A 57018-nucleotide genomic window follows, 5' to 3' on the forward strand; every position below is an offset into this window, starting at 1 on the left:
CCGTCGCCGTCAAGCGTCTGGACCAGCGTGGCCCATTCATCCGCCGAGATCGTCCGGGATGGGCCCACCCACGTCACATTCTTCATGTGGGGGTCATCGGCGAAAGGGTCACTGGCCATCAGCCTGGCGAACTCGGCATCCGCACATCCCCCGTCAGCTGCCTCCGACCAGTGGTCGGGAGCCTGATCCAGAAACGGCTGACCGGCAGGGCTGGAAACCCTGTTGCTGCCGGGCCAATTGACGGTGCCCATACTCCAATTTTAGGCGCTGAACGACTTCAAGGGAAGACTTTTTAGAACATATATTCGATTTATAATCCGCAGGGAGATGGAAGTAATGGACGTTGGCCCGAACTGACGTGGAACTGTAGTGGTGGTGTCGGCAGCATCTCACTGGAATCGCAAGTCGACTGCAGCCACGCAACGCGGAGCTGCCATTGTGTGACGCTGCCGGTGCCTCAGTTGGCCTAAACTGGGACGAACTTTGCTTCGAGTATTTGGGGACACACAATCCATGCCATTTTCTGTCAACCACAGACCGTTGTTGCTGGCCGTGTTGGCAGTGTCGTTGAGCTCGTGCAGCATTTTGCCGGCGCGGGTTGCCTCCAGCCCGCCACCTCCGCCGCCACCTGAGTCCTCGCTCGGGGAGCCTGTCCCGGCGCTGGACCCTGCGGGCATTCCGGGAGCCTTGCCGGAATCCCTGCGCACGGGCACCGCCACTCCCGTGTCGGCCCGCTGGGTCTATCTCAGTGGAGCGGAGTCATACAACAACCGGTTGGATGCCGGCCTGTTGGGACTGTTTGACCACAACGCTGGTGGGCGCTACGACCCGTCCGTGCCCGACCCGGCAGTACCGCTGATGGACAGGGGCCTCAAACTAGACCACGCGATCATTGCGACAGGCGACGCGATGGTTGGAACACGAATGACCCGGTGGCAAGTGGACCGCGGAACCGAGTCCCTTGTTTCGGTCACCACTGAATTCACCAACTTGTCTACCGGGGAAATCCTGCCAGGAGCAGCGCTGATTTCCAGCGACAGCAACGAAAAGATCCGACAACTCCTGGGCGAAGCAATTGCTGCGGAGACAAAATCTTCGGCACCCTCTGACAACTCTCCAACTACCAGCGCCACGCCAGCATCAACGGCACCGGCTTCAAGCGCGCCGGCCGCCGTACCTCCGCCGGTCCAAGCATTGCTCAGTGGTGCGGCGTTTAGCCCCGTCGGTGATTTGGTGGTGCCCCTGACCATCGACCCCACAAACGGTGCCCCGCTAACTGACCCGGTGACTGTCCACATCACAGCCAAGTCCAGCACACGGCTACTTTCGGATCTTGGCAGTCGGATGCAGCAACTCGCCACGGCGCCACGGCCGCTGACGCCACTGACACTTGCTGCGGCAGGGCAAGAGCACGTCAACTGCGATGTTGTGCCGTGTGCCGCTTTGACCTACGACGACGGACCCAACGAGCAAACGAAACGTCTATTGGGTGTCCTTGCCTCCCGAAAAATCCATGCCACGTTTTTTCAACAAGGGATCTACGTTGCAACGCACCCGCAAATTTCTGCCGCTGCTGCGGCGGACGGTCATGTGCTTGCCAATCACACCATGCGCCACCCGGATCTAACGAAGCTTTCCGCAGCCGGCGTCAGGGAGGAGATTCAGGGCACCTCCGCCATTATCAACAAGATGGCCGGGGTGGCCCCGGCGTATCTACGCCCCCCATATGGCGCCAGCAACGCACGGGTCAACACCAATGCTGGGCTGCCCCTGATTAACTGGTCGGTAGATTCCCTGGACTGGCAGTCCCGAAACAAGGACATCTTTGTTCCCAAGATTCTCAAGCTCGTGAAGCCCGGGGCGATCATCCTCCAGCACGACATCCATGCGTCCACAGTTGATGGGCAAGATCAGCTGATCACTAGCTTGCAGGGAATGGGTTACCACCTGGTGACAGTCCCGCAACTCTTCCACGGCATTGAACTCCAAAACGGTCGCGCCTATTTCTGCCGCGGCACAGTGTCCCCGTGCACACCGGGCCGGTAGTCGGGTTCACACGGCAGCTAGCCACGCCGGTGCCAACAGTATGAACCCCACCTAGACACCGTCCCGCCTGGCAGGCGTCAAGGACATGTCAAAATCGCTCGGAACCGAGCAAACTGCCACGCCATCCACTTGAGCTTCGGACGGCGAATCAACAGACCTGCCACGAATCTTCAGGATCATGAATCCACAAGAACATTCGTCGGGGCAGGGCACCGAAGCGGTGCTAGTCGGGGTATGGCCGCTGGCGTTGCCGTTTCGTGGCGGATCGTTGCTGTTTGGTGGCCATGTGCCGCAGCTTTGAACCGCGACTGGACTTTGTGGGGCGGCGCGGAGCGGCTGCCGGGGCGAGGCCAGCTGCAATGATTTGGGCCAGCTTCGCCAGCGCGATCTCGCGATTGCGTAATTGGGAGCGCTGCTCCGACGCGGCCACCGTGACGGTTGAACCAACCAGCCGACGATCCAGCCGGGTGAGCAGCAACTCCCGTTGTTCATCCGAAAGTGCGGCTGACTCAGCAACATTCCATGAGAGTTCGGCCCGGCTGTCCGAGGTGTTCACATGCTGGCCGCCGGGACCCGACGACCGTGAGAACCGCCAGCTGAGCTCCTGTGCCGGGATCGTGAGCGCGGGTGAAACTTCGAGGTCCATGGTTCAAGTCTTGCACGGGGTGTCCGTTGGCGGCGCGAGGCTTCAATTCAGCCCAGGTCAAGCCGCATCAACACGCGCGGGAAACCGTTGAGGACAGAGTTGGTGTCAGCTGTCTTGGTGAAGCCGGCGCTCTCGAACAGCTTGCGGGTGCCCACGTAGGCCATGGTCAGATCCACCTTCCGGCCCTGATTATCCACCGGGTATCCCTCAAGTGCGGGAGCGCCTTGTCCCCTGGCAAAGTCGACGGCGCCTGCCAGCAGACTGTGTGAAATGCCCTTACCCCGGTGCCCGGGCCGCACCCGGATGCACCACACAGACCACACGTCCACGGAATCCACGTGCGGAATCTTTCGGTTCCGGGCAAACCCAGTGCCGGCCCGTGGCTGCACACCGGCCCACCCAACTACCTCGTCGCCGTCGTAGGCCAACACCCCGGGCGGCGGATCCTGGCGGCACAATTGCTCCACAAGTTCACCGCGAGCGGGCCCCCGCAGGGCCACGTTGTCCCTGGACGGAATGCGGTAGCTCAGGCACCAGCAAACGTTGGCATCGGGGCGTTTGGGGCCCACCATTGTCTTGACATCCTCGAACGTTGTTGCCGGGCGGACGCTGATCTTCATGAATTCACTCTCGCACCAAGATCCGGTACTGACAATGCACCCGGTCAGCTTGCCCGCCCCGGCCTGTGGTGGCTAGAGGCGGAGTTCGTACAGAATGGTGTCGCGCCATTGCCCGGCCCAAGGGCCGTGGCTCATCAAGGCTATGCGTTCGCGGCGGCCAATCTCCCGAAAGCCCGCCTTGGAGTGGAGCGCGCGGCTGGGCAGGTTCTCAACGAAAATCCCGGACTGAACAGTCCAGTACCCATTCTCACGGGCCCTGCCGATCAGCTCGTGGAGCAGGAGGGTGGCGATGCCGCGACCGCCATGCTCTGGATCAACATAGATGGAGTGCTCCACGACGCCCCGGTAGGATTCCCGTGTGGAAGTAGATGCTGCGGCAGCCCAGCCAACGACAGCACCATCGGAGTCCTCCGCCACCAGGCACAGCTCGGGCTTGCGAGAAGCGAAGAAGTCAGACTCGGCGGGGACCCGTGCCTCAAACGTGGCATTGCCTGTGGCGATTCCGTGAGCGTAGATGCGTTCCACCGCAGCCCAATCACTGCTGGCCATGAGGCGGATCTGCATGCCAGATCGTCCCGATGCTGTCATAGTGCCGTGATCATGGCGGCGGCGCGTTCCAGGGCACCGGGAACCAGGGAGTAGTACGCCCAGGTGCCGCGCTTCTCACGCTCCAGGAGTCCGGCGTCAACCAAAATCTTCAGGTGGTGGGAGACGGTGGGCTGGCCCAGGTCCAACGGTTCCGTAAGGTCACACACACAGGCTTCGCCGCCGTCGCCAGCCTTGACGATTGAAAGCAGCCGCAGCCGGTTCGGATCCGAGAGTGCCTTAAGTATCCGGGCAGATTCTTGGGCAGCCTCGGCGTTGAGCACGGACTGTCCGCCGGGTTCGCAGCAGAGTAGTTCGGTGGGTGTCTCGACCGTTAATGCAGTGTTCATGTAACCATTATGCCCATAGATTGACAATTGTCGATATAGGGGTCAATACTTTCTGTATCGACAATCATCAATCTTATGTTAGACCGGCTAGGAGCTTTGTGAGTACCAAGAGCATCACCCCTTCCATTCCCGGGGAGGCTGCCGTCGTCGGCAAACTCTCCACTCTGGACCGGTTCCTGCCGGTCTGGATCATCGCAGCCATGGTCATTGGCCTCTTGTTGGGCAAGTTCATTCCGGGTTTGAACAGCGCTCTGGATGCGGTAAAAGTCGGATCGGTGTCACTGCCCATCGCCATTGGCTTGCTGGTCATGATGTACCCGGTACTGGCAAAGGTTCGCTACAACGAAACCGGCAAAGTCATGGCCGATCGCAAGTTGTTAATCACCTCGCTGATCATCAACTGGGTAGCGGCACCGGCCTTCATGTTCGCGCTGGCGTGGATCTTTGTTCCCGACCTGCCCGAATACCGCACGGGCTTGATCATTGTTGGCCTGGCCCGTTGCATTGCCATGGTCATGATCTGGAACGATCTGGCCTGCGGTGACCGCGAAGCCGCCACCGTTTTGGTGTTGATCAACTCGGTGTTCCAGGTTTTCGCCTTCGGCGCCCTGGGCTGGTTCTACCTCCAGGTGCTCCCGGGCTGGCTGGGACTTCCGACGACGTCCGCTGACTTCTCCTTCTGGGCCATCACCGCCTCGGTGCTGATCTTCCTCGGCATCCCGCTGCTGGCAGGATTCCTGACCCGCGCGATCGGTGAGAAGGTCAAGGGCCGGGAGTGGTATGAGGGCAAGTTCCTGCCCAAGCTCGGCCCGTGGGCACTGTATGGCCTGCTGTTCACCATCGTGCTGCTCTTTGCACTCCAGGGTGACTCCATCACTTCCAATCCGCTGGATGTGGCCCGGATTGCCTTGCCACTGCTGGTGTACTTCATCGTCGTCTTCGGTGCCAGCATGATGATCGGCCGGGCCCTGAAGTTGGGATACGCGAAAACCACCACGCTTGCATTCACCGCCTCCGGCAACAACTTTGAGCTCGCCATCGCCGTAGCGATCGGAACCTTCGGCGTCACCAGCGGCCAAGCCCTGGCTGGCGTCGTCGGGCCGCTGATTGAGGTGCCAGTCCTAGTTGCCCTTGTCTACGTCGCCTTGTGGGCGCGCAAACGATTCTTCACCAACTAACCCCCACTACTTAAGGAGCATGAACTCATGAGCACCACCGAAACCACCAAAAAGCCCTCCGTTCTGTTCGTCTGCGTGCACAACGCCGGACGCTCCCAGATGGCTGCCGCCTACCTCACCACCCTCTCCAACGGGGCCATTGAGGTCCGCTCCGCCGGGTCCCAGCCGGCAGCCTCGGTCAACCCGGCTGCCGTGGAGGCCATGGCTGAAGAGGGCATCGACATGTCCACCGAGATCCCCAAGATCCTCACCACAGAAGCAGTCAAGGAATCCGACGTCGTCATCACCATGGGCTGTGGCGACACCTGCCCCTTCTTCCCCGGCAAGCGATACGAGGACTGGGAACTCGAAGATCCGGCAGGGCAGGGTGTGGACTCAGTCCGCCCCATCCGAGACGACATCAAAGCCCGCATTCAGGCCCTCATCGCCGACCTCCTGCCCGCAAGCTAGAAAAGGATCCTGTCATGACAGAACAGCTCCTCATCATTGGCTCCGGCCCCGCCGGGTACACGGCCGCAATCTACGCCGCCCGAGCTGGATTATCCCCGCTGGTCATAGCCGGTGCCGTCACTGCGGGAGGTGCGCTGATGAACACCACAGAGGTGGAGAACTTCCCGGGCTTCCCGGCCGGCATTCAAGGCCCCGAGCTCATGGACGGTCTGCAGGAGCAGGCCGAGAAGTTCGGCGCCCGCATCATCTTCGATGACGTCACCTCCACCACCCTCACCGGTCACCTCAAAAGCGTGACGACAGCTGCAGGAGACAGCTTTGAGGCCCCGGCCATTATTCTGGCCACTGGATCCGCCTATAAGGAACTTGGACTGCCCGAGGAGAAGAAGTTTTCCGGCCACGGCGTCTCCTGGTGTGCCACCTGCGATGGGTTCTTCTTCCGTGAACAAGACATCATCGTCGTCGGTGGTGGGGATTCCGCCATGGAGGAAGCCACCTTCCTGACTCGGTTCGCCAAGTCTGTCACCGTGATCGTGCGCCGCGGGGAACTGCGGGCTTCGAAGATCATGGCCCAGCGCGCCAAGGACAACCCAAAAATCCGTTTCGCCTACAACTCGGCCATCACAGCCATTCACGGCGAAATGAAGGTCAGCAGTGTGACTGTGGAGGACACCGTCACCGGGGAATCCCGCGAACTGGCTGCCACCGGCGTCTTCGTGGCCATTGGTCATGTGCCGCGGACCGAACTGGTTGTGGGACAAGTCGATTTGGATGATGAAGGGTACATTCGGGTCGATGCGCCGACCACTGTCACGAACCTCACCGGTGTCTTTGCTTGCGGGGACGCTGTGGATCACCGCTACCGCCAAGCGATCACCGCCGCCGGGACCGGCTGCGCCGCCGCCCTGGATGCAGAACGCTACCTAGCCGCCTTGGACGATGCAGACAGTATCGCCACCGCCTTGGTGGAAGAATCAGCCCACGCCTAAGCGACTCCACAGCACCACAGCAACCTGATACTTATCATCACGAGGAGAACCACGGACATGACGAATCAATTACGCGACCTGCCAGTTGCCATCATCGGAGCCGGCCCGGTAGGTCTGGCCACGGCCGCGAACCTCATCGAACGTGGCCTCACTCCGCTCATCTTTGAAAAGGGCGAGGCAGTGGGTACGGCCATTAGCAAGTGGGGGCACATCCGCCTGTTCTCTTCGTGGGAACACAACATTGACCCGGCCTCCCGGCGCCTGCTCGAGCACACCGGTTGGCGCGAACCCCGATTGACTTCTTTGCCCTTCGGAGCCGAGCTCGTGGAACAGTACCTGAATCCGCTAGCCGCTGTCCCGGCCATCAGTGCTGCTCTGCAGACCTCTTCCACCGTGACAGCTGTGAGCCGGGTTGGCATGGACAAGACCCACTCCCGTGGCCGTGACGAGCGGCCGTTCCTGGTGCGCGTCCAAACCGTAGACGGGACAGTAACCGACCACCACGTGCGCGCCGTGGTTGACACATCGGGCACGTGGGCGGACCCCAACCCCCTGGGTCAAGCCGGCCTCCCGGCGCCCGGTGAGGCTGAAGCCATCGCGGCCAGGCTCATCACCGAGCCGTTGCCGGATGTCACTGGGGCTGACCGAGCCCGATTCACTGGCAGACATGTCCTGGTCATCGGTGCTGGCCACTCGGCAGCCAACACTCTGTTGTCGCTGGGCCAGCTGGCCAAGAATGAACCGGGCACCCGGATCAGCTGGGCCGTCCGCGGCCCCGATGCCTCGCGCCTCTACGGTGGCGGAGACTTGGACGGCCTGCCGGCCCGCGGTCAGCTCGGCACCCGGCTACGTAAACTCGTTGAAGACGGACACATCGAACTGCACACCTCCTTCACGACTCTCTCCTTCACTGTCGGTCAGAGACTGGCCGTCACCGGCGCTACCCCGGACGGGGACGTGACCCTGGAGGTAGATCTGCTGATCCCCGCCACCGGGTTCCGCCCCGACCTGGACATCCTGCGCGAGATCCGCCTGGAACTGGATCCTGCCGTGGAAGCACCCCGAGATCTGGGACCTTTGATCGACCCGGAATTCCACTCCTGCGGCACAGTTCCCGCCCACGGCGCCAAGGTCCTGGCGCACCCGGACAAGGACTTCTACATTGCCGGGATGAAGTCCTACGGCCGCGCCCCCACCTTCCTGCTCGCCACCGGCTACGAGCAGGTCCGCTCCATTGTCGCCGCACTGGCCGGAGACCAGAATGCGGCCGATCAGGTTCACCTCGAGCTGCCAGAAACCGGTGTCTGCTCCACAGACCTCGGCGGCAGTTGCGACGCCCCCGCCGAAGACAACCAGGAGCAGGACGCTGCGTCATCATCGTGCTGTGCAACACCGGAACCGGTTTTGATCGGAATTCCCACCGGCCTGGCTCACGGCCGAACCGCCACCATCGCGGAGTAAGCCGAGGAAGCGGCCATGACCAATACAAAGCAGTGCCGTCGCCCGGTCTATGCTGGTAAGCGGTATCTTGATTGGAAGATCTTGACTAGAAGATCGAAGATTGTCCATACGTAAAGGCTAGGAAGGTGTCATTGTGAGCGATCACGCAGGCAAGGCAAGTTTTAGTGGTTCCCCCGTCGTCGTCGGAGTCATACCCGATCAGAATCCAGTGGTGTGGGTGAAGGCCCTGGAATTGGCGCACAGCCTAAATGCTCCACTGATTGCGGCGTTCGTGGACCCGGCCAGCTCCCGGATCGAATGGGCCCCAGGGGACTTTGTCCTGCCAAATGCGGTGAACACTGCGGTTGAGCCGGAGGAGGAAACCTCCATTGCGGCGGCGGAGCTGAAGGAAAACCTTGCAGCCGGTGCAGCCAACCATGCCACGGCGTGGTCCTTGCGAATCATCGGCGGTGACCCGGCCCTGGCGATTGGCCGACTGGCTGCTGCCGTGAAAGCCTCCACCATTGTTGTGGGTGCCAGACGACCGGGAATCATTGCCAAAGTTGATGATCTTGTCTCTGGCTCGATGTTCCACCACCTCATGACCACCCAAACCGTCCCGGTACTGGGTATCCCGTCCCCGGACGCACAATGACCAGCAAACCAGGCGTCCTGTTCGTATGCGTCAAGAACGGCGGAAAGTCCCAAATGGCCGGCGGACTCATGCGCCACCTCACCAAAGATGCCGTCACCGTTTACACCGCCGGGACCAAACCCGGCTCGTCCCTGAACTCCCAATCAGTGGAATCCCTGGTGGAATTGGGGATTGACATGGGCGCAGAACACACCAAGCCCATCACCCCCGACATGCTGGGGGACGTCAGCTTGATAGTTACCCTCGGCAGCGAGGCCGTCGTGGACCCGGTTCCCGGAATCGAAATTCGCAACTGGGACACCGATGAACCCTCTGAACGGGGGATCGAGGGGATGGAACGGATGCGCCTGGTCCGGGACGACATCAGCATCAGGGTAAGCCTCCTGGCCCAGGAAATGCTTGGGAGTGTGGGTAGCTAGTCCAGATTGATGCCGGCGGTGACGATGTCATCGAGGCCCATGACGGAGGTGATCGCCACGGGCTTCGACGGACGTGAGATGGCCAGTGCGTCCACAACTCGTGCCGCCAACACCCCCGTGGCGCTGGACTGATTGCTGCCCCAAGCCCGGCGGGTTTGGCCCGTCCTTCTGTTGGTCGCCACAATTGACCAGTCCTCGCTGCCCATCGGCGGAACCATGGTGATGAGCCGCCGGGCAGCGGGAAAGCGGGCCACGGCGCCCAGTGCCCAGGTGGCAGCGGGGGAGTCCAGGGCAAAGTAGTTGCGCACGCGGATGCTCGAGGAGTTGCCAAGGAGCAGGTGATCCGGAAAATCCGCCCTCAGGTAGCCGCGGGTTCGACCACCGTCGTGGAAAGTACGACGCTCACGCAGGTTCATGACGGGATGGTTTTCCACCGGGTTCACCAGCGGGGCCCCGATGAGCCTCTGGGTCCATTCCACTGCCGCCGGCCCGTGCTTCTCGCCGGCTCCGAGCATGAGCGCCACGTCCACGTCGTCGCCAGGCTCTTTGTCCAAGGACGCCGCCATGAGAGTGCTGAGGCCCGGAGCCAAGCCCGCCCCAAGAATCATGGACGCCTGGGGTGACTCTGAGCGCAGCTGGGCAAGGTAACCGGCACTGGCGCTGATGTCAACGAGTGTGGCCTGTGAAAGGGCCGTCCCCAACGCCGGGTTTTCCACGCCGGAGGCGTTGACTACGACGTCGTGCAGCTGGCTTGCGCGCTGCAGCTCACCCAAGTCGCTGCCACCAGCGTCAAAGCGCAGCCATCCATCGGCCGGGGTTCGCCCTGCCCGCGTGACCTCGTGGCCGGCAGCCACCAGAGCGGTGTGGAGATGCCTGCCAACGGCACCCCGGGCACCAAGCAGGAGAACCCGCACTGGTGGCGCCTTTGGGTCGTTGCCAGGGCTAGCCGGGTGCTGATCGTTGTCCATGAATCTCCAAATGTTTAGTTGGTAATTCTCCGACGATAGACGCCACCAGCCGTATTTGCAACTAAACAGTTGGGAGTTGGGCTAAGCTGAAACCATGGCTTGGGATACGGCGCGAACTCGGACACTGTTGCTCGATGCTGCCACGGAGCAGTTCGCGCAGAAGGGTTTGGCTGGGACGCGGGTTGACGCCGTCGCACGTGATGCGGGTGTCAATAAGGAGCGGATTTACCAGTATTTTGGCAATAAGGAGGGCTTGTTTGATGCTGTCTTGTTGCGAGCCTTGGAGTGTTTCCTCATGGCCGTACCACTGGAGGGTAACGGCATTGCCGCGGTGGGCGAATTCGCAGGGTGTCTCTTCGATGAATACACCGCTCGCCCGCAATTGCCGCGCCTTTTGGCGTGGGAGGGCCTGGAGCGCGGGGATCGTGAAGGCGTGACTGACCCAAGGGCTGGCGCCTGCGCGGAGAATGCGGCGCTCATCCGGGCCGCATGTCCGCAGCTGAGTGGTCCTGAGGCCACGCAGCTTTTACTGTCAATCGTCACGTTGGCCACGGGCTGGTGGGCCCTGCCGCAACTGGGAGAAATCATGTCCGGTGATGGCGTGGACGCCCGGCGTGCCGCCGTCGTCGCACAAGCGTCAGCCATGGCGGCCGGTCCGGGCCAGTAGGCCGCGGACCGACGCACACTAGGGCCGGCCTGGGAGTTAGTCCTCAGATACCGAGATGGTGACGTCGATGTTGCCCCTGGTGGCATTTGAATAGGGGCAGACTTGATGCGCGGCGTCAGCCAAGGCTTGTGCGGCCGCTGTTTCAATGCCCGGCAGCACCACTTCGAGCAGTACGGCGAGCTCAAAGCCGCCCTTGCCATTGGCGCCAATCTGGACCTGGCCGCCCACCGAGGAGTCGGTGATGTCCACCTTCTGGGTGCGCGCCACCAGCTGCAGGGCAGAGTGGAAACACGCAGCGTAGCCGGCGGCGAAGAGCTGCTCGGGGTTGGATCCTTCCCCCATGCCACCCATTTCCTTCGGGACAGACAGGCCCACGTCAATGCGGCCGTCGGAGGAGCGGACATGTCCGTTGCGGCCGGCCCCGGTGGCGAGGGCTTCGGCGGTGTACAGAGAATTCATGAGTTGCCTTTCGGTGCAGAGGAAGATGAGGCATCGAGGGTGCGGCTAGGCGAGTTTGCCAGGTCGTGGGTGGATGCCGTCAAGTGGCGCATGCCTTCGGTGATGCGGTGCAGTTCCTTGACAAGATGATCGGCCTGGTCCTGGCTGTCAAAGCCATAGGCGCCGCGCAGGCCGTGCAGCGCGGTGCGCAGTTCCTGAAGCATCGCCGCGCCGGTAGCAGTGATTTCCACCGTCACCACGCGTTCATCAGGGGACCTGCGCACCCGCGATACCAGCCCCCGCGCATCGAGCCGGCGCAGCAGGGGGGACAGGGTGCCGGAATCGAGATTCATTCTGGCGCCGAGTTCACTGACGCTAATGCCGTCGGCGGAAACGTTGGTCTCCAGCAGCACGATGTACTGCGTGTACGTCAGCTCCCATGGCTCCAAAACCACCCGGTGCGCCTTGGCCACAGCGTTGGACGCTGAATAGATCGCAAAGCAGACCATCGAATCAAGGCTGTACTCATTGTTGGGCATAGCTATAGTGTACACAACTAAATTGCGCACAATGTTGTTGCGTGAAGCGGGGCACCCGAACCCGGCCTCTCGGCGGTCGGCCTATGGTTTTCGCGCTGCCCACACGGTGCGGCTGCCCCGCACTTGCAGGTCAGTCCTGCTGGCCAGTGATTCGGGACCATCGCTGGCCAGCAGGCTGTCCAAGATGGCCAGATCCGCGGCTGTTGCCACGTCGTCCATGGCTGTGCGGATGCGCTCCAGGAACATGCGGGCGTAGCGGGAGGCCAGGTCCGGCGTCGAGTTGCCAACGGCCGTATAACTGCGCTGCTCGACGACGTCGAACCCGGCGCGTTCCAGCCCGGCCCGCCAATCGGGATGGTGATTCCAGCGCATTTGGGCCAGGGCTGCGTGCAGCCTCGCTTCCAGGGCTGCAAGTTCGGTGCCGTCCGCAAGTGTCGCCGCGGAAAGGAAGCAGGGCAGGCCGTCCATTTCAATGACCATCAGCAAGCCACCCGCATTGAGGCCGGCAAACATCTCACCCATGCTCCGTTCGGGGTCGGCAACCTCGTGGAGTGAGGAGGAGGCCCAGATGAGATCGGCGGCCGCAACCTCGGGCCAGGCGTCATCGAGATCGGCAAGAACTGTTGTCACCTGCCCGGTTAGACCATTCTTGCTAGCAGCCTCAAGCGTCTGGCCCAGCATGTCAGCCGACTTGTCCAGGGCAATGATGTGCGCGTTTTCAAAGCGCTGCGCCAGCGCCACGGTGCCCACACCCGAGCCCGATCCGGCATCGATGATGACGCCGGGGGTTGGTGTCAGCTCGACGGCCAGCGCGGTTGCCTGCTCCAAGTAGGTGCCCAGGATCAGGGCGTCCAAAGTCAGCGATTCTGCCAGGCCTGCGCCGTGCGAGTGCCCGTTGTGGTTGTCATGGCCGTGCTGGTGGTGCCCGTGAGTAGTCATGTACTCCACACTAGCCATCCCGTGCGGAAATGGCATAGGCTTTTGCGTATGACGCAAGAACTGGAGATGGACAGTGTTATCCGGCAGCGCATTCGTGGACTGCGGCTGGCCCTTGGCTGGTCGCTGGACAACCTTGCGGCCCGCTGCGGCCTCAGCCCCTCAACGCTGAGCCGCATTGAAACCGGTCACCGCAGAATTGCGCTGGACCAACTGGTGCCAATCGCCCGGGCGCTGGGCACCACGCTGGATGCGCTGGTTGAATCCGGCAGCGATGAGGATGTGGTGATCCGTCCCCAAGCGGGGCATTCCCAGGGTCTCACTGCGTGGATCCTGTCAAGCGAAGACGGCCTGCACGGCAAGACCGTGGCGAAAATGCGCATCACCCCGGAACGGCCCAACGGGGTCGAACAGCGCAGTATTCATGCCGGCCGGGATTGGTTCACTGTGCTCTCCGGGATTGCCAAGCTGGAGCTGGGGGAGCGGACCATCCTTGTCCACCCGGGCGAGGTTGCCGAGTTCTCCACCATGGTCCCGCACTTCATCGGTGCCCACGAAGGTCCCGTGGAAATCCTCACCATTTTCAACCACGATGGCGGGCGGGCCCACCTTCACGCAGGGGATCACGCCGTCGGCCAGGCAGCGCACTGACATTATGTTCCATGAGGGTGAACCACTCCTGATTAGGCTTGATCACCCTGCCGGGTGGACTAGTTCTGCATGAACATATTGGCCACGTAGAACGCAAAGCTCACGACTCCCACCGCAATGCCGGCGATGGCCAGCCCGCGGCCGCGCACCACCCCGGCGCGAATCTCACCGAGTGCCCGCACGCATAAAAACACAGCAGCAACAGCTATGAAGCCGAAAATGGCCATGCTGATGCAGGCCACAACAAAGCCGGCGATGGCTTGCTTGCTGAACGCCGGGCGCAGCGGCTGTTTGACCCCTCCGTTGCTCACGGGTGAACTGGAGGGATTTTGCTGGCTCATGTTTTCGCCTTTCGGGCGGGATGGCGGCGTCTTCAGTCAATTCTGTTGCAGCACACCGGAAAATGTTCGCTAGACACGAACCCTTTTGTAAATATGATCTGTTTGAAATATGATCTGTTTGAAATATGATCTGAAAAACAACACATTCTGAATGCTTTGGAGACAGTCATGGAAATTGGCGCATATAGTTTTGGCGACACCCCGCTCAACGCGGACGGAACGTCTCGCACAACGTCCGAGGCGATCAAGAACCTGTTTGACGCGATTGTCCATGCCGACAACGCCGGACTGGACTACTTTGGTGTGGGGGAGCACCACACTGTGACCATGCCGGCGTCGTCACCCGGGGCCATGCTGGCGGCCGCCGCGGCAGCGACCAACAACATCAAGCTGGGCAGTGCCGCCAGCATCATCAGCACCGACGATCCCGTCCGCGTCTTCCAACAGTTCGCCACCGCCGATGCCATCTCCGGAGGCGGCCGCATTGAAATCACCGCCGGCCGCGGCTCCTCCGTGGAGACCTTCCCGCTCTTTGGCTTCGATCTGCGTGACTACGACCAGCTGTACTCCGAGAAGCTCAATCTGCTGATGACCATCAACAACTCCGGCGATGAAAATGTCACCTGGGAGGGCACCGTCCGGCCCAACATTGGCAACCTGGCCGTGGTGCCGCGCCCCGTTCAAGGGAAACTGCCCCTGTGGATAGCCACTGGCGGCAGCCCGGCGTCGTCCGCCCGAGCAGGAAGCCTGGGTCTCCCCATCTCCTACGGCATCATCGGCGGGGCGCCGCACCGCTTTGCACCGTTGGCCGAGCTCTACAGGAAGTCAGCGGAACAGGCAGGACACACTGGGGATGACATCAAGGTCTCTGTGGCCGTGCTGGGTTTGGTGGCACCCACCAAGAAGGAAGCGCTGGATCGTTTCTACCAGGGCTGGCACAACCTGAACGTTGAAATGGGCCGCCTGCGCGGCTGGCCCGCCCCGGACAAGAGCGCCTACCTGGCCCAGGCGGAAGCACCCGGGGCCTACTATGTTGGCGATCCGGACGAGGTTGCCCGGCGCATTGTTCATCTGCACGGCTACATGGGGCACATGCGCCACTTCCTGCAGACAGACATCGGCGGCCTACCCCACGAGCACCTGCTGGAATCCATCACGCTGCTGGCCACAGAGGTCAAGCCCCGCGTGGAGCGACTGCTGGCCAAAAAATAGGTCCTTGGAGTGGTTCGACGGCGCATCGGGCCCCGTCGGCGCCCCACGGGGCCGGAAGGATGGCCGTTTGCTCTAGTGGCATTGCCCCGGCGGGTGCATGATGGAAGGAGGTAAACGTCAACCAGAACATCCCTGGACCTGTTTGCCTGCCGGCCTGATGACCGGGAACGGACTAAGGAATTGATGGGTCATGGACATGATGGGTTTGGCTGTGGCAATTGGCGTCATTGTTGTTGTGACGGTGATCTTGGGCTTCATTGCCACACATGGGAACAACAAGAAGCACTTTGGCTGAAGCGGACTTATTGATCAGTAGGATCCATGAGTACGCCGGCAAAGTCGATGCCACATGCGGCAGCAGCGCCGCTGTGTCCTCGATAGGGGTAGAAACCCAAATTCCGCTACGTTCGAAGTAGCGAGGTTGTGGTGCTTCCAGTCAATTCTGAGGTGTCTATCATTCTCGTTTCCCTCAGATATGCAATCGATTTCCGGTAACCATGAGTGGCTGAGTACGGCGACCCAACACGTGGGGCTGGTTGGGTCCTACATCATTGGTAGTCGCCCTGAACGTAAAGCTTCGCTTCAGCCCGCCGGCGGTTCACCAGCCCCGGCAATCCGTGATTGGTCCACAGCGCCATTTGGGCGGGTACCAGTTTGTGCTGGCCCAAGTTCACCTTTTTAAGTAGGGTCGAATCTGCGAATGCCTGAGGTCCAACGTTAAACGCAAAGCTCACCAGAGCATCAAACTTATGTTGCGTCAATGGCACGACCACTTCGGCATTGACGCTCCTGACCGCTTTGCTAGCGTCACGGTTGAGGAGGTCCAGCCCTTCCTTGTTGGTAATCCCGTCAAGAAAAATCGGCGGCTCGGATCCATTGCAGCGGCCCAGATGCACCAAATGTCCGTAACCGATGGTGCAGTGGCCTGCGGCGTCGTTGTACAGTCTGCCCCGATATCCCTCCCAGCGTGCAATGAACGCCAAACCAGCCGAGCTGAGCGCGCCATTGGCCATGGCTAAATCGCAAAGTGAACGTGATTGGTGTGGCGACCCCATGCTGAACCCCAAAATGAGGCGGGAACAACTATGCCGTTGTCCACGGAACCGCCCGGGTTGTGGATGAGCTCGGCGAGTTCATCCAGATGGGTTCTCAGCGCCCACGCGACGAATCGCTGCATGTTGGCTTCGGATCCGCTAATGTCCGCGGCCCTGTGGCGGTAGTGGAACGAGCCTTGAGTGTGGACAGCGGTCACCGGACCCCAGCGTTTCGGGGCACCGGGTGCGTCACACTCGCGAACCACCAGCTTAAAATGAGTCTCAGCAAAGGAACACGATCTCACTAGCAGTGAAGCCTGAGAGAAATCTTCCGCAACCATCAGAATTGCCTCATCTGCTGAATTGAAAAACGGTTCCACCAGTCCGCTGTCTTTTCATCTGCTGTACGCCCCAGCCCAAACGGGACGCTCTTTCCACATTTTGCGCAAAACGCGGCGTCGGTGCCCACACGGTGACCCTCGGGGCACATCATTCCACCAATGACGGCAATCCAGGATGCTGCAGCAGGAATTGCAGGCGGATTAGTCACCGCAGGAAGCTGGCTCGCCACGTCGTTCCAAATCTGTCGCGCCTCCTGCCACAAGGGATCTGCAAGTTGTTCCGCTGTGGGGTTCATGGTGACCTGCGGCATGGGTTTGAATGGATGGCGAGAATTCCATTCGCGGCTCAGCCTTTCTGCGAAAGTATCAGCATCCTCCGATGGAAAAAATTTCATTGGAACCTCCCGGTGAATCGAAATCAATGAAATGCAACCAATATCGTGATCGTAGACCCAAAAAGTCCTCAAAGGTAGCCTCAAAATGAATTCCATCAGCGCACCGTCTTGCTGATTTGCTCGAGGATTCAAAAGGCCCCGAGTGGCGCCCCAGGGTGTCCTAACTCATAGGCTGGTCCACATGGTGGATGGGTCTTGCGGATTGCCCATAGAATTGCTGCGTGTTAGATCTCCAGCCCGTTACAGTTTCCATTGCCCGCACGGTTCAGCCCGGGTACCACCGCCAATTTGCCGCATGGGCGCACGCCGGACAAGAGTTGGCGCGCGAGTGGCCCGGCTACCTGGGCTCCGGCTGGGTGCGGACGGGGCCGGACTCGGATGAATGGCATGTCATGTACCGGTTCTCCGATGTGGCCTCGCTGCGCGCCTGGGATGATTCGCACGAGCGCAGCTGGTGGATTGACAGTGCTGGCGGGCTGATGGAAATTACCCGTGTGGAGCACCGCACTGGCATTGAGGGATGGTTCGATCAGCCGGGCGACGTGTCGATCAGCGTGCCGGAAACCGTTGTGCCCCCGCGGTGGAAGCAGGCCGTGAGCATCTTCCTGCCGTTCTTCCCCCTGAGCCTGCTGTCCAACTTCCTGCTGCACCCGATCACCGGACACTGGCCACTACCGTTTGCCGTGCTCCTGAATGTCTGCCTCTTGACGCCCATCATGACGTATCTCCTGCTGCCCCTGAGCACGCGCCTGCTGAAGCCGTGGCTGCACGCACCTCGAAAGGTTCGTGAAGCCCGCTAAGGGGACCTTACTGATGCGCCTGTCCCAAGTCGGCGCTGGGCCAGTAACGCTCCAGTAACGCACGGCGCTGTGAAATAGGAGTGCGGGACCGAAGTCTGCCTGCGGGATTTATCGATTCCATGACTGTTTGTTCAATTCTTCACAGATAAGGAACACGCTATGAACCGGGAATACTTCGCACGGGGGCAGCGGAAAACGGTAGATCGCATTGAGAACGTCGTCGCGATCAAGGTCGCCGCCACGGAGCGCGGATTCAATGCAACCGAAGCCGAGAGTTTCGGGACTGAGGCCGCTGCGGGGCAGCTGGGACTGCCAGAAGACAGTTTGGCGGCTTTCGGCGCCGCGCACTGGGTGTTTGTGGAGCCGTCCGCGGACACGTCCCGATCCCTCGCGGCGTTGGATGATTTTGCTGAGGCGGACGACGCCGGCACCCTAGTCAAGCGGGAAAACGGGCGTTTCGCGATCGTCACCAAGCGCCTGACAGTCCAGCTGGCCGAGGACTACTCCGGGGAAGACGCCGAAGCAATTTTGGCTGAACGCGGCTTGACACTGCTGACGCGGCTGACATTTGCCCCGAATCTCTTTGAGGTGGACACCACGGTCCACGACGACGCGCTGGAAGCCTCTGTTGACCTGCATGAGGATCCACGGTTCACCCTGGCGGAGCCCAGTTTCGTCGAGCATGTGCCGCCGCGCGCCATACCGACTGACCCGCGTTTCGGTGAGCAGTGGCAATGGCGCAATACGGGCCAGGGCGGCGGCACACCGGGGGCCGATGTGCACGCGGAAGAGGCCTGGGACCAGACTTTCGGAGCAGGTATCAGGGTCGCCGTCATCGACAATGGCTTCAACACCGCGCACGAAGACCTCCAGAGCGCCATCGTGGGCGCCTCGGGTGCGTTCAGGACCGCAGGTGCGGGCCCGCCAACCTTCATGCAGGGTGCGGCGGCAATTCCGGCAGGTGACCATGGCACGTTCTGCGCTGGCATGGTCGGTGCCCGCCACAACAACGGCCGGGGCGGTTGCGGCGCGGCTCCGGAGTGTGAGCTCATGCTGGTGGCCTGCCTCGGTGACCAAGTGGGAACTCAGACAACCCTGGCCCGGGCCGTCGCCTATGCCGCGGATCCATCCCGGGAAGTGGCTGGTGCGGATCCGGCCACCGGTGCCGACATTTTGGTCTCGAGCCTTGGCCCCAACGGGGCCGCCTGGGACCTCACTGTTGTCTTGGAGCTTGCCCTCGAATTCGCCGCCGCGAACGGTCGCGGCGGGCGCGGTCTGGCCATCTTCTGGGCAGCCAGCAACGGCAACAACGTCGATGTCATGCAGGACGAGGTGGTCTCCCACGCCGACGTTATTGCTGTGGTCCGGTCCACCAGAATGGATCTGGAAGACAACGCCGCACGCGGACCCGAGGTTGAATTGATCGCACCAGGGGTTGCCGTGGTGAGCACCACAGGTGCCGGTGGCTACGGCCCCAGCACTGGCACCAGTTTTGCAGCCCCCTGCGCGGCTGGCTGCGCTGCCCTTGCGCTGTCCATGAACCCCGATCTGACCCGTGACCAGTTGCGTGCCATCATGCGCGACTCCGCGGACAAGATCGGCGGGGTGGCCTATGACGCCAACGGCCACAATGACGACTACGGATTTGGCAGGGTCAACGCCGCCGCGGCAGTCCAACTGGCGGTTGGCTCGGTGTCCCATGTGAGGGGCAAGGACATTGCCTTGGTGCGCCAGACTCCTGGCTGGGCCAGCATCCCTGTCGCTTTCTCCAACGGCTCCGGTGGCTGGGACATCACCAACGGTGCAGCCCCCACGTTTATTGGGAACTGGGCCAACACCCCGGGAGTGCGCATCGTGACCGGCGACTTCAACGGCAACGGACTCACCGATGTAGCCCTAGTGCGCCAGGCACCGGGCTGGGCCAGCATCCCTGTCGCATTCTCCAACGGTTCCGGTGGTTGGGACATCACCAACGGGGCAGCCCCCACTTTTATTGGGAACTGGGCCAACACCCCGGGTGTGCGCATCGTGACCGGTGACTGCAACGGCAACGGACTCACCGACATCGCCCTGGTCCGCCAAACACCGGGCTGGGCCAGCATCCCTGTCGCATTCGCCAACGGCTCCGGTGGCTGGGACATCACCAACGGGGCAGCCCCCACTTTTATTGGGAACTGGGCGAATACTCCTGGGGTCCGCATCGTGACAGGCGACTTCAACGGCAACGGACTCACCGACATAGCCCTGGTCCGCCAAACCCCCGGCTGGGCCAGCATCCCGATTGCCTTTGCCAACGGCTCTGGTGGTTGGGACATCACCAACGGGGCAGCAGCCACCTTCATTGGGAACTGGGCCAACACCCCGGGTGTGCGCATCGTGGCCGGTGACTTCAATGACAACGGGCTCACCGACATAGCCCTGGTCCGCCAAACCCCCGGCTGGGCCAGCATCCCTGTCGCATTCGCCAACGGCTCTGGTGGTTGGGACATCACCAACGGGGCAGCAGCCACGTTCATCGGAAACTGGGCCAACACCCCCGGGGTAAGACTCACCAACGGAGACTACCGCTAGCCAAGGGCCCGCCGTCGAGTTTCACTGGCACGGGAACAGTCAGCAAGGGAGCATCGATATGAGTGAAGATCCCATCATCCACTTTGAAATTCGTGCGGCCACGCTGGCGGAGATCAAGGAGTTCACCGATGAGATCCAACCGGATCTGGGATGCCGCGCGATCGCCCGGCGGGCGGAGGGCGGATTCGTCATTGATGCCTATCTGCCCGAATCCCGGCTGCAGTCATCGCGGGACGTACGCAGTGCGGCCAACGTTTCCTTGCACGTCCTGGAGAATGCGTCCGAGGTGGGCCGGGCGCGGCAGCAGGAGGTAGGCAGCAGCAACCGGTACGCGGCCAGGGGTGAGATCCCTCGGGGTCTTGGGCGGAAAGAGTAGCGGCCATGCCATACCTGAATGTTGACGAGATAGAGTCCGCGCTGGAAAACCTGGCAGCCGCCTATCCGGACTTGACCACCCTTATGACGGCGCCGAACACCACTCACGAAGGGCGAACCAGCCACATCCTGCGGCTCGGTGCTGGCGACCCGTCCGCGGACGGAGTCCTCATTCTGGGCGGCATGCATGCCCGGGAGTGGGTTCCGCCGGATGCCCTGATTTCTTTCAGTGCCGACCTCTTGGAGGCCCATGAGACCGGCACCGGATTGGGCTACGGCGGGGCCGCCTTCTCGGCCGCTGACGTGAGCAGCATCCTTGAATCGGTGAACATTTTCATCTTTGCCTGCGTGAACCCGGACGGGCGGCGTTTCAGCCAAGCCAGTCAGGCGTTGTGGCGCAAGAATCGCCGCCCCAACGGCGGCGGCGGCAGCTGTCTCGGCGTGGATATCAACCGCAATTTCGATTTCCTCTGGGACCATCTGGCAAAGTTCGCGCCGGACTCCGGCGTCAGCGCCTCGGACAACCCCTGTGATGCCAACGTGTACCGCGGACCCGCCGCCGGATCAGAACCTGAAACCCGCAATGTCGTGTGGATGCTGGACAACACACCCCAGATCCGCTGGCACATGGATGTGCACAGTGCGGTGCCTGTCATCCTGCACAGCTGGGGGAGCGATCAGAACCAAAGCACCCAACCAACCCAGACATTCCTCAACACTGCTTTCGACGCCGTACGGGGCCGAATCAACGACACCGCCTATGGGGAGTTCATCCCAGCCGAGGATCTGGACCTGGTCTCCTCCGCGAGTGCGCGCATGAACGATGCGGTAAAGGCCGTGCGGGGTGACAACTATGGGGTGGAACAGGCGTTTGGCTTGTATCCAACATCCGGCGCGAGCGACGACTATGCCTTTGCCCGTCATTTTGCTGACCCTTCCCGGTCCAAGGTGTACGGCTTCACTGTGGAATGCGGTCACAGCTTCCAGCCGACTTGGACGGAGGCAGAGGAAGTGATCAAGGAAGTTTCGGCCGGACTCATCGCCTTGTGCCTAGAAGCTGCCGAGCTGGCGGTTGGCTCGGTGTCGCATGTGAGGGGCAAGGACATTGCCTTGGTGCGCCAGACTCCTGGCTGGTCAACCATTCCGGTGGCTTTCTCCAACGGTACCGGTGGCTGGGACATCACCAACGGTGCAGCCCCCACGTTTATTGGAAACTGGGCCAACACCCCTGGGGTGCGCATCGTGACCGGTGACTTCAACGGCAACGGACTCACCGACATTGCGCTGGTTCGCCAAACCCCGGGCTGGGCGAGCATCCCGATTGCCTTTGCGAACGGTTCGGGCGGTTGGGACATCACCAACGGTGCAGCCCCCACGTTTATTGGGAACTGGGCCAACACCCCGGGTGTGCGGATCGTGACGGGTGACTTCAACGGCAACGGGCTCACCGATATTGCCCTGGTCCGCCAAACCCCGGGCTGGGCCAGCATTCCTGTCGCATTCGCGAACGGTTCCGGTGGTTGGGACATCACCAACGGTGCAGCCCCCACGTTTATTGGGAACTGGGCCAACACCCCAGGGGTGCGCATCGTGACGGGTGACTTCAACGGCAACGGGCTCACCGACATTGCCCTGGTCCGCCAAACCCCCGGCTGGGCCAGCATTCCTGTCGCTTCTTCCAACGGGTCTGGCGGCTGGGACATCACCAACGGTGCAGCAGCCACGTTCATCGGAAACTGGGCCAACACCCCCGGGGTAAGACTCACCAACGGAGACTACCGCTAGCAGCGACCCGTCTGGTCACCAGGAACAGTTGCTCAGCTTTGCAGCAGCTCCCGCAGGCCGTGAATGAGCCACGGATTCCACCACGTCCAGTCGTGCCCGCCCGTGACTGCGCTCAAGCTGATGTCCGCCCCCAGCGGCGCCAATTGGTTGAACAGCTCCTGCGACGTTTGGTGAATGTCGCTCTCGTAGATGCCCGCCTGAAGGCGCAGCACCACGCGGTCCAGCACTTTCTCCAGTGGTTGGGAAAGGTCGTAGCGCCACAGCGACGGGGACTGCGCCAGTGCCACCCCCACCAGTTGTGGGTACCTGGCCACCTGCCACAATGAAGCCAGTCCGCCGTAGCTGGCCCCGGACACAATGGTGCCGGCGGCATCGCCGCGTACGGGCAGTCGCTCACGCAACACCGGCAGCAAGTCATTCGCCACAAAATCCACGGTTCCGTTGGGGCCGCTGAGCTCATCGGATCTGGTCTCCGAATCCAGGGAATCGATCATGGCTACATGCAGGGCCGGGACGATGCTGGAGCGAATGGCCGCATCAAGGGTGTCCTTGAGATTGAGGTACTTCGCCCACACCTGACCGTCATGCAGGAGCAAGAGAGGTGTGTCGCCGTCGCGCGTCCCCACTGGAGGGGAGTAGACCCACACCGTGCGCAGGCGCCCGGACAGGGAGTCTCTGAGAGTAAGCCCCTCCAGACCGGCTGAGGAACGTGTGCCAGCAGCATCGGCTCGCTGGCTCCCGACCATGGCAGGGCTCCCGGCTGATCGGTTTGTCACGGCAGGGGCCAGCCATGGGGCCGCTGGTGCCCCGGGCAACCGGAGCACTGAGAGCGCCCCGCCGTTCATGCCGGCACCCAGCAGGGGGTTCAGCGGGTCCGGTCCGCCGGCGTCGGCAGCCGTGCGGATGGTCCGGCGGTCTGTACTGGCCTGCCACGGCGCCGGTCCGGCACCCTGGTGCGTGGTGATCCTGTATCCGCACTCCCAGTCGGCCGGCATGAGCAATGTCAGCGCCCACAGTCCGGACGCATCCACTTTCTCAAACTCGCTCGCACCCACATTTCTATGGTTGACCAGGGCATTGGCTGACAGGACCACGGCCGTGGCTTCGGGGGAGCGATGCAGGAACGTCACGGCCCTCTTTACGGGGTTGCCGTCGGGGGAAGGGCCCACCAGCGGCAAGCCACCGGGAATGCCTAGCAGATTCGACTTCGCTGTGGCGTCCAGTGCTGCCCAGTGAGCGGCGAAATGGCCCCGCAAAACTGTCACGACGGGAGCGGGGCTGGCCACCGGGTCCTTGGCGGCTGGGAAATCCTGCGCCAGGGAGCTGCCGCGAGCCCCGCTCATGCCGTCACCTCAACCGCGTCGTGCCGCACGATGCTGAGTGATTCTGTCTCACCCTCAGGTTCCAGGGGCACCACCAGGGGGCCGCCTGTGGCCGGATCCTCGATGACAACCGACTCAATGCCGTAGACCTCGCGCATGATTTCGGGTGTGGCAATTTCGCGAGGCGGTCCTTGGGCCACAATTTTTCCGTCCCTCATGGCAATCACATGGTCGGCGAACCTGAACGCCAAGGCCAGGTCATGCAAGACCGTCACCAGGGTGTAGTCCCCGGTGCGGTGCAGCCTCCTGCACAGCCGCAGCACGTCCAGCTGGTGGGCTATGTCCAAGAACGTTGTGGGCTCATCCAGCAACAAAATGGGGGTGTCTTGGGCCAGCGCCAGTGCCAGCCAAACCCGTTGGCGCTGCCCGCCGGACAGTTCGCCAACCGCCCGCTCCGCCAGATCCGTGACACCCGTAGCCGCCATGGCGTCGGCAACCTTGGCCTTGTCGTCCTCGGACCACTGGCGCAACAGGCCCTGATGCGGGAACCTGCCCCGTGCCACCAGATCGGCAACCGTGATGCCGTCCGGGGCGGACGACTGCTGGGGGAGGAGGGCCAAGCGGCGGGCCACATCGCGAGTTTTGTAGCCATGAATGTCCCGGCCGTCCAGGAAGACCTCGCCGGCCGTTGGCTTCAGGAGCCGGGACAGGGCACGCAATAGGGTGGACTTGCCGCACGCGTTGGGCCCGATGATGGCGGTGAAAGATCCGGGCGGGATCACCACGTCCAGGGCCACGGAGATTTGGCGCCCGTCATAGCCAAGGCTGAGGCCCCGACCTGACAGGACATCACCGCTTGCCGGGGCCGGTGCAGTGGTTGGTGTCTTCACGAGGATTCTCCTTTTCAGAGAAGTTTCAGTGGTTGAGAGGATTAGATTTGTTTACTGCGGGTGACCAGCCAGAGCAGGTAGCAGCCGCCCACCAGACCCGTCATCAGGCCGATCGGGACGTGCGCCTGCAACGGCAGACGCTGGGTGAGCAGATCGCAGGCCACCAGCAGGGCAGCCCCCATCAGGGCGCCGGTGCCCATGGGGACATGCACGGAACGGGTCAGGCGGGCAGCAAGTTGTGGTGCCGCCAACGCTACGAAGGCAATGGGCCCCACTGCCGCCGTTGCCACTGCTGTCAGTCCGACGGCGGCCGCCATGGAAGTCAGCCGGCTCGCCTCGACCCGCACGCCCAAGGCGCGAGCCACGTCGTCGCCCATCTCCAAAAGGCCCAGACTGCGGCCCTGGATCAGCAGGACCGGCAGCAAGAACGCGACGGCCAGCATGACGGGGATGGCGTGGTCCCAGCTTCGCCCGGCCAAAGACCCGGAGAGCCACATTTGGGCTTGGGCGGCCAAGTCTTCATCGCCCTTGCTGAGCAGGACAGTGTTCACGGCCGCCAGAAGTGCGCCAACACCAATCCCGACCAGGACCAGACGGTAGCCACCGCTCACACCGCCGCGCACTGATAGCAGATACACCACGGCGGCGGCAAGCAAGCCACCGGCAATGGCGGCTAGGGCTGTGGCAACGGGGCCGGCGTTGAAGAGGATGATTTGGGCCACCGCGCCGGTGGCGGCACCCGTGGTGAAACCGATGATGTCGGGGGAGCCCAGCGCGTTGCGGGAGATGGACTGGAAGGTTGCCCCTGCTGCGCCCAGGCAAAGGCCCACACCAATGGCCGTCACAGTGCGGGGCAGCCGGATACGTTGGATGACCAGGGTGGCCTTGGGGTCATCGGATAATCCAAAGACGGCAGCCATCACCTCGGAAAACGACAAGGAGATGGTGCCCGTCTGCATGGCCACCAGTGCCAGCAGGACCGTGGCGGCGGCTATCGCCAGCCCCACCGACACAGTGCGGTTGCGGGGCAGGCTGCGCATTTGCACCCTGAGCGGGGGTTTGGTGATGCTCACAGCTGCACCAGCTTTCGTCGTCGGGCCAGGGCGATGAACACCGGCGCCCCAATGACAGCGCTCATTACTCCGGCGCTGAGTTCCCCCGGTGCCGCAATGAAGCGTCCCAGAATATCTGCCAGCAGCAGCAGGATGGCGCCAAGGATCATCGAGAAGGGCAGGAGCCTGCTGTGGTTGGGCCCCACCAGCATGCGTGCCATGTGGGGTGCCGCCAGGCCGAGAAACCCGATCGGGCCGGCGGCTGCGGTGGCCGCACCGGCCAGTAACAAGATGGCGCCTGTTCCCAGCAGCCAGGTGGTGCGCATTTTCAGCCCGAGCGCGTTGCCCAGGTCGTTGCCGAGTGAGAGCGAATCCAGGCTCCTGGCCGTGGCGAGCCCCATGATGAGGGCCACTAAGCAGGCTCCCACTACCCACGGGACAACGTCGTAGCCGCGGCCCTGAAGGGACCCGCTGGCCCAATTGACAAAGTTGCGCAAGCGGCGTGAATCACCGGCCAGGATGATGATGCCCGTGAACGAGCCCAGCATGACGCTGAGTCCCGCACCGGCTAAAACCAGCCGAATGGGGTTGTTGCCGGCGTCGTGGGCACGGCCCAGGGCATAGACCACCAAAGATGCCGCCGCTGCCCCGGCAAAACCAAACCACATGTACTGGGCAGGGGACGTTGCGCCGAAGAAGGCAAGCCCCACAGCTACGGCTGCGGCAGCGCCGGCGTTGATGCCCAGGATTCCCGGCTCCGCCAAGGGGTTGCGGGTCAGCGCCTGCATGAGCGCGCCGGCCAAGGCCAAGGCGGCACCTACCGTGATGGCCAGGATGGTGCGGGGGAGTCGCAGCTCAACGACCAACAAGTGGGTGCTTTCAGCGGGATTGAAAGCGGTGATGGCGTTCCAGGTGTCGGCCGGCGCAATGGGGCGGCTGCCGGTGGACAGGCTGAGCAGGCTCAAGAGGAGCAGCAGGAACAGGCATAGGGCCCAGGCCATGGTGGTGACTGGGGCGCGCCTGTGTCGGGATTGAAACACCTCTAGGCGCCGCATCCGGCAGGGGGCATCATGGTGGTTCTCATTTCTTGGGGCTTGTGGGTGCGTTGTTGCGGCCGCGGGCGGGTGCAGCGTTGGTAAGCCTAACCTAAGAAGACTGCGGAACCCGCCGCCTTAATGGCAGGAGGCGAACTATTTCCTAGAACCGGCCACGCCTTCGAAAAGTGAGATGTTTCACATTCTGGGAGTTTTAGTGACGTATTTTGGACTTTTGTCACCCCCGGAGCCCTGTTGTTGGGGTGGTCATGAAAGTGACCGCCGAGCGCGAATGGTCCGCAAGAACCGCCAAATTGCGGGACATTCAAGGGCCGGGAAGGCGGCAATTGGAGCTGACGCACGCAGTAGCTGCACTATCGCTTGTTGTTGGCGCCTGTCAAGCATCAAAAAAGAAATAACGTCAGGAAAATATGACTTAAAGAACTTAGGTAAGGCTATGCTCGCTTCTGTTCACTTGCCCGAAAGTAACGGGTGCCGACACAAATCAGCGAGGCCAAGACCATGGAGTCCCCAAAAGTAGTGCTCGTGACAGGAGCAGCAAGCGGCATTGGCCGGGCCTGCGCCTGGGCCGTCCACCAGGAGAATCATCCGGCGGATGTGCTGGTGCTGGCTGACCTGGATATGCCGGGATTGGCTGAGTTGGCCAAGGATCTCACGGGCCGGCGCATCATCGCCGTTCCCACGGACGTCAGCGACCCGGTGTCTGTTGACATTCTGTTCTCGCTCATTGCCGAACGCCCCGAACCTCTGGGTGCGGTGATCCATGCGGCAGGCGTGTTGGCCACGGGATCGGCCCTGAGCGCCGGAATTGATGCTTGGCGGCGCACCATGGCCGTCAATGCCGACGGCACGTTCCTGATTGTCACCTCAGCGGCAAGGCTGCTGATGGACAGTACGGGTGCCAACAGGGCCCTGGTGCTGATAGGTTCCAACGCCGCCGGTGTGCCGCGGGCATCCATGCCCCTGTATTCCGCATCAAAGGCGGCAGCCGCCGCCCTGCTGCGTTGCGTTGGCCTGGAGCTGGCCCCCCATGGTATTCGCGCCAACACGGTGTGCCCGGGTTCCACCAACACCGCCATGCAACGTGACTTTTGGGGTGATGACCAGGTCGCCGGTGAGCAGTCAGTGCTCACCGGCGACCTGGCCCAATTCCGTGTTGGCATCCCCCTGGGCCGAATGGCCCAACCCGAAGACATTGCCAACGCAGCAGTTTTTCTCCTCTCGGAGCAGGCCCGGCACATCACCATGCAGGACATCTACGTTGACGGCGGCGCAACGCTGCGTGCGTGAACTACGCGACATTTTCAATGAAAGGCAACTCATGACTTTGCAAGAAGCAGAGTATTCAATCCCGGCGTCCGACTGGCTGCACGACCCACTGGCTGAGTACAGGCAAGGGGACTTCCTCATGTCCGGCACCGCCGGAAGCATTCTGGGCCGCGGCGGCAGCCGGCTGAGCATGGGCCCCCACAACAGTCGCCAGATCCTGGCCGGACATTTCGCGGCCGCGGGGCGGCGCTCTGCCATCGCGGGGGTCCTGCCGTTCGTCCCCGGCGGCAGTGGCGAGTTTGTGGTCATGGATTCAACCCTGCGCGGCCCCCGCCTGGCCCCGTCAGGCCCCGCGCGTGCAGTAAAGGACGGCGGCGCGGCCATGGCGCCCAATGCCCCGGATCCGCACTTCACAGCTGCCGTGGCCAAGGCGTTGACCAAGTTCACAGCTGACGGCCTGCAAAAAGTGGTGTTGGCCCGTTCCCGCAGCACCACCTTGCCGAAGCCCCTGGACATTAATCAGCTGCTGGCCCGGTTAATCAGGCAGAACCCAACAGCCTACGTTTTTGCCGCACCCTTGCCAGAAGGGCGCACCCTGGTGGGTGCCAGTCCGGAACTGCTGATCCGCCGCAACGGCACCATGGCGTTGAGCAACCCGCTGGCCGGCTCCGTTCCCCGCTGTGCTGATCCGGTGCAAGATTTGGCGAACGCCGCCGCGTTGTTGGAGTCCGCCAAGGACTTGCGTGAACACGCCATTGTGGTGGAGATGGTGGCGGAAGTCCTCAACCCCTTGTGTATCAACTTGCAGGTCCCGGCGGCTCCGGAACTGGTGCGCACCGGTTCAATGTGGCACCTGTCCAGCAAAATTTCCGGACGGCTCAAGGATCCCGAAGCCACGTCCCTGGACCTGGCTTTTGCCCTGCACCCCACACCCGCCGTATGCGGCTGGCCAACCCAGATGGCGTGCGATCTGATAGCGGAACTGGAGGAAAGCAACCGGGGCTTTTATGCCGGCGCCGTGGGCTGGATGGATGCCGCCGGGGATGGCGAATGGGCAGTGAGCATTCGCTGTGCCGACGTCTCCAATGATGATTTGCGTGTGCACGCGGGGGCCGGCATTGTCCCCGGCAGTGATCCGGAATTGGAACTTGCCGAGACCGAGGCCAAGTTCCGCACCATTCTGGCCGGTCTGGGCGTGACCCAGCCGTGAGAACGCCGGGAACCGTCGCGTGGCCGCAAACGAATGCCGATGACTACCGCCAGCGCGGCTATTGGACCGGCGAGCGCCTGGACACCATCGCTGCCGCCCATGCCGTGGAGCGGCCCTACGTCATTGCGCTGGTGGATTCCGCCGAGCGTGTCAGCTATGCCGAGTTGGAGCGCCGGGTTGCAGAGCTGGCCGCGGGTTTTGCGGCACAGGGGATTCGCCCACGCGACAGGGTCCTTCTGCAGCTGCCCAACCGTGTCTCCTTTGTGGTGAGCGCCCTGGCTCTCATGCGGGCAGGGGCCATCCCCGTTTACCTGCTGCCGGCCCACAGGATCAGCGAACTCTCCGCCATTGCCGCGCAGGCGGATCCCGTGGCCTACATTGGCCCGGCCATTCATGACGGCTTTGACTTCCGGGACATGGCCGCAGTTCTGGCCCAGGGCATTCCCGGGGGCTTGATGGTCATGATCGACGGCGCCCCGCGGGCCTCCCAGCTGGACCTGGCCCAAGTGATGCGGCTCGGTGCCGTGAGCCCCCGCCCGGTCCCGGAGGTGGACTCCTCCGACTTGGCTTTCCTGCAGCTGTCCGGGGGCACTACGGGGACCCCCAAGCTCATCCCGCGCAGCCATGACGACTACCTGTACTCGGTCCGGCGAAGCGTTGAGGTGTGCCAGTACGGCGAGAGCACGGTCTTGCTGTTGGTGTTGCCGGCTGCGCACAATTTCCCCATGAGTTCACCGGGGTTCCTGGGCGCGCTGATGGCCGGTGGGCAGGTGGTGCTGGCGGCCCACGGTGCCCCCGAGCTGGCCTTTGCCCTCATTGAGCAGGAGCAAGTGACCCACGTGCCGCTGGTTCCGCCGTTGGCCTTGGCGTGGACGCGTGCCGCCCAGAACAGCACTGCCAACTTGGCAAGTTTGGACACCATTTCGGTGGGTGGGGCCAAGTTCCTGCCCGGGGCCGCCGTCGATCTTCAACGAGTGCTGGGGGTGCGTCTGCAGCAGGTCTTTGGCATGGCGGAGGGCCTTGTTTGCTACACCCGGGCCGATGACGACGCGTTCACCGTGGCAGAGACTCAGGGCCGCCCCATGAGCGCCGACGATGAGGTGCTGATTCTTGACGACTCAGGCAACCCCGTGGCACCGGGCGATCCTGGTCACCTGCTCACCCGTGGCCCGTACACCATCCGCGGCTACTACAAGGCGCCCGTGCACAACAGCACGGCATTCACCCCCGATGGCTACTACCGCACGGGCGACATTGCCCGCCAACTTCCCAGCGGACACCTGGTGGTGGAGGGGCGCAGCAAGGACCAGATCAACCGGGGCGGGGAGAAGATCTCCGCCGAAGAGGTCGAGGACCACCTGCTGGCGCACCCCAACGTTTTCGATGCAGCCGTAGTGGCCGTCCCGGACAAGTTCCTGGGCGAAATCTCCTGCGCCGTCATCGTGGCCGACGGACCACCACCCTCACGGGCTGATGTTCATGCGTTCATTCGCGGCCGGGGAGTGGCCGCCCACAAAATACCTGACCGGGTCCACGTTGTGGCGGCGTTCCCCGTGACAGGTGTGGGCAAGAACAGCCGGGCAGAGCTGCGCCGCACCCTCAAAGATCAGCTCACCCCAAGCGCCTAACCCCCCCCAACAAAGGATTTCTCATGCACAACGAACTTCCCCCGAGTATTGCTTACACCATGCCCACCGCCGGGCAGCTGCCCCAACCAGCTGTGCCGTGGGTTTCTGACCCCAGCCGGTCTGCCCTGTTGGTCCATGACATGCAAAAGCACTTCCTGCGTCCGTTCGGCGCAGGCCAGGAGCCAGCCACCACCTTGGTGGCCAACGTTGCCACGCTCATCACGTTGGCCCGGAAACTCTCCATACCCGTGTACTACACCGCACAGCTCGCCCACCAGCAGCCCGCGGACAGGGCCCTGTTGAATGACTTTTGGGGTCCCGGGATCGGGGCCAATGAAGACGGCGCCCGCATCATTGACGAGCTGGCGCCGCAGCCCGGGGACGCGGTGCTGACCAAGTGGCGCTATTCGGCCTTCCAGCGCTCCGACCTGGCCGAGACCCTGCGGGCAACTGGCCGGGACCAACTGATCATCACAGGCGTCTACGCACACATTGGCTGCCAGGTTTCAGCTGCCGACGCCTTTATGAATGACTTCCAGGCGTTCCTGGTGTCCGACGCCGTTGCCGACTTTAGCGCCGCCCACCACGCCCAGGCGCTGGCCTGGGTGGCTGGACGCTGTGGCGTTGTCACGCCAACGGAGTCCCTGGTTGCCACTTGGGCCCAGAGGCAGGCGCTGGCTGCGAGCGCCGTCGTCAACGTCAGCGAGCGAGTGAGGGCATACGTTGCCGAGCTCATGTATGTGGACGCAGCCAGCATTGGCGACCACGACGACCTGATGGAGTTGGGCCTGGACTCCATCAGAATCATGGATCTGGTGGAAACCCTGCGCGCGGATGGTTTGGCAGCTTCCTTTGAGGTGCTGGCCGGCGCAGCCACTGTGCACGAATGGGCCAAGGCTCTGGAACTGGCCACATCAGAACTGACCACAGTGGGGGTCAACGCATGAGCGCGCCCAGCAATCCCTTTGACAACGAAGAGGGCGTGTTCCTGGTGCTGAGCAATCTGGAGCAGCAACAAAGCCTGTGGCCGGAGTTCGTGCCCGTGCCCATGGGGTGGCACATCATTTTTGGGCCGGATTCACGCACCTCCTGCACCGAGTACATCGAGCGGCAGTGGAGCGACCTGCGGCCGTTGAGCCTGCGCGAGCACGCCCGCTCCAGCGCGTCCTAGCCCACTCTTTACCGACAGGAACTTCCATGCCGTCATCGCCAACCCTTGCCCAGCACCAGCAACCACTGGATGCCCCCACCCTGCTGCCCCTGGCTGGTGCTCAACCGGGCATTTGGTATGCCCATCAGCTAGAGGGGGAGCAGAGTAATAGTTACAACGTTGCCCGCTATAGCCAGATCGACGGCGAGCTGGACTCCGCGGCGCTGGCCGAGGCAGTACGCCGAGGCCTGCAGTCGGCGGACACCTTGGCTTTCCGCTTCGGTGAAGTCGCGGGGGCACCAATGCAATGGCAAGAGCACAACAACCCTGAGGTCCTGGAAGTCATTGACCTGCGCTCCAACGGTCCCGACGGAGAGGCTGCCGCCCATGAGCTGATGGGCGCAGACCTTGGTACGGCAGTATCGCTGACCGGGGCGGATGCCCTGTACCGGCAATTGCTGCTGCGGGTGGGGGAGAGCCGTTGGTTCTGGTACCAGCGCTACCACCACATCCTGGTGGATGGTTACAGCTTCAGCGCCATCACCCGGCACATCGGTGCCCACTACGCGTCTCTGGTTCAAGGCACACCCGAACCGGCGCCTGCCTTCACTTCCTTTGCGGAGGTGTGTGCGGCAGAGGCCAGCTACCGGGGCTCCGACGCCGAGGAGGCGGATGCTGCTTTCTGGCGCGATTACTGCGCAGAGCTGCCAACGGCGTTGACCTTGGCAGTCCCCGAATCACTGACCGCAGCGCAAGGGCAAGCCCGGCGCAGCGAAATCAGCCTAGATGCTGCCCTCACTGCCAGGCTTTCGCGCATCGCCGCTGCTCACAGGGTCAGCTGGGCCGATGTACTGACCACAGCCATTGCCACTTACCTGGCGCGGATGGGCAATGCCTCCGAGGTAGTGCTGGGCATTCCGTTCATGGGGCGCATGGGAACGGCAGCCCTGCGAGCAGCCGGACCCGTCGTTGCCGTGATGCCACTGCGGCTTCACCTCCCACACGATCTGTCCCTGGGTGAGATGGCCAAGGCGACGGCGGCAGCCATGGGCGCCGTCCGCGGGCACAGCCGCTACGGCGCCGAACAGATTCTCCGCGACGCCGGACTGGTAGGCAGTGACTCTGCCCTCCACGGCCCGGTACTCAATCTCAAGATCTTCGAATACATGTTCGAACTGCCCGGAGTCACGCTTTCCACCCGCCACCTGTCCGCAGGACCCGTGGATGACCTGGAATTCGCCGTCTACAAGGACCACGGCGCCATTGTCGTCGAAATCGAAGCCGCCCCGGCCCGGTACACAGGCGCTGAACTTACACTTCACGGCGAACGCCTGCACGCCTGGATCACGGCGCTCGCAGCCAGCGATGACGTCAACCCCGCAATGGCTGTGCTTCCCTTGACCAGTGAACTCGGCACCATTGCCGGGGAATGGGGCACAGGACCCGACCTGGGCGCCTCAAAGGGTATGGGCGCCTCCTCCGGTACGCTCACCCCCACTGTCATGGAGCGCCTGGACCTACTGGTGTCCCGGCAGGGCCCGGACACGGCCCTTGTGGCAGGCGAGGACTCCCTGAGCTTCGCCGAACTGGGCCAGCGCTCCAACGCATTGGCCAGGCACCTCATCAACCGCGGCGTCGGACCAGGCCAGGTGGTCGCCGTCGCACTCCCACGCTCCATGGACACAGTGGTGAGCATCGCCGCTGTACTCACCGCGGGCGCCGCCTACCTGCCCCTGGACCTGGACTACCCCGGTGAGCGCCTTGCGTACATGCTCGGGGACGCCGCACCCCAGGTCCTTATCACCACCTGCGAACTCCAATCCACGCTGCCCTTCAACGGACACGTGGTCACCATCGACTCCCCGGCCAACCGGGAAGTCATCGCACGGGAAACCGGCGGCGCCATCCAACAAGCCGAACGGCTGCGCCCCGTCACCCCCGCCGACCTGGCCTACATCATCTACACCTCCGGCTCCACCGGAAAGCCCAAAGGTGTCATGACACCCCACACCGGGCTGTCCAACCTGATCGCAAACCATGAAGCAGGTGTCTTCGGAGAAACAGGGGAAGCGCTCGCAGGCCGTCGAGTCCGTGCAGCCCACAGTGCGTCGTTCTCCTTCGATTCCTCCTGGGAACAATTGATCTGGATGTACCTGGGCCACCAGCTGCACGTCCTGGACGATGAACAGCGCCGGGACCCGCAGGCCATTGTGGACCTGGTCCGGGCCGATCGCATCGACGCCATCGATGTCACTCCGTCCCTGGGATCGCAGTTGCTCGAATGCGGGTTGCTGGCACCGGGGGAGCACCACCCGGCCCTGATTCTCTTTGGCGGGGAGGCCGCCTCGGCGTCGTTCTGGACTGCCCTGCGCGCCCACAGCAACACCGGCACGCACAGCCACAACTTCTATGGCCCCACCGAGTACTCGGTGGACACGCTGGGGGCATCCGTTGCCGATTCCCCGCACCCCGTGGTGGGCCGCCCCATCGGCAACACCCGGGTGTACATCCTCGATGAGCGGCTGCGCCAGGTGCCCGTGGGGGTTGTTGGAGAGCTGTACATTGCCGGCGACGGCCTGGCCCGCGGCTACCTGGGCCGCCCCGGGTTGACGGCCTCACGTTTTGTGGCGGACCCGTTCGGTTCCGGCGTGCGCATGTACCGCACAGGGGATCTGGTCCGATGGCAGCGCGACGGCCAAATTGACTACCTGAGCCGCGTCGATGACCAGGTCAGGGTGCGCGGGCACAGGGTGGAGCTGGGCGAGGTGGAGGACGTCCTAGGCAGCCTGCCCAACGTGGTTTCCGCCGTGGTGATTGCCCAGGAATTGGGCCATACCAACAGGCTCATTGGCTACTTTGTACCTGCTGCCGGCAGCGAGCTGGCCGGAGAAATTGCCCCGGAGGCGCAGCTGCGCGCTCTCCTAGCGGCGTCCCTGCCTGATTACATGGTGCCCGCCGTGCTGGTGCGGATCCCTGCGCTGCCGCTGACCGTCAACGGAAAAGTTGACCGCGCAGCACTCCCCGCCCCCACGGCCCCGGCGGCCGGGCGCAGCAGACCCCCGGCCAATGACCTTGAAGCGTTGATGTGCGCGGCCGTGGCCACTGTGGTGAGCCAGCCTTCCGTGGGACCCGACGATGACTTCTTTATGCTTGGCGGCGACAGTATTTCCGCCATGGCCGTGTGCGGTGCCGCGCGCAGGGCAGGCCACCAGCTGCGCCCCCGGGATGTCTTCGCCCAAAGGACCCCCGCCGCCATGGCAAGAGCCTTGGTCCCACTGGAATCACAGCCTCGTCCCACTGTGGAGGCCACCGGCCTGGTGGACGCACTGCCCATCCAGCACTGGTTTGCCGAAACTGCCGGCCTGAGCGCCCACTGCGCGCAGGGTGTCTGTATCACCGTTCCTGGGGCGCTCACGGCTGATCTGCTCGGTGAAGCACTTGCGGAGCTGTTCCGCGTCCACCCGGCCCTGTGCGCACGTATCAGCGGCGGGGAACTGAGCATTCCGTCTCCCGAGGCGATTCCCGACGTCGTAACCCGTACCGTCGCCGACCGCACGGATCAGCCCTTGGCCACCCCGGACACGGAGTTCCCGGCGGCGGCCCTGCGCCTCGATCCGGCCACCGGCGTCATGGTTCAGGCCGCGCTGCTCGCCAGCACCCAGCCAGGGAACCGGCAGCTGGTCCTCGCCATTCACCACTTGGTGGTCGACGGCGTCTCCTGGCGCACCCTGCTGCCCGACCTTGAGCAGGCTGTCACCATGCTGCTGGCTAACCAGCGCCCCCGGCTCGAGGCTGAACAAACCTCGCTGCGCCAGTGGGGCCGGCAACTCGGTGCGCACAAGGAGTCCCGCCGCTCCGAACTGGACCACTGGTTCCGGCAACTGCAGGGCGGCACGGATCCGTTGGGCCGCGGGTCCCTCGATCCGGCGCTGGACACCCACAACTCTGCTGGGACTGCCCGCATCCTGCTCAGCACCCAGGCCACCACAGCCATCCTGGCGACCCTTCCGGAAGCGTACGCCGCCACGGTTGAGGAAACCCTGCTGGCCGTGACGGCACTGGCAGTAGCCAGCCACTTTGGCCGGCGATCCCTGCAGCTGACCCGGGAATCCCACGGGCGCCACAGCGAGGTTGACGATCTGGAACGCACCGTTGGCTGGCTCACGGATGAACACCCGCTGTTCCTGGACGTGGCCGGCATCGCTGACCGGCTGCTGGACGGCCCGGGGGATTCCGCCTCCCTGCTTCGCGTGGTCAAGCAGGCGGTGCGCTCCACCCCGGCAGACGGCATGGGCTACGGAATTCTGCGCTACCTGGATGCGGCGAATCAACCCGAACTGCGTGCCGCTGCCGCACAGAATCCGCCGGCATTGTTGGTGAATTACCTTGGCCGCTTCCAGCAGGCGGCGGGCCATTTCACCCCCGTCCAACAGGGCACAGTTTTTGTCGACGCATTTGCTGTCAGCCAGGACGGAGCCATGGCCCTGACCCATCCGCTGGAACTCAACGCCTTCCTCGACGGCGAACAGCTCGCCTTGGGGTGGACCTGGGCGGCACGGCTGCTGGATGCAGCGGATGCGGAAGCCGTGACCGCGGCCATGGAAAGCATCGCCGCAACTTTGGCAGAGTATGCCCGTTCCACGCCCGCGCTGTCGGCAGCAACCCTGGTGCCGGCCGATGTTCCCGGCACGGGCCTGAACGCAGCAGCGTTGGCCCGCATTGAGGCTGGCCACGGCCCCGCAGTGGCAGTGCTGCCGTTGGGCCCCCTCCAGCTGGGCCTGCTGTTCCACGATCAGCTCGGCGCCCAGGGCGGCAACTACAGTTCGGTGACGGTATTGGAGCTGGAAGGGAAGGTTTCCGGCGAGCGACTGCGAGCAGCACTGGAACTCATGCTGGACGCACACCCGCAGCTGGGCACCTCCTTCAACCTGGGCGTCGGCGCAGTACCTGTCCAGGTCATACCGCACCCTGCGTTCCGGGCACCCATCGACTTTGCCGAAATCCTCGTTGCCGATCACACCGACCCCGCGGCCGCCACGCGCGATCTTGAGCGCAAGGAGGCTGCACGTGCCTTTAACGTGGAGCGGGGACCGTTGCTGGCCGCCCGGCTGGTGTGGTGGACCGACGGTTCGGCACGGCTGCTCCTCAGCGCCCACCACCTCCTGGTGGATGGCTGGTCCACGCCGCTGATCGTCAAGGCCCTGCTGGAGTGCTACAACACTGGCCGCACGGGCACTTCCAATGCGCTTCAAATGTACGTGGCCGCCGCCAACGCCCGTCGCGTTGTGGAGGCAGACAGGACAGCCTGGTCGCAGGCACTTGAGGGCGCCACGCCAGCCCTGCTGGAAGGCACGCTGGTTCCTCATGCCGCTGCGGGGGAGCCGTTGGAAGCCGCCGCCACCTTGGATACTGCGCTCTGCACGGCCCTTGCCGCCATAGCTCTCAAGCACGGGGTGACGCACAATTCCGTCTTTGCCCTGGCCCACGCCCTCATGGTGTCGGAGCTGACAGGCAAGCTCGACGTCGTTTTTGGCACCACAGTCTCCGGGCGCGAGGACGAACAAAGCCACAGCGTCATTGGTCTGTTCACCAACACCGTTCCCGTCCGGGTGCAGCTCAACCCATCGCTGGCTCCAGCCGCGCACCTGGTGCAACTACAGCTTGACCAGGTGGAACTGCGTGGGCACGCCCGTCTTGGCCTGGCCGAGATTCAGCAGCTGGCCGGCACCGGCACCTTGTTCGACTCGCTGTTTGTCATGGAAAACTATCCCGGCGAGGATGGCGAATCCGCGGAGGCAGGGGGCACCGAGCTGGTGGTGACGGGCCTGGGCAACCGCGGCTACACCCACTACCCGCTGACTGTCCTGATTCTGCCCGAGAATGACTGCTACAAGGTGGTGGTGGAGCACAGGCTGGGTGCCGCCGCCGGCTCCACCATCCTGCCCCGCTTCCTGGCTGCTCTGGCGCGCATCACCTCTACTTCCAAGGAAAGCTTGGCCACCACCGCTTCCCTGCTGCCTGCGGAGAAGGCAGCCATTGACAAGCTCAACGCCACTGGACGCCCGGTTGCACCGGCGACGCTACGCGATTTGCTCGATACGCGTGGATCCACGGTGCCCAGCGCTGTGGCATTGCGTGCCGGGGACTCCACCCTCAGCTACGCCGACCTCCGCTACCAGGTGCGGGCATTGGCCACCCGCCTGCGCCGTTCAGGTGTGCGCACTGGCGACATTGTGGCTGTCAGCATTCCGCGCTCCGCCCAGTTGAGCATCGCGCTGCTGGCCGTGATTGAGGCCGGTGCCGCCTACCTGCCCCTGGATACCGGCTATCCCAAGGAACGGCTCGATTACATGCTGGCCGACGCCAAACCAACAGTTGTGCTGACAACCTCGGCCCTGGCGGCTGGTTTCCCCGAGTCCGTCACCAAGATCCTGGTACCCGAGGAGCCTACCGCGCAGCCCGCAGAAACCGACATGGGCTGGCGTGCGCAAGTCGCGTCGGAGCTGTCACCTGCGCATCCTGCCTACGTCATCTACACCTCCGGCTCAACCGGGCTGCCCAAGGGAGTGGTGGTGCCGCACGCCGCCATTGTGAACCGGCTGTTGTGGATGCAGGACGCCCATCCGCTGGACGCCAGCGATGTGGTGATTCAAAAAACGCCCTCCAGTTTTGACGTCTCTGTGTGGGAATTCTTCTGGCCCTTCATCGCCGGCGCCGCGCAGCTGGTGGCTCCTGCCGAGGCCCACAAGGACCCGGCGGAGCTCCACGCGCTGATGCGGCGCGGTGCTGTCACCACGGTGCACTTTGTGCCATCCATGCTGGCCGCCTTCCTGGCCGATTCCATCCAGGTTGGTGCCCTCCCGGCCCTGCGCCGGGTGTTCTGCAGCGGCGAGGCCCTATCGCGGGAGCTGAGCGCTGCGGCCCAGAACCGCTTCGACGTGCCCGTCCACAATTTGTACGGGCCCACCGAGGCGGCCATCGATGTGAGCTTCTTTGCCGGTGCGGAAGCTGTTGCAGGGCAAGTCTCCACCTCGGTGCCCATCGGCGCCCCGGTCTGGAACACGCAATTGCATGTATTGGACGGGATGCTGCGTCAGGTTCCACCGGGAGTGGCAGGGGAGCTGTACCTGGCCGGTGAGCAGTTGGCCACGGCTTATCTGGGCCGGCCGAGCCTCACCGCAGCCAGGTACGTCGCCAATCCCTTCGACTCCGGCGCCCGCATGTACCGCACCGGCGACATCGTGCGACGCCTGGCTAACGGGGACCTCGAATACCTGGGACGTGGCGACGAGCAAATCAAGATCCGCGGCCAGCGCATCGAACTCGGTGAGATTGAGGCCGTACTCTCAGCTGTGCCTGGTGTGGAGGCATCCGTGGTGGCCGCAAAGTCCCTGGGCGGCGCGGCGGCCATGGCGGGCGCCGACAACAGATCCCTCATTGCCTACGTGGTGCCCGGCGCGGCTGCCAGCGTGGCCGGCCCGGAGGAGTTGCTTTCGCTCTGCCGGGAGCAGTGTGCAGGGCGCCTGCCCGCACACATGATCCCGGCGTCGTTCATGGTGTTGGCGGCACTGCCCCTGACCAGCAACGGAAAACTGGACCGCAACGCCCTGCCCGTCCCAACCCTGGCAGCATCCAGTGGAAGGGCACCTGCCGGCTTGCTGGAGGAAACTGTTGCCGCTGCATTCGCCACGGTGCTGGGCTTGCCGGTGACCGGTGCCGGGGACGATTTCTTCGCCCTCGGCGGGCATTCTTTGCTGGCCATGCGGCTCGCCGCCGAGCTGGGCCGGGCGCTGGGCAGCAAGGTGCCCGTGGGCACCATCATGACAACGGGCACCGTGGAGGCCCTGGCACGGCAGATCGCCGGCGCCTCGGACGGCCGGGAGGCCTTTGCCGAGATCCTGCCCCTCCGCAGCGGCAGCACCGATCCGCTGTTCTGCATCCACCCGGCGTCGGGGTTCGCCTGGCAGTACAGGTCCCTGGCACCGTATCTGGACCCCGAACAGACGCTCATTGGGCTGCAATCACCGCGCCCCACGGGCCCTCTCGCCACATCTGCGGAACTTACAGAGGTGCACGCCCGGCATTACACCAGCATTCGCTCCGTGCAACCCCACGGGCCGTACAAGCTGTTGGGCTATTCGCTGGGCGGCACCATAGCCCAGGCCATCGCCGCGCGGCTCGCCGCCGAGGGGGAGCAGGTGGCGTTCCTGGGGCTGTTGGACACCTACCCGCCGGAAGACCAGGACTGGGGTGCAGGGGCGGAAGCGGAGATCGCCGCCGAGGCGCAGCGTGAACAGCAGGGGATCGACGGCGGCGACAACGGATCCCGTGCGGAGCAGGACGCCATGACGGCGGAGATTATTGCCAACTACAAGGACTCGGTCAGGCTGCTCTCCGCCGCCAGCACGGATCACTTCCCAGGCCGGGCCGAACTCTTCGTGGCCACCGCAACAGTGCCGGAGGGTTTCGACCCGGAACGCGCATGGGCCAAACGAGTGGACAGCCTGCGGGTCCACCCTGTGGATTGCGCCCACGAAGACATCCTGACCCCGGACACCCTGTCCACGCTCGGCCCCCAGCTGGCCAAACTACTCGCTGACATTCCCGGCACCATCCACCGAAAGGCTTCAGAATGACCACCCCAACCACCAGCGAACCCAGAGTAAAACTGCGCCTGCACCCCCTGGTGCCCCGCCTGCTCCGGGTTGTGGATGTTCAAACCCTGGCGCCCGCCATGCGCCGGATTGTGCTCAGCGGCGACGATCTGGCCCAGCCGTTTCCCTTTGAACCCCTGGCGGCCTCGGATCACGTCAAGGTGGTATTTCCCGAAATCGAGTCGGGTGAGATCCACCTGCCCACAGTGGCCGATGACCGTTTGGTGATGCCTGAGGGACGGCCCCGGCCCATTTTCCGTGACTATACGGTGCGTTCCTACGATGCCGCCGCCCGCCGGCTCACGCTCGACTTTGTGCTCCACGACCACGGGGTTGCCGGTCGCTGGGCCCAGAACGCAGCCCTGGGTGATCCGCTGGGGGTGCTGGGTCCGCGGGGCTCACACCTCTATCCGGCCGACTTTGAAAACTACCTGATAGCTGGTGATGAAACGGCCCTGCCGGCGATGGCCCGCTGGATTGAGGAATTGCCCAGTGGCGCCCGGGCAGAGGTGTTCATCAGCATTGCCCATCAGATTGAAAGGATCGCCCTAGCGGACCGTCCGGGCATCAACGTCACGTACCTGGACCGCTTGGCTCATGGACCGGCCGTGCTGATGGAAACGGTGCAAAAATTTGTCCGGCCCGAGGGGGACCTGTTCGTTTGGGTGGCGGGGGAGGCTGCTGCCATCAAACCCATCCGCCGCCATGTGCGTGACGTGTTGGAAATCCCGGCGGAGCATGTGGATATTGACGGTTACTGGAAGCAGGGAATAGCCGGACTGGACCACCACGAGCAAGATGACGATGACTGAGCCGGCCAAAAGCAGGTTCTTCACCGGGCTCGTGATTGACACCAGCCCCCTGCGCACCAGTGCGGCCTTCAGACGCATCTTCATAGCCCGCACCATCTCCATCTTTGGACTGGGCATGCTGGCCGTGGCCGTTCCGATGCAGATCTTTGAGCTGACCGGATCTACGCTCCAGGTGGGCATTGCGGCCACCGTGGAAGGGCTCTGCGCTTTCGCCGGCCTGCTGGTGGGCGGTGACCTGGCTGACAGGTTCGATCGGCGCAAAATCATTCTCTACTCACGCATGATCGGTGGCACGGGCTTTGCCGTTTTGGCCGTCAATGCCTGGCTGTCGGAACCCTCCGTGGCTGCCATTTACGTGGTGGGCGGGGTGGACGGCTTCTTCGGCGCGCTCAGCGTCACGGCGCTCATGGCGGTCACGCCAACGTTGGTGCCACGAGACAAACTTGCTGCCGCGGGTGCCCTGAACATGCTGACCGTGCGGCTGGGCACCATGGCCTCGCCGGCGTTGGGTGGGGTCATTATTGCCGCGGCCGGGGTGGGCTGGACCTATGCTGGAGCCGCCGCGGCCACCCTACTGACCATCACCTTGCTGACGGGGCTGCCATCGCTGAAACCGGACATGACCGGGCCACGCAGCCACCCGTTGCTGGCGGCCGCCCAAGGTGCGGCATTTGTTTACCGGCAGCCAGTTGTCCGGGCTGTCGTGGTGCTGGGCACTTTGGAAACCATGGCATCGGGCATCAGGATCATGCTGCCGGCGCTGGGTGTCGTGGCGTTGGGCGTTGGCGCCCAGGGCACGGGGCTCCTGTATGCGGCCGTTCCCTGTGGGGCGGTGGTTGCCACCTTGTTCAGCGGCTGGATCGGCCAGGCACGGCGCCCGGGGTGGGCCATGGCGTTGTTCTCCATTGCCTCGTTCGTTTCGCTTGCCGCCCTGGGCTTCAGTCGCGATCTGGCCAGTGCCCTGATGCTCTTGACCATTTTTGGGGCCCTGAGTTCCCTCAGCGGCATCTTGCAATACGCGCTGGTGCAGGCCCACACGCCGGATCACCTGCTGGGGCGGGTCAATGCCCTGTGGATGGCGCAGGAAGTGGGCAGCGATTCCGTGGGTGCCCTGGGCCTTGGCGGTTTGGGCCGGGCCGTCCCCGCCACCATGGCCGTGTTGATTTTCGGTACTGCGGCCACAGTTCTGGGCACTGCCGGACTGCTGGGGTTTGGCGCCCTGCGCCGCACGGGTGCCCTTGATGCAAGTTCGCCGCAGAGGTTCGACGCCGATCCCGCGCAGGCTGTCGTCTCCAGTTCTCCTGCTTCCGCCAAGCCATGACCCCGGGGAATGGGCACGGCGTGAGGGAGCCTACGCCGTCCGGCGTCGGGGAGACATGGTCCCCGGCTGCCGTTGTGTGGTTTGCTCAGGCAGCAGTTGAACCGTCAACGTCCCAGTCGGTGCTCCTGAGCCCGGCGGAACAGTCCATGGTGGCTGTGAAACGGCAGCCCGCGGACGGATACCGTTCCGCCACGGCCCGCGTGCTGCTAAAACACCTGTTGGCGCAAGAGTTTGGTATCGATCCTTTCAGCGTCAGCTTGCTGGCCCCGGAGGGGCAGGGTGGCAAGCCCGTGCTCCGCCACGGGACCGTGGCCGGATTGGCCAGGCCGCTACAGGCCAACGTTTCCCATGCCGGCGGTCAGGTCATTGTGGCCGTGACCCAGGGAGCTTCCATTGGCGTTGATGTGGAGGAACACCGGGCCACGGATTTCACCGGCTTTGACCGGGTAGCTCTTTCCGCGCAGGAACGTTCAGTAGTGGCCATCCTGCCGCCCGCCATGCGCGCCCGGCAGCGGGCAGACTTTTGGGTCCGCAAGGAAGCAGTGCTCAAAGCCTCCGGTGAGGGGCTGCTAAGGGACCCTGCGCAAATGGACTTTGCTGGGGCTGGCACACACTCCACGGCCGTGGTTGCGGGCCTTCAACCAGTAACTGTGCAGCTGATTCAAGCCCCGCAAGGTTACTCGGCGGCGCTGGCTGTGAGTGGAACTGCCGACGTCATATGTCACGAAACGACATTCTCAGCGACTCACATTGTCAATTACGCAACAAAAACATGGCCCATTAGGAACTAAGGGTAGGCTATGCTAAGTTTTCATCGACGAGCGCACGAAAATGCGGCGCTCGAACCCCTCAGGACGCATCAGTCCACACCATCACGCACCACCTGTCGAGGAGACAATACTGTGAAGTTTCAGCGCACAATCCTTCCCTTGTTCGCAGCCCTTGCTGCAGCCGGCATAGCCCTCAGTGGCTGCTCCGGAGCGGGTGAGGCAAGCAACGCCAACGCCAGTGCTGGCGCCACCGCTGCGGCCAGCGATGCCTCTTGGCCGCGCACCATCACCCACGAGGCCGGCGAAACAGTGATCCCCACCAGGCCCAAAAACATTGCCTCCACTTCGCTGAGCGTGACGGGGACCCTGCTGGCCATCGACGCCCCGGTCACCACCTCCGCTGCCACCAACCCCAGCGACGTCACAGACAAGCAGGGCTTCTTCTCCCAGTGGGCCGATGTTGCCCAGGAACGCAGCGTTGGCGTGCTCTATCCCAACCTCGAGTTCGATCTTGAAGCAGTAGTTGCTGCGGCCCCTGATTTGATTGTCGTATCCACCTCGGGAGCCGACAGCGCCGCCGACCACTACAAGGAACTCAGCGCCATTGCACCCACGATCGTGGTGAACTACGGCAGCCAGTCCTGGCAGGACCTGGCCCTGGAATTGGGCAAGGCCACCGGCACTGAGAGCTCAGCCGGTGCCGCCGTCGCCAAGTACGACGTCCATGTCAAGGACGTAGCCGCCAAAATCAAACTGCCCGCCGGCGAATCCAACATTGTCAGTTTCAATGGCGCCGGCCAGGACAACGGCGTTGCCAAGAAGACCGGCAGCCACGCTGCAGTGCTGGAATCCCTGGGCTTTAAGATCGCCGACGTTCCCGAGGGCTTGGACACCAGTGAGAAGGCACGCCAGGACTTTGCGTTTGTCTCCTTCGAAAACTTGACCAAGGCGGCCAACGGAAACACTGTGTTCCTGCTCAGTGCGGACGAAACACTTGTGAAAACCTTTGAAAGCGAAAAGGTGCTGGCCAACCTGCCCTCGGTCAAGTCCGGCCAGGTGCACGCCATGGGCCCCACATCGTTCCGCCTTGACTACTACAGCTCCACCCAGCTCGTGGATCTGCTGGGGGAGACCTTCAGCTAGGTCCACTCACAAAGTAGCACCGGAAGGGCACAATGTGGTCCCCGGAATCGTGATTCCGGGGACCACGGGTTTCAAAAAGGATGTTGACCGATCTTCCCGGATAGGCGTTGGATGCGGGGAGTACGCCATACGCGGTCGATGAAAGGCCCAACCATGAAAGTCCTAGCCTTCATTCTTTCCATGGTCGTTTCGACGGCACTGATGTTCGGCGGGATTTTCTTGATCGTTGCCCAATCTCCGGACCATTCCACGAGCTTTCAGTTACTGGCTTTCTTTGCCCTCACTGTGATGATTTATGGTCCGGTGTCTCTTGGTTCCATGCGCGCATATTGGAATGTCAAAGTGACGGAGGCAAGCCGTCACTTCTACAAGCGCTGGCTGTGGGTGGTGTTGGGCCTTGAAGTCCTGGCCGCGATAGCAATCGCTATTTTCGCCGTCTTCGTGGGTATGGGCTGGTGGCTTCCCAGTGCATTCATCGCCGTCGAGATCGTGTTGCTCGGTATTGGCGTGCTGGTCGGGGATTGGCTGCGCCGCCGTGACGAAGCCCATCCACAGCAGTTGAGCTGGGCCCCGGTGACTCGGGCAGAGATCGCCAGGAAAATCGCAATTATTGCGATCACATTTATCGTCGTGTTGATTGCCGGGATCCTCGTTCTCGGCATTGTCCGCATTGTCGGCAATGCAGAGGAATCGCTACCTGTTGGTGTGCACCTGCTCTTCGCGTTGAGTTTTGCTTCCATGGGGGCAAGCTTTGCGGGTATTAATTCCACGCTCCCATTGAACGCTCAGCTGCGGGATGCTGCCGTTCGCGACATGGGCACGATGCAGAAGGTGAGCAAAGTGGTATTGCGTAACAAGCAGATCGACCTTGATGAGAATGAGCAGATTGCTGCCGCGAAATACGCTGCCGTCATTCCGACAACCCTTGGCTTTATGGTCAGCTATTTCGCCTTGCTGTACATCGGGCTGGGAGCACAGCAAGTGGTGCGGCTAGTCTCTGGGCCAGTGGATGCATTCACGGTTGGCATGCTGGCCGCGCTTGTTGGGGTGCTCGCTTTCCTCTTCCCCTACTTCATTATCCGCGTCCGTCGAGCCCGTACATATGCCAGAGACCATGCGGACCTGCTGCCACTTGTATGAACAACATGCCACCGTATCCCCGATCCCAGAGCGGGGACGGTCATCCAGCTACACGCCATCGCCATTCCCACTTGTCTGTACATGAACGCTACTCAAACAAATGTTCACCATCGAGTGGCCTTCAGTTAGTCAACCGTTAGGAAGTGATCCGTAACCTTTTGAAGGCCGGTCAGGGAAAATCCCTGCGGCATGCAGACTTTGAAAGGCTCCATCACACAATGAAACTCTCACGCCGCTCTGTCTCCACAGTCTTGTTGAGCATGGCGCTCCTCACCGGATCTTTGGCATCTTGCTCGGCTCCCGCCGACTCAGCCAACTCCGATGCCAACGCAGGAGCCTCGGCCGGAAAGTTTGCCGTTGACGCAAACACCCTTGTTTTTGGTGTTGTCCCTGACTCGGTGGATACCGAGACCAACTACACCCCCTTGATGGATTACATCGCCAAGCAGACCGGCAAGAAGGTCGAGTACCACGAGTCAACCGACTACGCCGCGCTCATCGAAGCCGCCAACGCCGGCAAGATCGATGTCGCCTCCTTCTCAGGCTTCACCTACGTCACAGCAGTAAACCAGGGCGCCAAGCTCACCCCCATTTCTTCGATCGTCACCGAGGAGGGTGAAGAGCCCGGCTACTTCTCCCAGGCAATCGTCCCCAAGGGCAGCCCCATCAAGGACATCGCCGGCATGAAGGGCAAGAAGGTCTGCTTTGTGGATCCTTCCTCCACCTCCGGCTACTTGTTCCCCAGCTACAACCTGCTCAAGGCTGACATTGACCCGAAGAAGGACGTCACTGCCGTCTTCGCTGGCAAGCACGACGTAAGCGTCCAGAAGACTGCCGAAGGTGTTGAGTGTGAAGCCGGCTTCGCCGAAGACAGCGAAGTTGCGAAGAACGACAAGGTCACCGTCATTGGTGAAACCAAGGTTCCCGGTGCCCCCGTCGTCATGTCCTCGGACCTGCCCAAGGACCTCCAGGAGAAGCTGATCAGCACCTTGAAGGAAGTCTCGATCGACCAGATCATTGCAGCCGGTGTCGAGAACGCCGATTCGGAAGCCTTCCGCAGCGTGTTCCACGAGACCAAGCCCGTCACGGATTCCTACTACGACACCATCCGCGACATCTGCAAGACCACCAACGCAACACAGTGCCAGGCAAAAAAGTAAGTACTGGAAACTAGGAGTAAAACCATGGGCCATCCCCAAAGCTTGCCGTTACCTGCCACTGCCGGCATTGAACGCGACAGGACAGTAAAGGTTGCTTTTCTCACCAAGCTCTTCGGCGAGAACAAGGCGCTCGACGGCGTCGGCTTCGAGGCAGGCCGCGGAGAGCTCGTGGTTTTGCTCGGCCGCTCAGGATCTGGCAAATCAACACTGCTGCGTCACCTGAACGGATTGGAAGTTCCCACTTCCGGCCAGGTTCAGGTCCTCGGCGAGGACCTCTCCAGCCTGACCGGAAGTTCACTCCGCCGCTTGCGCAGCCGCGTCGGCTTCATCTTCCAGCAATTTGAGTTGGTGCCCTCCCTCACCGTGCTGGAAAATGTGCTGACCGGCTCGCTTGCGGTGGTCCGTGGACCACGCCTTGGCCTCTTCGGCTATGGCAAGGCCCGCCGCCTGACAGCCCTTGAACATCTTGAAACCGTTGGTCTGCTGCAGCTGGCCTACCAGCGCGCAGACACCCTCTCCGGCGGACAGCAGCAGCGCGTTGCCATTGCCCGCGCCCTCATGCAGGAACCGGAAATCCTGCTCGCCGATGAGCCGGTAGCCTCCCTTGACCCCGAGTCCAGCGACCAGGTCATGAACCTGATCCGCGACATCGCCCGCAGCAAGGGCCTCACCGTGGTGTGCAGCCTGCACCAGGTGGACCTGGCGCTCTCATGGGCCGACAGGATCGTAGGACTGCGCCACGGCAAGGTTGTCCTGAACACCCTCACCGAGAACATGACCCGTGAAGAAGCCATGGGCATCTACGGCCAGGTCGAAGTTGCCACCATCACCAGCGAGTTCCAGGCGATCGCCGAGGAGCTGGACACCCCCGGCCACCGTGAACGCATTGCCCGCGATCTGGCCACCGCCGCAGCCACGACTCGAGCGGGGCGCAAAGCCCCATGACCGCCACAGCTCTAACCCCCGGGCCAGTACGCGGCATCGCTGCCGGGGCCCCCAAACGCAAGATTTCGCCCGAGCGGATCAGCGCCTCGATCACCCTTGTGGTCATCCTGGTCATAGCCATCCAGGCACTTGTCGCCATCGACATCTCGATTCCCAAGATGTTTGAGAGCATGGACAACGCCGAACGCTTCTTCATCCGCGTTGGCGGCGTGACCTTCCCGCCGCTGGGGGAGTTGCTCTACCTGACAGCCCTCACCGTGGGACTGGTCCTGTGCGGCACGCTTCTGGCAGCCGTGCTCTCGGTTCCCGTGGCCATCCTCTCCGCCTCCAACACCACCCCCGGCCCGGCCTGGCGCTGGGCCGGCCGGTTCGTCGGCGTGCTCACCCGAGCCGTGCCCGACGTCGTCCTCGCCATGGTCTTTGTCCTCATGTTCTCCCTCGGCGCACTGCCCGGCATCATGGCCATTGGCATCCACTCTGTGGGCATGATCTCCAAGATGTTCGCCGACGCCATCGAACAGGTGGACGAAGGCCCGCGCCTGGCCATCCGTGCCGCCGGCGGCACCAAAACGCAGGAATTTGTGTCTGGAATCTTCCCTCAGGTCATGCCCTCCTGGGTGGCCACGGTGCTGCACCGCAACGACATCAACCTGCGCGGCTCGGTCATCCTCGGCTACGTGGGCATCATTGGCCTAGGCCGCGAAATGTCCTACGCCTTCAAGGCCATGGACTACTCGCTCGGCATGGGCTACGCGATTGTCATCTTCGCCCTGTGTGTTCTCATGGAGGTCGTGTCCAGCAGTGTTCGCTCGGTCATGCTGGGCCATGCACCCACCGGCCGTGGCATGGGCGACCGCCTGGTCCGCCGCTTCGGCAAAAAGTCGCCTCGGGAGACCATGGCCAACGCCGTCGGTTTCGCCAGTCCGGCGCAGGCGCTGGTGCGCCCTTGGACCAATGCTCGACGACGCAATGTAGTTTGGGGGATCACTTCCGTTCTGGTGGTGATAGGCAGCGTTGTCATCAGCGACATCCAGTGGCGCGACTTCATCACCTTCTGGGGCAAGGTCCCCGCCATCGCCGTGCAGTTCTGGCCGCCCACCTTCGGCAGCTACGAATACGGGACCATGCTCGATGCCATGTGGAAGACCATTGCCATTGCCCTTGCCGCCACCTTCTTGACCCTGTTGGGCTCGGTGGTGATTGGTTCACTGGCAGCCCGCAACGTGGCACCCAACGGTTTCATTCGCAGTGCCAGCCGCTTCATTCTGGTAGTGATTCGCGGCATTCCTGAGGTGATCCTCGCCATCATGCTGATCGTTGTCACGGGCTTGGGTGGCCAGGCCGGAACTTTGGCCCTGGCGATCTGTGGTGTGGGCTTATTGGGCAAGCTCATTGCCGACTCCTCCGAGGAGGTCAACCCCGGCCCAGAGCGCGCACTCACAGCAACGGGAGCCACACGCCTGCAAGTCTTTGCCGGCGCCACCTTCCCGCAGGGTGTGCAGTCCTTGATTGGCCACACCTTCTACCTGCTGGACACCAACGTCCGCGCAGCAACCATCCTGGGCATCGTGGGAGGTGGCGGCATCGGCTACTACCTGCTCAACGCCGGCCAGGGCTCCAAGTACGGCGTGGTCACGGCCATTGTCCTCATGATCCTGGCAACTGTTCTGGTCGTTGAAGGCCTGGCCATGTGGATGCGCCGGGTGTTCCGATGAGCCTATTCGATGCTGCAACTTGCCAGGGCTCACGCATCACCCTTTCACCCCCTCCCACAGCCATGGCGTGGATCAAGCAAGGCACCAAACACCAGCTCATGGCCGTACCCGAGGTCTATTTGGCGCCAGGGGATGCACTGATTGAAGTGGAGTTCGCAACGGTCTGCGGCTCCGATCTTCACACTGTTCACGGCCGCCGCAGTGCACCCACACCACTCGTGCTGGGGCACGAGCAAGTCGGCAAGGTTGTGGCCGTGGGGGAGGGCGCCCGTCGCGCCGGCGGCCAAGCATTGGCCATCGGCGACCGCGTCATCTGGTCCATCATGGTCAGCTGCGGCGACTGCGACCGCTGCCTCAAGGGCGTCCCGCAAAAGTGTCGCCAGCTGGCGAAGTACGGTCACGAACAAGTGCGCCACGGTTGGGAACTCAGCGGCGGCTTCGCCACGCACGTGCACCTGCGCTCCGGGACAACCATTGTTCCCGTAGCCTCGTCCATGCCGCGTGAAATTGCTGCACCCTTGTCTTGCGCCTCGGCGACAGCCATCGGCGCCATCGACGCAGCTGCTTCCGTCATGAATCTTGACGGTGCCACCATGCTTGTCACAGGTGCCGGTCTGGTGGGGCTCACTGTTGCCGCGGCAGCAACCGATAGGGGAGCGCGCGTCATTGTTTCCGATCCGGATCCGTCCCGTCGCGCCAACGCCCTGCGGTTCGGCGCCATTGAAACTGTTGACCCCATGAGCCCGGCCGGCCTGCCCGATTCCTTCGAGGCAGTACAGACGCGCCTGGGCCTGCAGGATGGCTTGGATGTCTCCATCGAGGCGTCCGGCTCCTCGGCGGCCGTTGCCCAGGCCATCGACTGCCTGGACATTGGCGGCGTCGCCGTTCTTGTCGGCAGCGTGCACCCAGCAGGGCGGGTTCAGCTCGATCCCGAAGCTGTGGTCCGTGGTCTGAAGACCGTCCGCGGCGTCCATAACTATGCGCCAAAGCATCTCATCGACGCCGTCGCGTACCTGGAGGAACGGCACTGCGCCTATCCCTTCGCTGAGCTGGTCGGCACCAGCTACCCGCTGTCCGAGCTGGATGAGGCCATTGCGGAAGCCACCACCGGCGGCCACGTGCGTGTAGGAATCATCCCCTAGCCGCGGGCTCGACCACCGCTGGCTCACCCACGGTGAGTGTGCAGATAATGCCCCCAAAATCCAATTTTGGGGGCATTATCTGCACACTCACCGGTGGCTTGGTCCTCATCGCCGCCGGCCTGGGCACCTGGGTGGTTGTCCGGCGTCGCTCGGCACGCTAGGCCACCAGCACGAGCCCCGTCACTGGACAGATAATGCCGCTTCCACGCGTAATGGCGGCATTATCTGTCCAGTGACGTGCGGGGGAGGGCAGCCAGGATGCAAAAAGGTGGGCCGCCCGATCATCGGGCGGCCCACCTTTTGTGTATCTTGTGAAAGTTAGACTTTCTCGCCACGCTTTTCGCGCAGGATGGTCAAGCGGTCAGCCAAGATGGTTTCCAGCTCAGGCAAGGTGCGGCGTTCCAGAAGCATGTCCCAGTGGGTGCGCACGGGCTTGTCGTTGGAGGTGTCAGGAGCCTCGCCGTTGACGAGCAGGGCTTCCTTGCCGGTCTTGGACATCCACGTTGCCGGGATTTCAGCTTCCGAGGAGAAGGTCACGAAGACCTGCTCTCCGTCGGCGCAACGGTACTCCACGCTCTGGCGAGGAGCCGGCTCAACACCGGATTCGGTCTCCATGCTCTGTGCGCCCAGGCGCATGCCACGCAGGCTACGATCGCTCATGACTTCTCCCTAAATTTGTTAACGTCTCTTGATTCAACGCGGCACTGTGCACAGTTGTTCCTGAGCGACAATGAGCGTTGAATGGCGGCCGGGCAAAAAGCCACGCGGCCAAACACTTATTATACGTGCTTGGCCGCGCCCTTGATGCAGTTGGTGGTGCTGGTGTGACGCGAGCTACTGTGCGGCACTCTCTGTTGGTTCGACGGCGTCGTCCGCGTCAGTTGCCGTGTTGCCCAAAACGTTGCCGATGCCCTTCAACGCTTCGCCCACTTCGCTGGGGATGATCCACAGCTTGTTGGACGTACCGGAGGCGATCTTGGGCAGCGTCTGCAGGTACTGGTACGCCAGCAGCTTCTGCGTGGGGTTGCCCTTGTGGATGGCACTGAAAACCTTCTGGATGGCCTGAGATTCACCATCGGCGCGCAGGATGGCCGCCTTGGCATCACCCTCAGCCTTCAAAATAGATGACTGGCGCTCACCTTCAGCAGTCAAAATGGCTGACTGCTTGGTTCCTTCGGCCGTCAGGATGGCTGCACGGCGGTCACGCTCGGCACGCATCTGCTTCTCCATTGAATCCTGGATGGACAGGGGCGGGTCAATGGCCTTGAGCTCAACTCGGCTCACGCGAATGCCCCAGCGGCCAGTGGCCTCATCGAGCACGCCACGGAGCTGGCCGTTGATCTGGTCGCGGGAGGTGAGTGCCTCTTCAAGATTCAAACCACCCACAACGTTACGCAGGGTGGTTGTTGTCAACTGCTCAACAGCCTGGATGTAGTTGGCGATCTCGTACGTGGCTGCACGAGGATCCGTCACCTGGAAGTAGACCACGGTGTCAATGGAGACCACCAGGTTGTCTTCGGTGATGACCGGCTGCGGCGGGAAGGAAACAACCTGCTCGCGCAAATCCAGCAGCGGCAACAACCGGTCCACGAATGGAATCAAGACCGTCAAGCCCGGATTGAGTGTGCGCTGGTACTTACCCAGCCGCTCCACCACGCCGGCACGGGCCTGCGGGATGATACGCACTGAACGGACTAGAACGATTACTACGAATATCAGTAGGACAAAAATTACAAATAGCCACACGAGTGTGCCAGCGTCTCCCATGAAATCCCCTCTTTTCTGTGTAAAGAATCTGTGTGCTCATACCGTCAAGGCGCGCAAGGTCAAGCCCTGCTGCACCGTTGCGGTACTCAGGCTGTTGTGGTGGCCGGTCCGGCTGATTTTTGCGCGGAGGGATAGTCGATGATGGCAGTAGCGCCGTCGATGGAGGCGACCTCCACGGTGGCTCCCACGGGTACATCCACTCCGGTGTTGATCCGTGCGGTCCAAATGTCTCCGCCGATCTTCACCAGACCTCCACTTGAACTCACGGACTCAATGACCACAGCCTTGTGGCCAATGAGCCGGTCAATGTTGGAGAGTTGGTCTGCCGGTCCGCGGTGGAGGTGGCTCATGGCCAAGGGTCTGATCAGAACCGTAGTGGCCAGGGCAACGACGCAGAAGATCACAATCTGCAGCCACAGCTCGGCGTGGAACAAGAAGGCCACCAAGGCGGCCAGTGCACCCACTGACATCAAGATGAAGTACAGGTTCAGCGTTAGCATCTCGGCAACGGCTAGGAGCAAGAAGACTGAGAGCCAGATGATCCAGCCGAAGTCATTAATCCATTCAAGCATTTCGTCCCCCTTAGAGACTGATGTGTACCTATGACACTACTACGTTGGGCTGGAAATTTCCGGCTAAATTACTGCCTGAAGGGGCATTCTTAAGGGGTCGGAACCAACGTGTTGGCCCAAACGGCCCAAGATTTTCACGCCGTCGCGCATTTGTTCATCCCTGTAGCAGAAAGGCAGGCGCAGGTACCTCTCAAAAGCGCCGTCCACGCCGAACCGGGGCCCAGGCACAAGACCAAGACCTTCGGCACGGGCGGCCAGGGCGAGCGCCGAACTGGAAATGGTTTCGGTGTTGATCCACAGGGACAGTCCGCCGTCGGGGACTTCAACTTTCCACTGCGGCAGGTGCTCCGCCAGCAGTGATACCAGCGTGTCCCGGCCGCGGCGCAGATCCAGGCTTCGACTTGCCATCATGGAGGGCAAGTCACGCAGCAAGGTGGTGGCCACCAGCTGTTCGACCAGCGGCGTGCCCAGATCCATGGCGGGCCTGTTGCGCAACAGTTGGGCCATGATGTCCCGCGGACCGCGGATCCAGCCCACGCGCAAGCCGCCCCAAGCGATTTTTCCCAAGGATCCAAGGGTCAGCACACTGGGGGAGAAGGAGGCCATGGGCGGCATGGGTCCGCGGTCAATGTCCAGCAGGGCCGTGGTCTCATCCACCACCAGGACAGTGCCTTCGCGCGCGGCCGCGGCAGCCAGATATTCGCGTTCCTGGATGGACATGCTCATGCCCGTGGGATTGTGAAAATCTGGCATGAGGAAGGCCATGCTGGGGGCGGCGCGGCGTATCTGCAACAGCGCCTGGGCCAAGTCCCAGCCGCCATCCTGGCGCACGGGAAATGCCAGGATGCGAGCCCCCATGGAGGTGAAGGTATCCAACGCGTGCGGATAGGTGGGTTGCTCCACCATGATCCGTTCGCCGGGCGAGTACAGCGTCCTGGTCACCAGGTTCAGGGCGTGTTGGGCGCCAATGGTCACCATGATTTGATCCGCCGAGGTGGGCAGCCCCCTGTCCCGATAGTGCTGAGCGATGGTTTCACGAAGGTCTGGCATGCCGACCATGTCAAAGCCGTCATGGGAGAGGTAGTTGGGCAGCTGTGCAACAGCGTCGGCGTAAGCTGCCTGAATCCCCGGATACGCGGGCGCTGTGGCCTTCGTGAAGTCAAAGGCCAGTCCATTGTGCATGCCATGCTCGCCGCGTTCACGGCCGGGCAGGCGCAAGGTGCTCCCGGAACCCCGGACGCTGTCCAGGAACCCGTCGTCGCGCAATTTGGAGTAAGCCGCGGCGACCGTGGTGCGGCTCAGATCCAAGGCCTGACTCAGCTCGCGTTCGGCCGGCAACTTGGCGCCGCTGGAAAGCCTGCCATCCATCAACAACACCCGAATGCGCTCGGCCAAGGCCCTGTAGGCGGGTGCGTTGCTGCGCCATTCGCCCAGTTCGCGCGCTAACCGTCTGCCGGTGACAAAAGAGTTCATAAATCCACATTAGTGGAATTGGCCCTTTCGCGTAAGTCCAGTTTGACTAGACTTGTCTCATGCACCAGTTTCTTACCACTACGTCCCTGCCCATCCGCCTTACCCGACTGTTCGTTGGTTTGGCCCTCTACGGAGTGGCCATCGCCCTGATGATCCGCGGAAACATTGGCGCGTCACCCTGGGACGTCTTTTCGCAGGGCATGTCCCGCACCTTTGGCCTCTCGTTTGGCGTATGGACCATCCTGATCAGTGGACTGGTCTTGTTGCTCTGGATTCCGCTCAAACAGCGGCCCGGATTTGGGACTATTGCCAACGCCTTGCTGGTGGGGGCGTTCGCGGACCTCGGATTGGCCTTGATCCCGCAGGCCACCCAACTGCCTCTGCAGCTGGCATCGTTTGCTGCCGGCTTGTTCATCTTGGCATTCGCAACGGCGCTCTACATTGGCGCCGGTCTTGGACCGGGCCCCCGCGACGGCCTTATGACAGGTCTGGTGCGCGTCACCGGACGGCCCGTGTGGCTTGTTCGTTCCGGCATTGAGCTGAGCGTTGTGGTCCTGGGTTTTTTCCTGGGTGGCGTGGTGGGCGCCGGAACCGCAGCGTTCGCCCTGGGCGTGGGACCCCTCACGCAGCTAACCCTGAAGTGGCTGCACGTTGATCTGCACGGCAAGACACCCAAATCTCAGATGGTGGATCTGGACAACCCCGATAAGCTGCAGGCCGCCGAACAGAACTAGGCCTGGCTGGTGGGGGCAAACACCGAAATTCGGAAGGCCGCCGTGGCCGCGGTCAATTCAGGAAGCTGGGCGAGTTGTTGACCCAATGCCACCGGATCCAGGTGGTGCCCAGCGGGACCCATGAGGGCCACATTGCCAACATCCGCCGGGCTCAGTTCCAGCGGACACAGCACCTCATGGCTGCTTACCAGCGAGAAGTGGCTTGCCATTGAGTGAACCAGCGCAGCTTCCTTTTCCTCTTGAATAGCCAGCAGTCCGGCAATCTTGGCAATTTCCGCCAGGTGCGCCGGCAGGGGAGTGACCACTATGAGCGAGCCGCCGGGCTTGAGGATGCGCGCAAATTCACTCGCGTTGCGCGGGGCAAAGATGACCAGGACGACGTCGGCCGTGTTGGCTCCCAGCGGCAGGGCGCGCCATAGATCCCACACAATGTTCGCCGCGCGCGGGTTCCGCCTGGCGGCGCGGCGTAGGGCGAACTTGGAAATGTCCAGTCCCACGGCGTCCACGCGGCGGCTGTCGCGGTGTTCAGGCCCGGCAACTGCTTCATTGCTGCGAGCGCCCAGGAAGCCCAATACCTGTTGCAGGTAATAGCCGGTTCCGGTGCCCGCATCCACTAGCAGGGCGGTTTCTGTGGGCGGGAGTGCGGCTTCCACCTGCCGGGCCAAGGCATCGCTGAGACCTTGGTAGTGTCCCGCGTCCAGGAACGCGTCCCGTGCATTGACCATGGCGGCGGTGTCGGGCAGGAACTTGGTGCCGTGTCCCGTCAGCAGGTTGAGGTAGCCCTGGCGGGCTACGTCAAAGCTGTGACCCTCAACGCATACCACGCTGTTGGCACCGGGCTGCGGGACAATATATTCCAGGCCGCAATGGGGGCACAACAAAGCTTCAACTACGCAGGGTTCCATGCAACCATCTTAGGTTGAGCGGGCCGCTGGGGCGGAAACTGGACCCCCGGCAGCAGGGGTCCTAGAAATGCTGGGGCCCTAGAAATTTAGCCCGGCCTGGGCCGCAGCAATGTCCGGGTTGGCCCAGTGGGCGCTGTACTGCTCGTTACTGGCCAGCGAGCGTGTGTGTGCCTTGTCTATATAGAGGGTTCCAGAAAGGTGGTCTGTCTCGTGCTGGACAATCCTGGCTTGCCACCCCGTGAACTGGCGGGTGTGTGCCGTCCCGTTTTGGTCCTGATAGGAGAGTTCCACCGCTGCGGGCCTGTCCACCACTGCCTGCCAGCCGGACATGGACAGGCATCCCTCATAGTGTGAGGCCACCTCGGAGCCAACTGCAGTGTAGTGCGGGTTGAGGATGGCGAAAAGTTCCAGGGGCTCTCGGCTGCGGGCTGCAGCGTTTTCCGGCGTGACGGGGTATTGGTCCTCGAGCACTGCCAGTTGCAGGGGGATGCCGATCTGAGGGGCGGCCAGGCCAACACCCGGGGCTGCACGCATGGTTGCGGTCATGAGCTCAACGAGGTCACGCAACTGCGCATCGTCGAGTTGTCCCGTGAAGGGCAGTGCGGCAGCGCGCAGCACGGGGTGGCCTGCCTGGACAATCGCAGGAAGCTCTCCGGCGTCGAGGACGGCAGCCACAGCCTGCTGGAGGTAAGCGTCGTCGAACAGTGGACTGCTGGAGCCGGGCTCAAGCATGCTGGTCCTCAATGCGCCAGGACCCT

At 62.8% G+C, this 57018-nt stretch carries 53 protein-coding genes; 30 read left to right on the forward strand and 23 right to left on the reverse strand.

All coding sequences use genetic code 11. The features are described from left to right. On the reverse strand, positions 1-251 hold a 251-nt coding region (locus CVS27_RS18350; protein ID WP_133162990.1), incomplete at its 3' end, for a hypothetical protein. A gap of 262 nt (positions 252-513) precedes the next feature. Here CVS27_RS18350 and CVS27_RS18355 point away from each other — a divergent pair. Continuing rightward, positions 514-2046 (forward strand): polysaccharide deacetylase family protein, encoded by a 1533-nt coding sequence (locus CVS27_RS18355; RefSeq protein WP_103467302.1) that lies wholly within the window; start codon positions 514-516, stop codon positions 2044-2046. A 223-nt stretch (positions 2047-2269) separates the two neighbouring features. On the opposite strand, the gene arfB is transcribed toward CVS27_RS18355, so the two are convergent. From arfB to CVS27_RS18375, 4 genes are all read right to left on the reverse strand, one after another. Then, on the reverse strand, positions 2270-2692 hold the full coding sequence (gene arfB / locus CVS27_RS18360; RefSeq protein ID WP_103467303.1) for an alternative ribosome rescue aminoacyl-tRNA hydrolase ArfB: 423 nt from the start codon (positions 2690-2692) through the stop codon (positions 2270-2272). A 47-nt stretch (positions 2693-2739) separates the two neighbouring features. Beyond that, positions 2740-3312, reverse strand: a complete 573-nt coding sequence (locus CVS27_RS18365) for a GNAT family N-acetyltransferase (RefSeq protein WP_103467304.1) — start codon at positions 3310-3312, stop codon at positions 2740-2742. 72 nt (positions 3313-3384) lie between these two features. Then, complete coding sequence (locus CVS27_RS18370; RefSeq protein ID WP_103467348.1) at positions 3385-3861, reverse strand: GNAT family N-acetyltransferase; 477 nt, start codon at positions 3859-3861, stop codon at positions 3385-3387. A 35-nt stretch (positions 3862-3896) separates the two neighbouring features. After that, the gene (locus CVS27_RS18375; RefSeq protein WP_103467349.1) at positions 3897-4247 is read right to left on the reverse strand and encodes an ArsR/SmtB family transcription factor; all 351 of its coding nucleotides are present in this window, start codon (positions 4245-4247) and stop codon (positions 3897-3899) included. 98 nt (positions 4248-4345) lie between these two features. On the opposite strand from CVS27_RS18375, the gene arsB reads away from it, so the two are divergent. From arsB to CVS27_RS18405, 6 genes are all read left to right on the forward strand, one after another. Further along, complete coding sequence (gene arsB, locus CVS27_RS18380; RefSeq protein WP_279325076.1) at positions 4346-5425, forward strand: ACR3 family arsenite efflux transporter; 1080 nt, start codon at positions 4346-4348, stop codon at positions 5423-5425. Positions 5426-5452: 27 nt separating this feature from the next. Continuing rightward, positions 5453-5875, forward strand: a complete 423-nt coding sequence (locus tag CVS27_RS18385; RefSeq protein ID WP_103467306.1) for an arsenate reductase ArsC — start codon at positions 5453-5455, stop codon at positions 5873-5875. Positions 5876-5889: 14 nt separating this feature from the next. Next, a complete protein-coding gene (gene trxB / locus CVS27_RS18390; protein WP_103467307.1) occupies positions 5890-6864 on the forward strand; it encodes a thioredoxin-disulfide reductase in 975 nt (324 codons plus the stop codon). Between the two features lie 57 nt (positions 6865-6921). Then, the gene (locus tag CVS27_RS18395; protein ID WP_103467308.1) at positions 6922-8325 is read left to right on the forward strand and encodes an FAD-dependent oxidoreductase; all 1404 of its coding nucleotides are present in this window, start codon (positions 6922-6924) and stop codon (positions 8323-8325) included. A 133-nt stretch (positions 8326-8458) separates the two neighbouring features. Continuing rightward, positions 8459-8959 (forward strand): universal stress protein, encoded by a 501-nt coding sequence (locus tag CVS27_RS18400; RefSeq protein ID WP_165788165.1) that lies wholly within the window; start codon positions 8459-8461, stop codon positions 8957-8959. After that, positions 8956-9378: an arsenate-mycothiol transferase ArsC gene (locus CVS27_RS18405; RefSeq protein WP_103467310.1), complete on the forward strand. Its 423-nt coding sequence runs from the start codon at positions 8956-8958 to the stop codon at positions 9376-9378. The genes CVS27_RS18400 and CVS27_RS18405 overlap by 4 nt, the downstream gene beginning before the upstream one ends. Here CVS27_RS18405 and CVS27_RS18410 read toward each other — a convergent pair. Beyond that, positions 9375-10292 (reverse strand): NAD(P)-dependent oxidoreductase, encoded by a 918-nt coding sequence (locus CVS27_RS18410; RefSeq protein WP_133162991.1) that lies wholly within the window; start codon positions 10290-10292, stop codon positions 9375-9377. The two genes, CVS27_RS18405 and CVS27_RS18410, sit on opposite strands and share 4 nt — an antisense overlap. A gap of 148 nt (positions 10293-10440) precedes the next feature. On the opposite strand from CVS27_RS18410, the gene CVS27_RS18415 reads away from it, so the two are divergent. Further along, on the forward strand, positions 10441-11013 hold the full coding sequence (locus CVS27_RS18415) for a TetR/AcrR family transcriptional regulator (RefSeq protein WP_103467312.1): 573 nt from the start codon (positions 10441-10443) through the stop codon (positions 11011-11013). A gap of 36 nt (positions 11014-11049) precedes the next feature. On the opposite strand, the gene CVS27_RS18420 is transcribed toward CVS27_RS18415, so the two are convergent. The 3 genes from CVS27_RS18420 to CVS27_RS18430 all read right to left on the reverse strand — a co-directional run bounded on the left by CVS27_RS18420 (position 11050) and on the right by CVS27_RS18430 (position 12929). Then, a complete protein-coding gene (locus CVS27_RS18420; RefSeq protein ID WP_103467313.1) occupies positions 11050-11472 on the reverse strand; it encodes an organic hydroperoxide resistance protein in 423 nt (140 codons plus the stop codon). Beyond that, positions 11469-11990 carry a MarR family winged helix-turn-helix transcriptional regulator gene (locus CVS27_RS18425; protein WP_103467314.1) on the reverse strand — a complete coding sequence of 174 codons (522 nt, stop codon included), beginning with the start codon at positions 11988-11990 and terminating at the stop codon, positions 11469-11471. Before CVS27_RS18425 ends, CVS27_RS18420 begins: the two co-directional genes overlap by 4 nt. 81 nt (positions 11991-12071) lie before the next feature. Beyond that, a complete protein-coding gene (locus CVS27_RS18430) occupies positions 12072-12929 on the reverse strand; it encodes a class I SAM-dependent methyltransferase (protein ID WP_207767565.1) in 858 nt (285 codons plus the stop codon). 48 nt (positions 12930-12977) lie between these two features. On the opposite strand from CVS27_RS18430, the gene CVS27_RS18435 reads away from it, so the two are divergent. Then, positions 12978-13577: a helix-turn-helix transcriptional regulator gene (locus CVS27_RS18435; protein WP_103467316.1), complete on the forward strand. Its 600-nt coding sequence runs from the start codon at positions 12978-12980 to the stop codon at positions 13575-13577. Positions 13578-13636: 59 nt separating this feature from the next. Here the strand turns inward: CVS27_RS18435 and CVS27_RS18440 are convergent, their stop codons facing one another. Further along, positions 13637-13918, reverse strand: a complete 282-nt coding sequence (locus tag CVS27_RS18440; protein ID WP_103467317.1) for a DUF4190 domain-containing protein — start codon at positions 13916-13918, stop codon at positions 13637-13639. Between the two features lie 168 nt (positions 13919-14086). Here CVS27_RS18440 and CVS27_RS18445 point away from each other — a divergent pair, with 168 nt between their 5' ends. Continuing rightward, positions 14087-15130: an LLM class flavin-dependent oxidoreductase gene (locus tag CVS27_RS18445; protein WP_103467318.1), complete on the forward strand. Its 1044-nt coding sequence runs from the start codon at positions 14087-14089 to the stop codon at positions 15128-15130. Between the two features lie 548 nt (positions 15131-15678). On the opposite strand, the gene CVS27_RS18450 is transcribed toward CVS27_RS18445, so the two are convergent. From CVS27_RS18450 to CVS27_RS20600, 3 genes are all read right to left on the reverse strand, one after another. After that, positions 15679-16143, reverse strand: coding sequence for a lysozyme (locus tag CVS27_RS18450; protein ID WP_165788166.1), 465 nt, complete (start codon positions 16141-16143; stop codon positions 15679-15681). A gap of 2 nt (positions 16144-16145) precedes the next feature. Continuing rightward, the gene (locus CVS27_RS20945) at positions 16146-16382 is read right to left on the reverse strand and encodes a hypothetical protein (protein WP_165788167.1); all 237 of its coding nucleotides are present in this window, start codon (positions 16380-16382) and stop codon (positions 16146-16148) included. A 122-nt stretch (positions 16383-16504) separates the two neighbouring features. Beyond that, positions 16505-16996: a hypothetical protein gene (locus CVS27_RS20600; RefSeq protein ID WP_133162992.1), complete on the reverse strand. Its 492-nt coding sequence runs from the start codon at positions 16994-16996 to the stop codon at positions 16505-16507. A 125-nt stretch (positions 16997-17121) separates the two neighbouring features. On the opposite strand from CVS27_RS20600, the gene CVS27_RS18465 reads away from it, so the two are divergent. From CVS27_RS18465 to CVS27_RS18480, 4 genes are all read left to right on the forward strand, one after another. Further along, complete coding sequence (locus CVS27_RS18465; protein WP_103467322.1) at positions 17122-17700, forward strand: antibiotic biosynthesis monooxygenase; 579 nt, start codon at positions 17122-17124, stop codon at positions 17698-17700. Between the two features lie 159 nt (positions 17701-17859). Further along, positions 17860-20271 (forward strand): S8 family peptidase, encoded by a 2412-nt coding sequence (locus CVS27_RS21515; protein ID WP_103467323.1) that lies wholly within the window; start codon positions 17860-17862, stop codon positions 20269-20271. Positions 20272-20329: 58 nt separating this feature from the next. Then, positions 20330-20647, forward strand: coding sequence for a hypothetical protein (locus tag CVS27_RS18475; RefSeq protein WP_103467324.1), 318 nt, complete (start codon positions 20330-20332; stop codon positions 20645-20647). Positions 20648-20652: 5 nt separating this feature from the next. After that, positions 20653-22431 (forward strand): M14 family metallopeptidase, encoded by a 1779-nt coding sequence (locus CVS27_RS18480; protein WP_103467325.1) that lies wholly within the window; start codon positions 20653-20655, stop codon positions 22429-22431. Between the two features lie 32 nt (positions 22432-22463). Here CVS27_RS18480 and CVS27_RS18485 read toward each other — a convergent pair whose 3' ends face one another. Genes CVS27_RS18485 through CVS27_RS18500 form a run of 4 tightly spaced genes read right to left on the reverse strand, consistent with a single transcriptional unit; the run spans position 22464 to position 26696 of the window. Next, entirely contained in the window at positions 22464-23774 is a 1311-nt protein-coding gene (locus CVS27_RS18485; RefSeq protein ID WP_103467326.1) for an alpha/beta hydrolase-fold protein, read from the reverse strand. Beyond that, on the reverse strand, positions 23771-24643 hold the full coding sequence (locus CVS27_RS18490; RefSeq protein WP_243400270.1) for an ABC transporter ATP-binding protein: 873 nt from the start codon (positions 24641-24643) through the stop codon (positions 23771-23773). The genes CVS27_RS18485 and CVS27_RS18490 overlap by 4 nt, the downstream gene beginning before the upstream one ends. Positions 24644-24684: 41 nt before the next feature. Then, positions 24685-25716: a FecCD family ABC transporter permease gene (locus CVS27_RS18495; protein ID WP_243399902.1), complete on the reverse strand. Its 1032-nt coding sequence runs from the start codon at positions 25714-25716 to the stop codon at positions 24685-24687. Continuing rightward, positions 25713-26696 carry a FecCD family ABC transporter permease gene (locus tag CVS27_RS18500; protein WP_103467352.1) on the reverse strand — a complete coding sequence of 328 codons (984 nt, stop codon included), beginning with the start codon at positions 26694-26696 and terminating at the stop codon, positions 25713-25715. Before CVS27_RS18500 ends, CVS27_RS18495 begins: the two co-directional genes overlap by 4 nt. A 579-nt stretch (positions 26697-27275) precedes the next feature. On the opposite strand from CVS27_RS18500, the gene CVS27_RS18505 reads away from it, so the two are divergent. The 15 genes from CVS27_RS18505 (at position 27276) to CVS27_RS18575 (ending at position 50809) form a co-directional block, all read left to right on the forward strand. After that, positions 27276-28040, forward strand: a complete 765-nt coding sequence (locus tag CVS27_RS18505; RefSeq protein ID WP_207767566.1) for an SDR family oxidoreductase — start codon at positions 27276-27278, stop codon at positions 28038-28040. 31 nt (positions 28041-28071) lie between these two features. Then, a complete protein-coding gene (locus CVS27_RS18510) occupies positions 28072-29229 on the forward strand; it encodes an isochorismate synthase (protein ID WP_103467327.1) in 1158 nt (385 codons plus the stop codon). Beyond that, complete coding sequence (locus CVS27_RS18515; protein ID WP_103467328.1) at positions 29226-30857, forward strand: (2,3-dihydroxybenzoyl)adenylate synthase; 1632 nt, start codon at positions 29226-29228, stop codon at positions 30855-30857. Before CVS27_RS18510 ends, CVS27_RS18515 begins: the two co-directional genes overlap by 4 nt. 23 nt (positions 30858-30880) lie before the next feature. Further along, entirely contained in the window at positions 30881-31804 is a 924-nt protein-coding gene (locus CVS27_RS18520) for an isochorismatase family protein (protein WP_207767567.1), read from the forward strand. Further along, a complete protein-coding gene (locus CVS27_RS18525; RefSeq protein WP_103467329.1) occupies positions 31801-32028 on the forward strand; it encodes an MbtH family protein in 228 nt (75 codons plus the stop codon). Before CVS27_RS18520 ends, CVS27_RS18525 begins: the two co-directional genes overlap by 4 nt. A gap of 26 nt (positions 32029-32054) precedes the next feature. Further along, a complete protein-coding gene (locus tag CVS27_RS18530; RefSeq protein ID WP_103467330.1) occupies positions 32055-40643 on the forward strand; it encodes a non-ribosomal peptide synthetase in 8589 nt (2862 codons plus the stop codon). Then, on the forward strand, positions 40640-41473 hold the full coding sequence (locus tag CVS27_RS18535) for a siderophore-interacting protein (protein ID WP_103467331.1): 834 nt from the start codon (positions 40640-40642) through the stop codon (positions 41471-41473). The genes CVS27_RS18530 and CVS27_RS18535 overlap by 4 nt, the downstream gene beginning before the upstream one ends. Continuing rightward, entirely contained in the window at positions 41460-42794 is a 1335-nt protein-coding gene (gene entS / locus CVS27_RS18540) for an enterobactin transporter EntS (protein ID WP_207767568.1), read from the forward strand. Before CVS27_RS18535 ends, entS begins: the two co-directional genes overlap by 14 nt. A 20-nt stretch (positions 42795-42814) precedes the next feature. Next, positions 42815-43585 carry a 4'-phosphopantetheinyl transferase family protein gene (locus CVS27_RS18545; protein WP_165788351.1) on the forward strand — a complete coding sequence of 257 codons (771 nt, stop codon included), beginning with the start codon at positions 42815-42817 and terminating at the stop codon, positions 43583-43585. A gap of 111 nt (positions 43586-43696) precedes the next feature. Then, a complete protein-coding gene (fepB, locus tag CVS27_RS18550) occupies positions 43697-44707 on the forward strand; it encodes a Fe2+-enterobactin ABC transporter substrate-binding protein (protein ID WP_207767569.1) in 1011 nt (336 codons plus the stop codon). A 153-nt stretch (positions 44708-44860) separates the two neighbouring features. After that, complete coding sequence (locus tag CVS27_RS18555) at positions 44861-45847, forward strand: hypothetical protein (protein ID WP_103467335.1); 987 nt, start codon at positions 44861-44863, stop codon at positions 45845-45847. Between the two features lie 218 nt (positions 45848-46065). Continuing rightward, on the forward strand, positions 46066-47007 hold the full coding sequence (locus tag CVS27_RS18560; protein ID WP_103467355.1) for a phosphate/phosphite/phosphonate ABC transporter substrate-binding protein: 942 nt from the start codon (positions 46066-46068) through the stop codon (positions 47005-47007). Between the two features lie 24 nt (positions 47008-47031). After that, positions 47032-47952 carry a phosphonate ABC transporter ATP-binding protein gene (gene phnC / locus CVS27_RS18565; protein ID WP_103467336.1) on the forward strand — a complete coding sequence of 307 codons (921 nt, stop codon included), beginning with the start codon at positions 47032-47034 and terminating at the stop codon, positions 47950-47952. Further along, positions 47949-49667, forward strand: coding sequence for a PhnE/PtxC family ABC transporter permease (locus CVS27_RS18570; protein ID WP_103467337.1), 1719 nt, complete (start codon positions 47949-47951; stop codon positions 49665-49667). The genes phnC and CVS27_RS18570 overlap by 4 nt, the downstream gene beginning before the upstream one ends. Continuing rightward, positions 49664-50809: a zinc-binding dehydrogenase gene (locus tag CVS27_RS18575; protein ID WP_243400271.1), complete on the forward strand. Its 1146-nt coding sequence runs from the start codon at positions 49664-49666 to the stop codon at positions 50807-50809. Before CVS27_RS18570 ends, CVS27_RS18575 begins: the two co-directional genes overlap by 4 nt. A 318-nt stretch (positions 50810-51127) precedes the next feature. Here the strand turns inward: CVS27_RS18575 and CVS27_RS18580 are convergent, their stop codons facing one another. The 4 genes from CVS27_RS18580 to yczR form a co-directional block, all read right to left on the reverse strand. Beyond that, entirely contained in the window at positions 51128-51469 is a 342-nt protein-coding gene (locus tag CVS27_RS18580; protein ID WP_103467338.1) for an RNA polymerase-binding protein RbpA, read from the reverse strand. A gap of 174 nt (positions 51470-51643) precedes the next feature. Then, the gene (locus CVS27_RS18585; RefSeq protein ID WP_103467339.1) at positions 51644-52576 is read right to left on the reverse strand and encodes an SPFH domain-containing protein; all 933 of its coding nucleotides are present in this window, start codon (positions 52574-52576) and stop codon (positions 51644-51646) included. A gap of 86 nt (positions 52577-52662) precedes the next feature. Then, positions 52663-53148 (reverse strand): NfeD family protein, encoded by a 486-nt coding sequence (locus tag CVS27_RS18590; RefSeq protein WP_103467340.1) that lies wholly within the window; start codon positions 53146-53148, stop codon positions 52663-52665. A gap of 63 nt (positions 53149-53211) precedes the next feature. After that, positions 53212-54621, reverse strand: coding sequence for a MocR-like transcription factor YczR (yczR, locus tag CVS27_RS18595; protein ID WP_103467341.1), 1410 nt, complete (start codon positions 54619-54621; stop codon positions 53212-53214). A gap of 59 nt (positions 54622-54680) precedes the next feature. Here yczR and yczE point away from each other — a divergent pair, with 59 nt between their 5' ends. Further along, positions 54681-55355, forward strand: a complete 675-nt coding sequence (yczE, locus tag CVS27_RS18600; RefSeq protein WP_207767570.1) for a membrane protein YczE — start codon at positions 54681-54683, stop codon at positions 55353-55355. Here the strand turns inward: yczE and CVS27_RS18605 are convergent. Continuing rightward, on the reverse strand, positions 55352-56260 hold the full coding sequence (locus CVS27_RS18605) for a putative RNA methyltransferase (RefSeq protein ID WP_103467342.1): 909 nt from the start codon (positions 56258-56260) through the stop codon (positions 55352-55354). The genes yczE and CVS27_RS18605 overlap by 4 nt on opposite strands. Positions 56261-56338: 78 nt before the next feature. Then, on the reverse strand, positions 56339-56992 hold the full coding sequence (locus tag CVS27_RS18610; RefSeq protein WP_103467343.1) for a peptide deformylase: 654 nt from the start codon (positions 56990-56992) through the stop codon (positions 56339-56341). Positions 56993-57018 lie beyond the last annotated feature (26 nt).

This window comes from Arthrobacter glacialis, assembly GCF_002909445.1.
GTDB classification, from domain to species: Bacteria; Actinomycetota; Actinomycetes; order Actinomycetales; family Micrococcaceae; genus Specibacter; species Specibacter glacialis.

What these genes read in the sequence shown, in the direction of transcription:
- CVS27_RS18355 (WP_103467302.1), top strand. Translation starts at nt 514, where the DNA reads ATGCCATTTTCTGTCAACCACAGACCGTTGTTGCTGGCCGTGTTGGCA.
- arfB (WP_103467303.1), bottom strand. Translation starts at nt 2,692, where the DNA reads ATGGACCTCGAAGTTTCACCCGCGCTCACGATCCCGGCACAGGAGCTC.
- CVS27_RS18365 (WP_103467304.1), bottom strand. Translation starts at nt 3,312, where the DNA reads ATGAAGATCAGCGTCCGCCCGGCAACAACGTTCGAGGATGTCAAGACA.
- CVS27_RS18370 (WP_103467348.1), bottom strand. Translation starts at nt 3,861, where the DNA reads ATGGCCAGCAGTGATTGGGCTGCGGTGGAACGCATCTACGCTCACGGA.
- CVS27_RS18375 (WP_103467349.1), bottom strand. Translation starts at nt 4,247, where the DNA reads ATGAACACTGCATTAACGGTCGAGACACCCACCGAACTACTCTGCTGC.
- CVS27_RS18385 (WP_103467306.1), top strand. Translation starts at nt 5,453, where the DNA reads ATGAGCACCACCGAAACCACCAAAAAGCCCTCCGTTCTGTTCGTCTGC.
- trxB (WP_103467307.1), top strand. Translation starts at nt 5,890, where the DNA reads ATGACAGAACAGCTCCTCATCATTGGCTCCGGCCCCGCCGGGTACACG.
- CVS27_RS18395 (WP_103467308.1), top strand. Translation starts at nt 6,922, where the DNA reads ATGACGAATCAATTACGCGACCTGCCAGTTGCCATCATCGGAGCCGGC.
- CVS27_RS18405 (WP_103467310.1), top strand. Translation starts at nt 8,956, where the DNA reads ATGACCAGCAAACCAGGCGTCCTGTTCGTATGCGTCAAGAACGGCGGA.
- CVS27_RS18415 (WP_103467312.1), top strand. Translation starts at nt 10,441, where the DNA reads ATGGCTTGGGATACGGCGCGAACTCGGACACTGTTGCTCGATGCTGCC.
- CVS27_RS18420 (WP_103467313.1), bottom strand. Translation starts at nt 11,472, where the DNA reads ATGAATTCTCTGTACACCGCCGAAGCCCTCGCCACCGGGGCCGGCCGC.
- CVS27_RS18425 (WP_103467314.1), bottom strand. Translation starts at nt 11,990, where the DNA reads ATGCCCAACAATGAGTACAGCCTTGATTCGATGGTCTGCTTTGCGATC.
- CVS27_RS18430 (WP_207767565.1), bottom strand. Translation starts at nt 12,929, where the DNA reads ATGACTACTCACGGGCACCACCAGCACGGCCATGACAACCACAACGGG.
- CVS27_RS18435 (WP_103467316.1), top strand. Translation starts at nt 12,978, where the DNA reads ATGACGCAAGAACTGGAGATGGACAGTGTTATCCGGCAGCGCATTCGT.
- CVS27_RS18440 (WP_103467317.1), bottom strand. Translation starts at nt 13,918, where the DNA reads ATGAGCCAGCAAAATCCCTCCAGTTCACCCGTGAGCAACGGAGGGGTC.
- CVS27_RS18445 (WP_103467318.1), top strand. Translation starts at nt 14,087, where the DNA reads ATGGAAATTGGCGCATATAGTTTTGGCGACACCCCGCTCAACGCGGAC.
- CVS27_RS18450 (WP_165788166.1), bottom strand. Translation starts at nt 16,143, where the DNA reads ATGGCCAATGGCGCGCTCAGCTCGGCTGGTTTGGCGTTCATTGCACGC.
- CVS27_RS20600 (WP_133162992.1), bottom strand. Translation starts at nt 16,996, where the DNA reads ATGGAATTCATTTTGAGGCTACCTTTGAGGACTTTTTGGGTCTACGAT.
- CVS27_RS21515 (WP_103467323.1), top strand. Translation starts at nt 17,860, where the DNA reads ATGAACCGGGAATACTTCGCACGGGGGCAGCGGAAAACGGTAGATCGC.
- CVS27_RS18475 (WP_103467324.1), top strand. Translation starts at nt 20,330, where the DNA reads ATGAGTGAAGATCCCATCATCCACTTTGAAATTCGTGCGGCCACGCTG.
- CVS27_RS18480 (WP_103467325.1), top strand. Translation starts at nt 20,653, where the DNA reads ATGCCATACCTGAATGTTGACGAGATAGAGTCCGCGCTGGAAAACCTG.
- CVS27_RS18485 (WP_103467326.1), bottom strand. Translation starts at nt 23,774, where the DNA reads ATGAGCGGGGCTCGCGGCAGCTCCCTGGCGCAGGATTTCCCAGCCGCC.
- CVS27_RS18500 (WP_103467352.1), bottom strand. Translation starts at nt 26,696, where the DNA reads ATGGCCTGGGCCCTATGCCTGTTCCTGCTGCTCCTCTTGAGCCTGCTC.
- CVS27_RS18510 (WP_103467327.1), top strand. Translation starts at nt 28,072, where the DNA reads ATGACTTTGCAAGAAGCAGAGTATTCAATCCCGGCGTCCGACTGGCTG.
- CVS27_RS18520 (WP_207767567.1), top strand. Translation starts at nt 30,881, where the DNA reads ATGCACAACGAACTTCCCCCGAGTATTGCTTACACCATGCCCACCGCC.
- CVS27_RS18525 (WP_103467329.1), top strand. Translation starts at nt 31,801, where the DNA reads ATGAGCGCGCCCAGCAATCCCTTTGACAACGAAGAGGGCGTGTTCCTG.
- CVS27_RS18530 (WP_103467330.1), top strand. Translation starts at nt 32,055, where the DNA reads ATGCCGTCATCGCCAACCCTTGCCCAGCACCAGCAACCACTGGATGCC.
- CVS27_RS18535 (WP_103467331.1), top strand. Translation starts at nt 40,640, where the DNA reads ATGACCACCCCAACCACCAGCGAACCCAGAGTAAAACTGCGCCTGCAC.
- entS (WP_207767568.1), top strand. Translation starts at nt 41,460, where the DNA reads ATGACGATGACTGAGCCGGCCAAAAGCAGGTTCTTCACCGGGCTCGTG.
- CVS27_RS18555 (WP_103467335.1), top strand. Translation starts at nt 44,861, where the DNA reads ATGAAAGTCCTAGCCTTCATTCTTTCCATGGTCGTTTCGACGGCACTG.
- CVS27_RS18560 (WP_103467355.1), top strand. Translation starts at nt 46,066, where the DNA reads ATGAAACTCTCACGCCGCTCTGTCTCCACAGTCTTGTTGAGCATGGCG.
- phnC (WP_103467336.1), top strand. Translation starts at nt 47,032, where the DNA reads ATGGGCCATCCCCAAAGCTTGCCGTTACCTGCCACTGCCGGCATTGAA.
- CVS27_RS18570 (WP_103467337.1), top strand. Translation starts at nt 47,949, where the DNA reads ATGACCGCCACAGCTCTAACCCCCGGGCCAGTACGCGGCATCGCTGCC.
- CVS27_RS18575 (WP_243400271.1), top strand. Translation starts at nt 49,664, where the DNA reads ATGAGCCTATTCGATGCTGCAACTTGCCAGGGCTCACGCATCACCCTT.
- CVS27_RS18580 (WP_103467338.1), bottom strand. Translation starts at nt 51,469, where the DNA reads ATGAGCGATCGTAGCCTGCGTGGCATGCGCCTGGGCGCACAGAGCATG.
- CVS27_RS18585 (WP_103467339.1), bottom strand. Translation starts at nt 52,576, where the DNA reads ATGGGAGACGCTGGCACACTCGTGTGGCTATTTGTAATTTTTGTCCTA.
- CVS27_RS18590 (WP_103467340.1), bottom strand. Translation starts at nt 53,148, where the DNA reads ATGCTTGAATGGATTAATGACTTCGGCTGGATCATCTGGCTCTCAGTC.
- yczR (WP_103467341.1), bottom strand. Translation starts at nt 54,621, where the DNA reads ATGAACTCTTTTGTCACCGGCAGACGGTTAGCGCGCGAACTGGGCGAA.
- yczE (WP_207767570.1), top strand. Translation starts at nt 54,681, where the DNA reads ATGCACCAGTTTCTTACCACTACGTCCCTGCCCATCCGCCTTACCCGA.
- CVS27_RS18605 (WP_103467342.1), bottom strand. Translation starts at nt 56,260, where the DNA reads ATGGAACCCTGCGTAGTTGAAGCTTTGTTGTGCCCCCATTGCGGCCTG.
- CVS27_RS18610 (WP_103467343.1), bottom strand. Translation starts at nt 56,992, where the DNA reads ATGCTTGAGCCCGGCTCCAGCAGTCCACTGTTCGACGACGCTTACCTC.